At 70.1% G+C, this 54,824-nt stretch carries 50 protein-coding genes and 2 pseudogenes; 15 read left to right on the forward strand and 37 right to left on the reverse strand.

Translation table 11 applies throughout. From position 1 onward, the window contains the following. From ACSNOG_RS07925 to ACSNOG_RS07960, 8 genes and pseudogenes are all read right to left on the reverse strand, one after another. A pseudogene (locus tag ACSNOG_RS07925) lies at positions 1–662 on the reverse strand (hypothetical protein); the annotation flags it as partial. Between the two features lie 392 nt (positions 663–1,054). Continuing rightward, positions 1,055–1,891, reverse strand: coding sequence for a cytochrome P450 (locus ACSNOG_RS07930; protein WP_436751832.1), 837 nt, complete (start codon positions 1,889–1,891; stop codon positions 1,055–1,057). 388 nt (positions 1,892–2,279) lie between these two features. Then, positions 2,280–3,266 carry a cytochrome P450 gene (locus ACSNOG_RS07935; protein WP_436751878.1) on the reverse strand — a complete coding sequence of 329 codons (987 nt, stop codon included), beginning with the start codon at positions 3,264–3,266 and terminating at the stop codon, positions 2,280–2,282. A 454-nt stretch (positions 3,267–3,720) separates the two neighbouring features. Next, on the reverse strand, positions 3,721–5,136 hold the full coding sequence (locus tag ACSNOG_RS07940; RefSeq protein ID WP_436751833.1) for a cytochrome P450: 1,416 nt from the start codon (positions 5,134–5,136) through the stop codon (positions 3,721–3,723). After that, positions 5,136–6,416, reverse strand: coding sequence for an aminotransferase class V-fold PLP-dependent enzyme (locus tag ACSNOG_RS07945; RefSeq protein WP_436751834.1), 1,281 nt, complete (start codon positions 6,414–6,416; stop codon positions 5,136–5,138). The genes ACSNOG_RS07940 and ACSNOG_RS07945 overlap by 1 nt, the downstream gene beginning before the upstream one ends. Next, positions 6,416–7,795 carry an amidase family protein gene (locus ACSNOG_RS07950; RefSeq protein WP_436751835.1) on the reverse strand — a complete coding sequence of 460 codons (1,380 nt, stop codon included), beginning with the start codon at positions 7,793–7,795 and terminating at the stop codon, positions 6,416–6,418. The genes ACSNOG_RS07945 and ACSNOG_RS07950 overlap by 1 nt, the downstream gene beginning before the upstream one ends. Positions 7,796–8,053: 258 nt before the next feature. Continuing rightward, positions 8,054–9,274 carry a beta-ketoacyl-[acyl-carrier-protein] synthase family protein gene (locus tag ACSNOG_RS07955; protein ID WP_436751836.1) on the reverse strand — a complete coding sequence of 407 codons (1,221 nt, stop codon included), beginning with the start codon at positions 9,272–9,274 and terminating at the stop codon, positions 8,054–8,056. Positions 9,275–9,347: 73 nt separating this feature from the next. Then, positions 9,348–9,551: an acyl carrier protein gene (locus ACSNOG_RS07960; protein WP_436751837.1), complete on the reverse strand. Its 204-nt coding sequence runs from the start codon at positions 9,549–9,551 to the stop codon at positions 9,348–9,350. Between the two features lie 456 nt (positions 9,552–10,007). On the opposite strand from ACSNOG_RS07960, the gene ACSNOG_RS07965 reads away from it, so the two are divergent. Genes ACSNOG_RS07965 through ACSNOG_RS07975 form a run of 3 tightly spaced genes read left to right on the forward strand, consistent with a single transcriptional unit; the run spans position 10,008 to position 12,109 of the window. Then, a complete protein-coding gene (locus ACSNOG_RS07965) occupies positions 10,008–10,781 on the forward strand; it encodes an arylamine N-acetyltransferase family protein (protein WP_436751838.1) in 774 nt (257 codons plus the stop codon). Between the two features lie 58 nt (positions 10,782–10,839). After that, positions 10,840–11,094 carry an acyl carrier protein gene (locus tag ACSNOG_RS07970; RefSeq protein ID WP_436751839.1) on the forward strand — a complete coding sequence of 85 codons (255 nt, stop codon included), beginning with the start codon at positions 10,840–10,842 and terminating at the stop codon, positions 11,092–11,094. A gap of 16 nt (positions 11,095–11,110) precedes the next feature. After that, positions 11,111–12,109, forward strand: a complete 999-nt coding sequence (locus tag ACSNOG_RS07975; protein ID WP_436751840.1) for an aldo/keto reductase — start codon at positions 11,111–11,113, stop codon at positions 12,107–12,109. Between the two features lie 689 nt (positions 12,110–12,798). On the opposite strand, the gene ACSNOG_RS07980 is transcribed toward ACSNOG_RS07975, so the two are convergent. Beyond that, complete coding sequence (locus ACSNOG_RS07980; protein WP_436751841.1) at positions 12,799–14,043, reverse strand: MFS transporter; 1,245 nt, start codon at positions 14,041–14,043, stop codon at positions 12,799–12,801. Positions 14,044–14,089: 46 nt separating this feature from the next. Between ACSNOG_RS07980 and ACSNOG_RS07985 the strand changes: the two genes are divergently transcribed. Next, positions 14,090–15,532 carry a PLP-dependent aminotransferase family protein gene (locus ACSNOG_RS07985; protein WP_436751842.1) on the forward strand — a complete coding sequence of 481 codons (1,443 nt, stop codon included), beginning with the start codon at positions 14,090–14,092 and terminating at the stop codon, positions 15,530–15,532. On the opposite strand, the gene ACSNOG_RS07990 is transcribed toward ACSNOG_RS07985, so the two are convergent. From ACSNOG_RS07990 to ACSNOG_RS08040, 11 genes are all read right to left on the reverse strand, one after another. Next, positions 15,514–16,758, reverse strand: a complete 1,245-nt coding sequence (locus ACSNOG_RS07990) for an ATP-grasp domain-containing protein (protein ID WP_436751843.1) — start codon at positions 16,756–16,758, stop codon at positions 15,514–15,516. The genes ACSNOG_RS07985 and ACSNOG_RS07990 overlap by 19 nt on opposite strands. Then, positions 16,755–18,113: a methylaspartate mutase gene (locus ACSNOG_RS07995; protein WP_436751844.1), complete on the reverse strand. Its 1,359-nt coding sequence runs from the start codon at positions 18,111–18,113 to the stop codon at positions 16,755–16,757. The genes ACSNOG_RS07990 and ACSNOG_RS07995 overlap by 4 nt, the downstream gene beginning before the upstream one ends. Before the next feature lie 44 nt (positions 18,114–18,157). Then, complete coding sequence (locus ACSNOG_RS08000; RefSeq protein ID WP_436751845.1) at positions 18,158–18,604, reverse strand: cobalamin-dependent protein; 447 nt, start codon at positions 18,602–18,604, stop codon at positions 18,158–18,160. A gap of 46 nt (positions 18,605–18,650) precedes the next feature. Next, positions 18,651–19,160, reverse strand: coding sequence for a hypothetical protein (locus tag ACSNOG_RS08005; protein WP_436751846.1), 510 nt, complete (start codon positions 19,158–19,160; stop codon positions 18,651–18,653). A gap of 40 nt (positions 19,161–19,200) precedes the next feature. Further along, positions 19,201–20,511, reverse strand: coding sequence for an ATP-grasp domain-containing protein (locus ACSNOG_RS08010; protein ID WP_436751847.1), 1,311 nt, complete (start codon positions 20,509–20,511; stop codon positions 19,201–19,203). Beyond that, a complete protein-coding gene (locus ACSNOG_RS08015; RefSeq protein ID WP_436751848.1) occupies positions 20,508–21,875 on the reverse strand; it encodes a TrpB-like pyridoxal phosphate-dependent enzyme in 1,368 nt (455 codons plus the stop codon). The genes ACSNOG_RS08010 and ACSNOG_RS08015 overlap by 4 nt, the downstream gene beginning before the upstream one ends. A 1-nt stretch (position 21,876) precedes the next feature. Then, entirely contained in the window at positions 21,877–22,563 is a 687-nt protein-coding gene (locus tag ACSNOG_RS08020; protein WP_436751849.1) for a transglutaminase-like domain-containing protein, read from the reverse strand. Between the two features lie 12 nt (positions 22,564–22,575). Beyond that, on the reverse strand, positions 22,576–23,742 hold the full coding sequence (locus tag ACSNOG_RS08025) for an acyl-CoA dehydrogenase family protein (protein ID WP_436751850.1): 1,167 nt from the start codon (positions 23,740–23,742) through the stop codon (positions 22,576–22,578). Between the two features lie 11 nt (positions 23,743–23,753). Continuing rightward, positions 23,754–24,131, reverse strand: a complete 378-nt coding sequence (locus ACSNOG_RS08030) for an ectoine synthase (protein ID WP_436751851.1) — start codon at positions 24,129–24,131, stop codon at positions 23,754–23,756. Positions 24,132–24,135: 4 nt separating this feature from the next. Continuing rightward, positions 24,136–24,408 carry an acyl carrier protein gene (locus tag ACSNOG_RS08035; RefSeq protein ID WP_436751852.1) on the reverse strand — a complete coding sequence of 91 codons (273 nt, stop codon included), beginning with the start codon at positions 24,406–24,408 and terminating at the stop codon, positions 24,136–24,138. 99 nt (positions 24,409–24,507) lie between these two features. Next, the gene (locus tag ACSNOG_RS08040) at positions 24,508–26,073 is read right to left on the reverse strand and encodes an AMP-binding protein (protein ID WP_436751853.1); all 1,566 of its coding nucleotides are present in this window, start codon (positions 26,071–26,073) and stop codon (positions 24,508–24,510) included. A gap of 1,150 nt (positions 26,074–27,223) precedes the next feature. On the opposite strand from ACSNOG_RS08040, the pseudogene ACSNOG_RS08045 reads away from it, so the two are divergent. Next, positions 27,224–28,522, forward strand: a pseudogene (locus ACSNOG_RS08045) (MFS transporter); the annotation flags it as partial. Here ACSNOG_RS08045 and ACSNOG_RS08050 read toward each other — a convergent pair. From ACSNOG_RS08050 to ACSNOG_RS08060, 3 genes are all read right to left on the reverse strand, one after another. Continuing rightward, positions 28,473–30,521, reverse strand: coding sequence for a helix-turn-helix domain-containing protein (locus tag ACSNOG_RS08050; RefSeq protein WP_436751879.1), 2,049 nt, complete (start codon positions 30,519–30,521; stop codon positions 28,473–28,475). The pseudogene ACSNOG_RS08045 and the gene ACSNOG_RS08050 overlap by 50 nt on opposite strands. A gap of 89 nt (positions 30,522–30,610) precedes the next feature. Continuing rightward, a complete protein-coding gene (locus ACSNOG_RS08055) occupies positions 30,611–31,381 on the reverse strand; it encodes a 3-hydroxybutyrate dehydrogenase (RefSeq protein WP_436751854.1) in 771 nt (256 codons plus the stop codon). A gap of 202 nt (positions 31,382–31,583) precedes the next feature. Continuing rightward, positions 31,584–32,267: a macro domain-containing protein gene (locus ACSNOG_RS08060; protein WP_436751855.1), complete on the reverse strand. Its 684-nt coding sequence runs from the start codon at positions 32,265–32,267 to the stop codon at positions 31,584–31,586. A gap of 369 nt (positions 32,268–32,636) precedes the next feature. Here ACSNOG_RS08060 and ACSNOG_RS08065 point away from each other — a divergent pair, with 369 nt between their 5' ends. After that, entirely contained in the window at positions 32,637–34,262 is a 1,626-nt protein-coding gene (locus ACSNOG_RS08065) for an ADP-ribosyltransferase domain-containing protein (RefSeq protein ID WP_436751856.1), read from the forward strand. Positions 34,263–34,271: 9 nt separating this feature from the next. Here the strand turns inward: ACSNOG_RS08065 and ACSNOG_RS08070 are convergent, their stop codons facing one another. From ACSNOG_RS08070 to ACSNOG_RS08080, 3 genes are read right to left on the reverse strand one after another with little or no spacing between them, the layout of a single operon-like run. Then, entirely contained in the window at positions 34,272–34,841 is a 570-nt protein-coding gene (locus ACSNOG_RS08070; protein WP_436751857.1) for a transcriptional regulator, read from the reverse strand. Then, complete coding sequence (locus tag ACSNOG_RS08075) at positions 34,841–36,463, reverse strand: helix-turn-helix domain-containing protein (RefSeq protein WP_436751858.1); 1,623 nt, start codon at positions 36,461–36,463, stop codon at positions 34,841–34,843. Before ACSNOG_RS08075 ends, ACSNOG_RS08070 begins: the two co-directional genes overlap by 1 nt. Continuing rightward, positions 36,456–36,746: a helix-turn-helix domain-containing protein gene (locus tag ACSNOG_RS08080; RefSeq protein ID WP_436751859.1), complete on the reverse strand. Its 291-nt coding sequence runs from the start codon at positions 36,744–36,746 to the stop codon at positions 36,456–36,458. Before ACSNOG_RS08080 ends, ACSNOG_RS08075 begins: the two co-directional genes overlap by 8 nt. 181 nt (positions 36,747–36,927) lie before the next feature. On the opposite strand from ACSNOG_RS08080, the gene ACSNOG_RS08085 reads away from it, so the two are divergent. Both ACSNOG_RS08085 and dmpI read left to right on the forward strand, forming a co-directional pair. Further along, entirely contained in the window at positions 36,928–37,917 is a 990-nt protein-coding gene (locus tag ACSNOG_RS08085) for a LysR substrate-binding domain-containing protein (RefSeq protein WP_436751860.1), read from the forward strand. A gap of 51 nt (positions 37,918–37,968) precedes the next feature. Next, positions 37,969–38,220, forward strand: a complete 252-nt coding sequence (gene dmpI, locus ACSNOG_RS08090) for a 4-oxalocrotonate tautomerase DmpI (RefSeq protein ID WP_436751880.1) — start codon at positions 37,969–37,971, stop codon at positions 38,218–38,220. A 120-nt stretch (positions 38,221–38,340) separates the two neighbouring features. On the opposite strand, the gene ACSNOG_RS08095 is transcribed toward dmpI, so the two are convergent. After that, positions 38,341–38,802 carry an SRPBCC family protein gene (locus tag ACSNOG_RS08095; protein ID WP_436751861.1) on the reverse strand — a complete coding sequence of 154 codons (462 nt, stop codon included), beginning with the start codon at positions 38,800–38,802 and terminating at the stop codon, positions 38,341–38,343. A 200-nt stretch (positions 38,803–39,002) separates the two neighbouring features. Here ACSNOG_RS08095 and ACSNOG_RS08100 point away from each other — a divergent pair, with 200 nt between their 5' ends. Next, on the forward strand, positions 39,003–39,881 hold the full coding sequence (locus ACSNOG_RS08100; RefSeq protein WP_436751862.1) for a DMT family transporter: 879 nt from the start codon (positions 39,003–39,005) through the stop codon (positions 39,879–39,881). A 70-nt stretch (positions 39,882–39,951) separates the two neighbouring features. On the opposite strand, the gene ACSNOG_RS08105 is transcribed toward ACSNOG_RS08100, so the two are convergent. After that, the gene (locus tag ACSNOG_RS08105; RefSeq protein ID WP_436751863.1) at positions 39,952–40,344 is read right to left on the reverse strand and encodes a hypothetical protein; all 393 of its coding nucleotides are present in this window, start codon (positions 40,342–40,344) and stop codon (positions 39,952–39,954) included. A 444-nt stretch (positions 40,345–40,788) separates the two neighbouring features. Between ACSNOG_RS08105 and ACSNOG_RS08110 the strand changes: the two genes are divergently transcribed. After that, complete coding sequence (locus ACSNOG_RS08110; RefSeq protein ID WP_436751864.1) at positions 40,789–40,935, forward strand: hypothetical protein; 147 nt, start codon at positions 40,789–40,791, stop codon at positions 40,933–40,935. Positions 40,936–40,955: 20 nt separating this feature from the next. On the opposite strand, the gene vph is transcribed toward ACSNOG_RS08110, so the two are convergent. Both vph and ACSNOG_RS08120 read right to left on the reverse strand, forming a co-directional pair. Continuing rightward, positions 40,956–41,861 (reverse strand): viomycin phosphotransferase, encoded by a 906-nt coding sequence (gene vph / locus ACSNOG_RS08115; protein ID WP_436751865.1) that lies wholly within the window; start codon positions 41,859–41,861, stop codon positions 40,956–40,958. Positions 41,862–41,966: 105 nt separating this feature from the next. Continuing rightward, positions 41,967–42,731 (reverse strand): alpha/beta fold hydrolase, encoded by a 765-nt coding sequence (locus ACSNOG_RS08120; RefSeq protein WP_436751866.1) that lies wholly within the window; start codon positions 42,729–42,731, stop codon positions 41,967–41,969. Positions 42,732–42,952: 221 nt separating this feature from the next. On the opposite strand from ACSNOG_RS08120, the gene ACSNOG_RS08125 reads away from it, so the two are divergent. Further along, entirely contained in the window at positions 42,953–43,876 is a 924-nt protein-coding gene (locus ACSNOG_RS08125; protein WP_436751867.1) for a LysR family transcriptional regulator, read from the forward strand. Positions 43,877–43,981: 105 nt separating this feature from the next. Here ACSNOG_RS08125 and ACSNOG_RS08130 read toward each other — a convergent pair whose 3' ends face one another. Both ACSNOG_RS08130 and ACSNOG_RS08135 read right to left on the reverse strand, forming a co-directional pair. Next, on the reverse strand, positions 43,982–44,860 hold the full coding sequence (locus ACSNOG_RS08130; RefSeq protein WP_436751868.1) for a TauD/TfdA family dioxygenase: 879 nt from the start codon (positions 44,858–44,860) through the stop codon (positions 43,982–43,984). A 238-nt stretch (positions 44,861–45,098) separates the two neighbouring features. Continuing rightward, complete coding sequence (locus ACSNOG_RS08135) at positions 45,099–45,521, reverse strand: hypothetical protein (protein ID WP_436751869.1); 423 nt, start codon at positions 45,519–45,521, stop codon at positions 45,099–45,101. A 180-nt stretch (positions 45,522–45,701) separates the two neighbouring features. On the opposite strand from ACSNOG_RS08135, the gene ACSNOG_RS08140 reads away from it, so the two are divergent. The 3 genes from ACSNOG_RS08140 (at position 45,702) to ACSNOG_RS08150 (ending at position 49,435) form a co-directional block, all read left to right on the forward strand. Continuing rightward, positions 45,702–46,907, forward strand: a complete 1,206-nt coding sequence (locus ACSNOG_RS08140) for an ATP-grasp domain-containing protein (RefSeq protein ID WP_436751870.1) — start codon at positions 45,702–45,704, stop codon at positions 46,905–46,907. Beyond that, complete coding sequence (locus ACSNOG_RS08145) at positions 46,904–48,604, forward strand: IucA/IucC family protein (protein ID WP_436751871.1); 1,701 nt, start codon at positions 46,904–46,906, stop codon at positions 48,602–48,604. Before ACSNOG_RS08140 ends, ACSNOG_RS08145 begins: the two co-directional genes overlap by 4 nt. 219 nt (positions 48,605–48,823) lie before the next feature. Next, on the forward strand, positions 48,824–49,435 hold the full coding sequence (locus ACSNOG_RS08150; RefSeq protein ID WP_436751872.1) for a hypothetical protein: 612 nt from the start codon (positions 48,824–48,826) through the stop codon (positions 49,433–49,435). A gap of 155 nt (positions 49,436–49,590) precedes the next feature. Here the strand turns inward: ACSNOG_RS08150 and ACSNOG_RS08155 are convergent, their stop codons facing one another. The 3 genes from ACSNOG_RS08155 to ACSNOG_RS08165 are packed head-to-tail and all read right to left on the reverse strand — an operon-like array spanning position 49,591 to position 51,545. After that, entirely contained in the window at positions 49,591–50,055 is a 465-nt protein-coding gene (locus ACSNOG_RS08155) for an SRPBCC family protein (protein ID WP_436751873.1), read from the reverse strand. Beyond that, complete coding sequence (locus ACSNOG_RS08160; RefSeq protein ID WP_436751874.1) at positions 50,043–50,966, reverse strand: RNA polymerase sigma-70 factor; 924 nt, start codon at positions 50,964–50,966, stop codon at positions 50,043–50,045. The genes ACSNOG_RS08155 and ACSNOG_RS08160 overlap by 13 nt, the downstream gene beginning before the upstream one ends. A 45-nt stretch (positions 50,967–51,011) precedes the next feature. Further along, positions 51,012–51,545 carry a hypothetical protein gene (locus ACSNOG_RS08165; protein WP_436751875.1) on the reverse strand — a complete coding sequence of 178 codons (534 nt, stop codon included), beginning with the start codon at positions 51,543–51,545 and terminating at the stop codon, positions 51,012–51,014. A 303-nt stretch (positions 51,546–51,848) separates the two neighbouring features. Here ACSNOG_RS08165 and ACSNOG_RS08170 point away from each other — a divergent pair, with 303 nt between their 5' ends. Beyond that, a complete protein-coding gene (locus ACSNOG_RS08170) occupies positions 51,849–52,625 on the forward strand; it encodes an isocitrate lyase/PEP mutase family protein (protein ID WP_436751876.1) in 777 nt (258 codons plus the stop codon). A 35-nt stretch (positions 52,626–52,660) separates the two neighbouring features. Here ACSNOG_RS08170 and ACSNOG_RS08175 read toward each other — a convergent pair whose 3' ends face one another. Together ACSNOG_RS08175 and ACSNOG_RS08180 are read right to left on the reverse strand one after the other, a co-directional pair. Beyond that, positions 52,661–53,539 (reverse strand): aminoglycoside phosphotransferase family protein, encoded by an 879-nt coding sequence (locus ACSNOG_RS08175; protein WP_436751881.1) that lies wholly within the window; start codon positions 53,537–53,539, stop codon positions 52,661–52,663. 72 nt (positions 53,540–53,611) lie between these two features. Then, positions 53,612–54,124 (reverse strand): RDD family protein, encoded by a 513-nt coding sequence (locus tag ACSNOG_RS08180; protein WP_436751877.1) that lies wholly within the window; start codon positions 54,122–54,124, stop codon positions 53,612–53,614. Positions 54,125–54,824 lie beyond the last annotated feature (700 nt).

Consider the following 54,824-nt stretch of genomic DNA (forward strand, 5'->3'; position numbering starts at 1 on the left):
GGGAGGGGGACTCTTGTGGTGACGGTGTCGGCCAGATGGAGGAGTAGTTCGGATGCTTCGTGGCGCAGTCGGCGGATGGCGGGGGGCTGCGGGACGGGGGGTGCGGCCGCGAGGTTGAGGCCGTGAGCGGTCATGTCGCACATGATCTGGGCGAGACGGAGAACGATCTGGGCGGCGAACGCGTCGTCGCAAAGGGTCCGGCGTCGGACCAGGAAGTAGTCGTCGGACAGGTCCCGTTCGGCTTCGGCGGGGCCTTGGGTCAGGTCACGGCCGGCTCGCTGGAGCAGGGATACCCCGTCGGGCACCAGCTGCTCGGCGATGGCCATGTGCACGTGGTGGTTGAGGCGGGCAGCTCGGGTGAGGGGGGTGACGGCGGACTGGGGAAAGGTTCGGCGCACCTGCCTCAGGAGTCCGGGCAGCGGCGTGTGGTCGCGGGTCCACTGCCCGCTGAAGGCGGGGTCGCGGGCCGCCATGTCGGACCGTACGGTGGCGGCGTAACGCCGGGGCGTGCAGCTTCCCGTGTAGAGCAGCAGGAGCGAGTACGTGTCGTACAGACGAGCGGCCTGGCGGACCAGTGAGGGTTCGGGCTCCGGGTCGTCGAGGAGAGCCCGCAGCCTGTCCGCCAGCAGCCGCCAGACGCCGAAGGCCACCTGGTGTCCCACGATCCAGCGGTAGCGGGTGCGCTGATCCTGGTCCGCGGGAGCTCGCAGTCGGGCCGGCGGGTCATGGTGTGCGGCCCGCTCCAGAAGCCCCAGGTGTGTCCGGAGCGACTGGGCGCAGTCACTCCGGACACACTGGGCGGACGGACAGACAACGAGGCCCGTCCCGGGCATGGGCAACACGAACTCCTCGGCTCCCCCGGAGGCGGCCGGGCCGTGGGGGCTCTGCGGAGCTGCCGACATGTGGGAATCCTCCTGAGGAGTGGGGTCAGGCGGCTGAAGAAGGCGCGGGTGCCGTCGCGTGCCGAAGTGACGGGTGGCACGGACTCGCACACAGACCGCTGAGGAGTGTGATCGCGTGTACGGGAGGCGAGGCCATGGTCCTCCGCCTCGGGCTACCCGTTGGCGACGGCGGCACGCGCGGGACCCACGGGCAGTGAGCGGAGCGAGGGGGCGACCCAGCCTTGGCACCATTGAGGCGGGCCCGCCGAAGCGAGCGGTGGATGCCGGCAGAGGGCGGTGAGGGTGGCGCTGAGGACGGTGCGGGCGAGGTGGGCGCCGGGGCAGTAGTGGATGCCGTGCCCGAAGGCGAGGAGACGGCCGGGGGGCCGGGTGATGTCGAGCCGGTCGGCGTCGGGGTGGACCAAAGGGTCGTGGTCCGCCGCGTAGGAGGACACGACGACCGCCTCGCCGGCGTGGATGAGGGTCCCGGCGATCGTCGTTTCTTCGGTGGCCACACGGGGGGCCAGGTCACTCGGGTACCTCTCGTGGCGCAGGAGTTCGTGTACGGCCTGGGGTACCAGTGACGGATCGCTGAGCAGGAGTTCGTACTGGTCACGGTGGTGCAGGAGAGTGTGCAGGCCGTTGGCGATGCGGCGGGCTGTTTCGTGCCAGCCGACGATCAGGAGGTCGCGGACCAGCCGGGCCAGGTGGGCGACGGGCAGCCCACCGCCGTCGGCGATGGTGATGAGCTCGTCGAGCAGGGCCTTCTGCGGTTCTGTGCGGCGCCGGTCGATGAGCTCGATCACCTGGGATGTGATGCGCGCCAGCGCGGCGATGATCTCGTCGACGGACGCCCGCCCGGAGGCGGAGACGTGGGCGTCGTCCGCGATCCGCGGAAGGAAGGCCGGGTCGAGGCCGAAAAGCTGACCGACGGCTGCCATGGGGAGCGGCTGGGCGAGCCGGGCGACTGCATCGACTGGTGCCCTGGTGGCGAAGAGGTCCCTGACCATGTGCTGGGCGGCCCCTTCGAGCCATGGCGCCAGCAGTCGTGCCTGTCTTGCGGTGAAGACCGGAGCGAGCGCATGACGCAAAGCCAGGTGCGTTGCGGAGTCCGGGGCCTGGCCACCACGGCGAGCGAGCTGGGCCGGCGTGGCTGCGACACGCTGATGGGCTGCGGCGGCCCGTGACAGGGCGGGATCTGTGAGTGCTTGGAGCGTCTCGGCATGGCCGCAAACCAGCCACATCCGTTCGCCGGTCGGCACCGTGACCGGGGCGACCCGTGGTCCGGCAAGGCGCCGGGTGGTCTCTGCTGGATCCAACCACGGGTAAAGGCCGGCTCCGGCGGGGCAACCATCGTCCGGCACGGGCGTCGCTCTGCAGGCACCTCGCGCACGGGTCTCAGTCATGACGGGTGTCCGTCCTTCGTTTCGGTTGCGAACTCCGAGATTCCGGCGTCCGGGGGACGTGAGGATCACGGCCAGTGCTTGCGTGGTGGCGTTGGCACAGTTTCCGGCGGCGGGCGTCGGCGACGATGATGGAACCGAGGACGAGCTGGGTGAGGCTTCGGGCGACGTTCTCCCAGTCGTCACGGACCCGCATCGCAGCGAGCGCGGCTTTCGGCCGCGGTGCCGCAGCAGCACGAGGGAGCAGGAGACAGGGGGCACGATTGGGCATCGAACGGGTATGGCCGGCACTGGAATACAGCACGAAACGCTGAAGAACTTCAGCCGTAACCGCGCGCAGGAACACCATCGACAGGCCACGGGCGGGACAGGGCCGGTTCCCGGGAACCCCGAAAGGAATGAAAGTGACATCCCTCGGGCACAGGGTGAGCCACCGGTCCGGATCGAAACGCTCAGGATCCGCAAATCCCGAACGATGATAGGCCTCATAATCGAAGAACAGAACAGACCCCGCGGGAAGCGTCTCACCACCGACATCGATCGGACCGGTAGTAATGCGCTGCGAGATACCGAACAGCGGATACATCCGCAGTGACTCGTTAATGGCACGATCGTAGAAGGCCGTGTCACCGGGCTCCGCTGCCATCCGCTCCTGCACCCCAGGATGATGCGCAAGAGCCAAAAGAAGATGAGCCACCCCCTCAGCCAGCTGCGCCACACCGGTCGTGAAGAAATTGCTCTGCAGGTACAGGGCACGATGTTCGTCATCGAACGATGGCGGCACGTCACAGGCAACCGCACCCATGCGGACCTGATCGAGAAGGTAGGAGGTCAGTGCGGCCCGGCGATCCAACCGGCGGAGGTTGCTGAACTTGAGGCAACCCAGGAGGTCGTCCGTGTTGGCCATGATCACATCTCGCGCCCCGGGCGGACACGGGCTGCGGAACACGAGCTCGTGGAAGAACTCGGCGGCCATCGCCATCGCCACGTCCCGAAGGCGCACCGTTCTCCGGCGTGAAGGATCGATCCCGTCCAGGACGCGCCGGGCACAGCACCGGGCCAGACCCTCCACGTCCCGCCCTGGAGCTGCGAGGACACCTCGTGTGCAACGAGCGAGCTCACTGTGGAGCGGGCCGGACGGCATCTGCTCCTGGTGTGCAGGGGAGCCGGGGTGAAACCAGTACCAGAGCAGATCCGACAGCTTCGAACCCGGCCCGCGCCCACGCGCATGGGGATGCGCGTATACCTCCCGTAACCGGGAGGAGGTGACACGAGGCCCCGGGACGGTAACGCCCTCAGCGCCTTTGATGGCCGTGAACAGGCGATGTCGCGCGGTGATGACCAGGCGGGGCAGCCGGCTCGGCGGTCGTGATGCAACAGGCGTGCCTGTGGCAAGGGGAACGAGGCTCTTTTCGGATGTACTGGGCTGAAGGGGTTCAGGCACGACGGGTGCCTGCCTTTCGTTCCGGGGCGGAGCGAGGGAGCGGTTCTTGTGGGCGAGGGCTGTTGCCGGTGCTTGCGTGGTGGCGTTGGCACAGTTTCCGGCGGCGGGCGTCGGCGACGATGATGGAACCGAGGACGAGCTGAGTGAGGCTTCGGGCGACGTTCTCCCAGTCGTCACGGACCCGCATCGCAGCGAGCGCCACATTCGGGCGCCGTGCCTCAAGGCTACGAGGGAGCAGGAGACAGGGGGCGCGATTGGGCATCGAACGGGTATGGCCGGCACTGGAATACAGCGCGAAGCGCTCAAGGACTTCAGCCGTAACCGCGCGCAGGAACACCATCGACAGACCGCGAGCGGGACAGGGCCGGTTCCCGGGAACCCCGAAAGGAATGAAAGTGACATCCCTCGGGCACAGGGTGAGCCACCGGTCCGGATCGAAACGCTCAGGATCCGCAAATCCCGAACGATGATAGGCCTCATAATCGAAGAACAGAACAGACCCCGCGGGAAGCGTCTCACCACCGACATCGATCGGGCCGGTAGTAATGCGCTGCGAGATACCGAACAGCGGATACATACGCAGTGACTCGTTGATGGCACGATCGTAAAAGGCGGTGTCACCGGGCTCCGCTGCCATCCGCTCCTGCACCCCGGGATGATGCGCAAGAGCCAAAAGAAGATGAGCCACCCCCTCAGCCAGCTGCGCCACACCAGTCCCGAAGATGTTGCCGTGCAGGTACAGCGCGCGATGTTCGTCGTCGAGGGACCCCGGAAGGTCGCCGGAGACCTCACCCGCCCGGATCCGCTCCAAGAGGTAGGCGGTCAGCGCGGCCCGCCGGTCCACGTGCCGCAGCCTGGTGAATTTGGTCGTGCCCAGGGCGTCGTCGGCATTCGCCGTGATCAGGTTTCGTGCCCCGGGTGGACACGGGCTGCGGAAGACAAGCTCGTGGAAGAACTCGCCCGTCATCGCCATCGCCACGTCTCGAAGGCGCACCGTCTTGGAGGGCGCAGGGTCCATCTCGTCCAGGACACGGCGAGCACAGCACCGGGCCAGGTCTTCGACGTCCAGCCCGGATCCCGCGAGGATTCCTCGTGTACAGCCCGCGAGCTCGCTGTGGAGCGGGCCGGACGACATGTGCTCTTGGTGGACGTGGCCGACAGGATGGATCAAGTACCAGATGAGGTCGGAGAGTTTCGAACCCGCTCCCCGTCCGTGGGCATGGGGATGCGTGTACGCCTCCCGCAACCGCTCGGCACTGATACGGGGCCCGGGGATGGTGACGCCTTCCTCGCTGCCCGAGGCGGCCAGGACGCGGTTACGTGCGGCAATGACCAGACGCGGAAGCCAGCTCGGCAGGCTGACGGCAAGAACTGCGCCGGCCGCTACGAGGAGGATGAGCCCCACCATCAGAGGCCCGAGAGGGCGCTGATCGCGGCGTCGATGTGTTCGGGGCCGTTCATGAGGCCCGCGCTCAGCCGTGCGGCGGGGTCGTGCATCTCCGGTGTGATGGTCCCGAAGACCTTGTGCTCCGCCAAGTGGCCCAGCACCTCGCGGGCAGGCAGGTCGCGATGCCGGAAGCACACCAGCCCGGAGGTCACGGACTCCTCCAGAGGGCTCACCAACCGCACGTGGGGCAGTGACCGGAGCCGCTCCCGCAGCGAGGCGTTCAGTTCGGAGAGCCTTGCTGCGACACGGTCCCGTCCGAGAGACTGGTGGAAGGCCACGGCATCGGCGACTGCGAATCGGTTCTCGAATGCCTGAAACCCACCCGGCGACATCCATGCGGCCCTAGTCTGCGGCAGCTCAGTACCGGCCTTGAGAGCCTGCCAGTAGTCACGGTCGAGGATGACGGCCGGAAAAGCGGGGTCCAGCTGAGCCCACGCGTGGTCGGCACCCCACACGAATCCGGTGCCGCGCGGACCGAGCATCCACTTGTGCGTTCCCGAGACGAAGAAGTCGACGCCGGTCTGCGCGACATCGACGTCCTCCACCCCGAGTCCGTGGACGCCGTCGATGATCAGCAGGCATCGGTCCTCCTCCGTGCGACCGGAGTTGGCGGCGGCCACAGCCTGTGAGAGGAGGGGCAGGGACGCCTTCACCCCCGTGCACGAGTGCACCCAAGGGACACCGACCGCTCGGGTCCGTGGTCCGATGGCCTTCGCCAGACGTTCGGCGATCTCGTGGGCGGTAGCACCTGCGGGATCTTCGTAGAGCCGGATCGACCGCGTGGTGGCGCCCCGTCGCTGGGCGGCGAATCGCGCCGCTTCCTGATGGACCAGGTGGTCGTGCACGCTGAGCACGATCTCCTGATCCGGGCGCAGCCTCAGACCGCTGTACACGGTGCCGAGTCCGCTGCTGGTGTTCGCGGTCAGCGCGATGTCTTCCGGCCTGGCTCCGATGTATCCGGCCAGGGCTCGTACGACTTCGCCCTGCAGGCCGTTGTGGATGCCGTACAGGTCCTTCTCGGCCCACAGCACGTTCCGCTCGAAGGCCCGGCGGTGGCGTTCCACGGCTTCCCTGACCGGCGTGGGCAGCGGGGCGAGGAAGCAGCACGTGAAGTGCGCTTCGGTTGGATCGAGCGCGAACTGCGCCCGCACCGACTCCCAGTCCGGGCCGTCCTCGTCCGCATGTCGCGGGGCGATGAGCACGGGCGCCGCCTCGGTCGTCGCGCCGCCGGCTGACATCATCACAGCTCCTCTCCCTTGGTCTTGGTGCTCTGGTTCCGTGCCGCGTCCGACCACGTCCGCTCACAGGCTCGCGCGACGGCCAGGAGGGCGCTATCGGCGCCGGGTGGGAACTGCAGGTCGATACCGAAGGGCAGCCCGTGGTGGTCCCGTCCTGCGGGCAGGCTGATGGCAGGCCACCCGAGGATGCTGGAGGCATGGGTATTGCGGGCCAGCGTCTGAAAAGTGGTCCAGAAGCGGTCGCCGGACTCTTTAAAGGTCTCTGGCCGCGGGGCGGGGATCGGGGTGGTGGGCACGATGATGCCGTCGAGCCGCTGGTCCTGGAGATGGCTGCGCAACAGCCGGTCGAGATGTGCCCGTTGTTCCAGGGCTGCGGCGTACGCCTCCTCGGCCCCGCCCTCAGCCAAGCCGCGCACCAGCTCGGCGACGTCGGGACCGGCCACCCGCGCGGCGACATCGGCGAACCGTAGCGAGGTCGGGTGTGCCGCGAGGTAGCGGTCGACACCGCGGGAGGCCTCGTACAAAAGGATCGGCAGTCCGCACTCCCCGGCCGCCTCCCACGTCCCGTCGGGCAGGTCACTCTCAACGATCTGGACTCCCGCTTCCGCCAGCAGGTTGAGCCGGGCCTCGAACGTGACCCGCAGCGCGGTTGTCATGCCCTGACGGAATTTCAGTCGAGGGGAGGCCAGCCGCAGGCCGGCCAGGTCGGGACAGCGGCTGTCCACTGGTGGGACGGGTGCGGAACGGATGACGGCGTCCAAGGCCCGGACATCGTCGACGCAGCGCGCCAGCACACCGACGGTGTCCCGCGTCCAGGACATGGTCACGACGCCGTCCGCCGGATAGGCCCCCACGGTGGGTCGGAAACCGACCAGGCCGCACAGCGCGGCCGGCAGTCGCACCGAGCAGCCGGTCTCGGTGCCCAGTGCCGCTGTCACGACCCCCGCGGCCACTGCGGCCGCGGAACCGCCGCTGCTGCCACCGGCGATCCGATCCGGCCGCACGGGGTTTCGCACGCGGCCGAAGGTCGCGTTGTCGCTGGTCACGCCCAGGGCCAGTTCGTGCATGTTGGCCTTGCCGAAAACCACCGCCCCTGCCTCGCGCAAGGCCTGCACCGTCGGCGCATCGGCTCGCGGGCGGTGCGTGCGTAAGGCCGGGGTTCCGGCCGTCGTGGCGAAACCGGCGGTGTCGATGTTGTCCTTCACCGCCAACACCACGCCCTGCAAAGGGAGCTCCTGACTACTGCCGAGGTTGTCGAGTCGCGTGGCGGCGGCGAACGCGGCCTTCGCGTCCACCTGTGTGAACGCGTGCAGGCGGCGTCGGCGGTTGATCTCCGCGGAACGGCGAACTTGCTCCACGATGGTGGAGCGTCCCGTCGTCACCGCCGCTATCACCTCGGTGGCCGTTCGTGTGTCCGCTTTCACGAGACGCCTTTCGGGAGATGCGGATCCGACTGCACCCTCGGAAGCTGAGGGTGCGCTGCCGACGGGGCGACGATGTCCGTGGCCGATGCCTCCGTGACCCGAAGTGCAGGCGGGCACTGCCCAGGGCCCCGACCATCGGTTGACGCCTCGGTGTGATCGGTGTGCGCTGGTCGGCGCGCCACCGCGGGGGGAACGCGGGGGAATCTGTGCGGGGACCTAGAGAGCTCGGGGGTGCCGGAGGATGACGGCGGCGTTGTGCCCGCCGAAGCCGAAGGATGTGCTGAGCGCGATGTCGGCACGGTGTTGGCGGGGGACTTTGGTGACGAGATCGATGCCGAAGGCGGGGTCGGCGTGATCGGTGTGGGCGGTGGGAGGTACGAGGCCGCGTTCGAGGGTGAGGACGGCCAGGGCGGCTTCGACTGCCCCAGCCGCGCCGAGGCTGTGGCCAAGGCTGCCTTTGACGGAGGTGACAGGCGGCCGGTGAGGGAAGAGGCGTCCGATCATGAGGGCTTCGGCCGCGTCTCCGAGGCGGGTGCCGGTGGCATGGGCGTTAACGTGCTCGATCGCCTCGGGCTCGAGGCGGGCGTGCCGGAGGGCGGCTTCGACGGCCTGTTGGGATCCGGTTGCGTCGGGGTGAGGGGAAGTGGGGTGGTGGGCGTCGGTGCTCTGTCCGCAGCCGGCCAGGATCGCGCGGACGGGCGCCTTGCGGGCACGGGCGGTTTCGGCACGTTCCAGCACGAGGACGGCTGCACCTTCCGCGACCACCAGACCCGAGCGGTCGGGGGCGAAGGGCCGGGACGCTGCGGCAGGATCGTCGTTGCGGGTGGACAAGGCCCCGCAGCGGTGGAACGCGGTGACCACGAGCGGAGTCGTGCCGGCCTCGGCGCCGCCGGCGAGGACGACATCACACTGGCCGGTGACGAGCAGGTCGTGCGCCACGGCGAGAGCGGTGGTGCCGGTGGCACACGCGGTGACGGGGGCGAGGCTGGGACCTCGGGCACCGACGGCGAGTGCGACTTCGCCGCAGGGCGTGTTGGCCAGCAGCATCGGGAGGCAGGCGGCCGAGACCCGGCCAGGACCGTGCTCGGTGAGCTTGCCGAGCTGGTCGTGCCAGACCGCGGCACCACCGAGGCTGGAGCCGATGACGACACCGACCCGAGGAGCCTCCCACGTGTCAGGGTCGAGACCCGCTGCGGCGATCGCCTCCCGGGTGGCGGCCAGGGCGAGCTGTGAGCTGCGATCGAGGCGCCACAGGGCCATGGGGTCGACGGCGTCCTCGACGTCGGGGGCGCGACAGCTGAACGTGATGGGCATGCCCGCCAGGGCCGGGTCGGTGGCGGCGGTGGAATCGCCCCGGCAGACTCCTTCCCAGGTCGCTTCAATGCCGGAGCCGGCGGGGGTGACCGCGCCCAGGCCGGTGACGACCACGTGCGTCATGGGGCTCCTTCGATGGGGCCGTTCCGGTCCGGTGGCCGTGGCGGCGTGCCGGCATGAGCCGGGGTGGTGTGTGTCAGCACCCGGCGGCCGCGGACGCCAGTGGCATGCCGGGGCGAAGCTCGGTGTCCCGATCTGTGTGCTCGCTGATGATGACCGAGAGTTCGGCCACGGCGAGTGACTCCAAGCCCAGGTCGGTGAGGGTCGCCTCCGGGCGCATCTTGTCCCGCGCCACTCCGAACCTGGTTGCCAGCAGTTCGATGAGCTCGTCATAGGTCATGGTGACAGGTCCTGTCGTCGGGGGGAGCAAAGGCCAACCCTCAGCAAAGAGGCCTCAAATCATATGAATGGAAAGGTGATGTATTCCTGACCCGACCGAGGCACATAGGTAGCAACGTAGCGGACCCGTGGACCCGGGTGCCGCTGCCCCAACTGACAGTAGGGCAACGTTAATTGCCGTCGCAACCTCGAAGATTCAAGACCTTCCGAGCCGACGTCGCGTCCGGAACTGCTACGGAAAACGTCGGACCGACCGAGGTTATTTCGTCAACAACGTCGCGAGATGGCACCACGGATGGGTGAATGTGGGTCGAGTGACGTTCACCTCCGGTGGATGACGGGGCACGATCGTCACCGACGGGCGGCCGTCAACACCGCCACTCCGGCCGCATTTTCGGCGATTGCCTTCCCCTGAGTCACCGATGGGCAATGCACGACCAACTAACGGAAGTGTGAGATGGATTCCCAGTTGGTTCAGGAATATCTCGACCGGATCGGCGTGGCGACCGTGCGCGGCCCGCAGCCGGATTTCCTCAGGGAATTGCAGGAACGGCACCTGATGTCGGTTCCGTACGAGAACCTCGGCATGCATCTGGGCGAGCCCGCCCTGCTGGGCGACGGCGCCATCGACAAAGTCGTACGACGTCGACGCGGCGGCGGTTGCCAGGAGTTGAACGGCTCCGCGCTCTCGTCCCTCCTGTCCGCACTCGGATTCCGGATCACGTTGCTCGGCGCCTACATGTTCAAGGGGGACCGCCCGAGCTTCGCACTCTGCCACCCCGCGATCGCCGTCGACTGCACTCATCCCTGGTTCGTAGACGTCGGATTGGGCGTGGACGGCCCTCGCTATCCACTGCGGATGGACCTGAGCGGCCCGCAGCACGACCCTCAGGGGACCTTCGAGTTCGTCAACGGGCCCGGCGGAGACACGGATCTCCTGTGCAATGGAGCTCCCATGCTCAGGATCGAGGCGCGTCCCCGGATCGCCAAGGATTTCATGCCCGGATTCTGGTGGGTATGGAGCTCCCCCGAGTCCTATCACCGCACCTATGTGTTCTGCACCCGGCTGACCGAAAATGGGTCGCTCGCTCTACGAGGCGACGTACTCACCCGCATCGAGGGCACACACAAGGAATGGACAGCTCTGGCCGAGGCCGATCTGACGCTGGCCTACAAAGAGTATTTCGGTGTCACGCTGGACCGGCTGCCACCCCTTTACCGGCAGGCCTGACATGCTCCCTCGCCAGCATTCGACCCCGTTTCCCACGTCGAGAACAGGATCACCTGTGATGACCTACGACGACCTCACCGAAGTGCTGGCGACCACGTTCAGGGTGAAACGGGAGCTGATGAGCCCTGGGACGACCTTCGCCGACATCGGCCTCGAGTCCCTCGCGTTGGCCGAGCTCTCGGCCATCATCGGCGTGCGCACCGCCCGGGACGTCAAGCTCCACCCGACCATGGCGATCAGCACCGCAACCGCCGACTCCGAGCCGGAGTTGGTAACGGAGCCTCGCCGAAACGCACCGTCGAGCTGCCCGTAGAGAGGCAGAGCGAGTGATGAGCCTGATCCCCACAACCAACCTGGGCAACGGCGGCCCCGTTGTCGGTGTGCAGGGCCTCGGCTGCATGTCCATGAGCGGCTGCTACGGCGGCACCAATGCCGCCGAGGCGATGGCCACCCTCGAGCGCGCCCTGGAGTTGGGTGTCACCCTCTTCGACACCTCCGACATGTACGGTTTCGGGGGAAACGAGGAGCTGATCGGCCCATTCGTGCAGGCGCATCGCGATGACGTCGTGCTCGCCACCAAGTTCGGCGTCGAACGCAGGGTGGGTGACCATCTGCGCTATGTGATTCGCAACGACCCCGTGTACATCCGCGAAGCCGTGGACGCGAGCCTTCGCCGACTCGGCGTGGAGCACATCGACGTGTACTACATGCACCGACGCAACCCGCGGGTTCCGCTGGCGGAGTCGGTGGGCGCCATGGCGGAACTGGTCCGTGCCGGCAAGGTGCGGCACTTGGGGCTATCCGAGGTCAACGGTGACGAATTACGCGAGGCGCACGCGGTGCATCCGATCGCGGCCCTGCAGTCGGAGTGGTCGGTGTTCTCGCGCGACATCGAGCACAGCGCGGTGCCGGCCGCCGCCGACCTCGGAGTGGCACTCGTGCCGTACTCGACCCTCGGCCGGGGCTTCCTGGCCGGAGCATTCAGCGACGCCACCAACCTTCCACCGAACGACCCACGCCACCATCAACCACGCTTCACGGGCAAGAACGCCGTGCGCAACGAGGCGCTGCTGTCGCCGCTACGGGAGATCGCCTCGACGCGCGGCGTGACCCCGGCGCAAGTGGCACTGGCCTGGGTGCATCAGCGGGCACAGGTCCACCGGCTGACCGTGGTTCCGATCCCGGGCACCCGCAAGCAGGGCCGGGTAGCGGAGAACATTGCGGCCACGACGCTGACGCTCAGCATGGAGGAACTGGCCCACTTGGAGCCGATCGCGGACCTGGTCGTGGGCGACCGCTACGCGGACATGAGCAGCGTCTCACGCTGAACGCTGCCCTGAGGGAGCCGCTCCTTCTGAACACCCCCCGGTCTCTCGCCGCTCAGCGCCTCCTCCGGCACGCTGCGAAGTCATCACCATGTCAGCACCGGCGCGGCAGCGACGCACTGAAGACTGACATCGTCGTCCCAGCCTCGCCTCTCCGGCCGTCCCCGAAAAGGCGGACCCGCGCTGGCACCGGATATAGCCCGGCTACGCCGCCGTGTAGCTGAGGCGGAACAGGTCCTGAGCTCGCTCCGAGTCCCGGTCGGTGCGCAGCTGGACCTCCAGGTCGCCGGTACGCACGGTAGGCCCTGCGCTGCACCGTGGTGATGTCATCGCCGAGACCCAGCAGGGCCTGGTCAACCTCCGCGAACAGCTCCTGCATCGCCCCCCTTGTTGGACACAGGAGCCCCGGGTGCCCCGGCCTCACGTGGCCGACGGGTGCGCGGGACCGCCGTCCGAGCGGCGACGGAGGCGACCGTCTCCAGCCCGAAGTGGTCCTCGCCGAAGAAGTCGCTCACCAGGAACCGTACGCCGAGCTGCACCACCGCTTTGCCCACCGCCACGTCCAGGGGGCCTCGGCTGCCTCGGCAGCGGTGAGCTCGTCCCGCGCGCCGGGCGCTCCGGCGTTTCCGAGCCGCCCCGGCTCATGCTGCTGGTCTGCGCAACCCCCGCCCACTACGGCGGGGACTGCCTGCTCACCCGCAACGCTCCTCTCCTGCCGGCGCCCGGTCCTCCCCCTTCGCCGCCCCACCGCGTTGCCCGCCCGCTGCCACCCGGTCCCGCCAGACCGGGGCGAGGGCCGTCAGCATCAGAGCCGCGGTGAGGGTGAAAGCCCAGGGATAGCCGGTCAGGCCGGCCACCGCGCCGAAGCCGACGGCGCCGATGCCCATACCCGTGTCATAGGCGACGTTCCACAGGGCGCTCACCGTCCCGTATCCGGAGGCCGGGACCCGGGAGTACATCAACGTGATGGTCGCGTTCTGGGTGATGCCGAAACCGATCCCGAACACGGCCACGCCCACGACGACCGCGACGGGGACATCCGTGAGGGCGATGACGAGAATGCCGACGGCCGAGGCGAGCAGCCCCGGCACCATCAGGCCGGCGGCCCCGTGCCGGTCGCTGTGCTGGCCGGCGAACCAGCGGGAGACGGTCGCGGCGGCGGGCTGCACGAACAGCGCAGCGGTGACGACGCCGGAATAGCGTGACGCCACGGCCAGCGGCAGGAACGTGACGACGATCCCCGCGCCCAGCGCCGTCACCGCGAAGACGGCCGTGGGCCGGGCGAGCGCGCCAGAACGGGCCCCCGCGAACACCCCGAGCGGCGGGCCCGGCGCGGCCTCCCGGTCGGGGAGACCCGGAACGGCGGCGATGGAGACCAGCGCCAGCAGGGCCGCCACCGCGGAGACCGGGCCGTATCCCGTGCGCGAGGCCAGCCACGCTCCGAGCGGCAGCCCCACGAGCGACGGCACACCGGCTACGATGCCGGCCAGGGCCAGCCCCTCGCCGCGGCGCTCGGGCGGGATCAGCGACACCGTCAGCGCCCCGCCCGCCACCACGGCGAAAGCGAAGCCGAGACCGCGTACGAGACACACCGCGACGATCCACACCATGCTGTGCGAGGTCGTCAGGGCCAGGGCCGGAGCACCCAGCAACAGCAGTCCCGCGCCCAGCGCCACGCGGTAGCCGCAGCGCGCGACCAGCCACGGGGCCATCAGCTCGCCGACGACCGTCGCCAGCATCAGCGCGCCGGTGACCAGCCCCGCCTCGCTGCTGTCCCGGCCCGGCACGCTCTGCGCGTACATCGGAACGACCGGGAGCAGGAGAAAGAAGCCGGCCGAGGAGCCGACGACGGTAACGAAGCGCATCAGCAGCGCCCGGGTCAGCAGCCGCGGCCGTGTCGCGGCCGCCCGATGCTGCGGATCGGCGGATGAAGTCATGCGATGAACCTAAGGATCGGACCGGCCATCGGTAAGCTCCAATTCCATGCCTATTGAGTGGGCCGGTTCGTCGCCGGACCTGTTGCTGGTCATCGACCGAGAGAGCCGCGAGCCGCTGCGCTCCCAGGTGGAGCGCAGGCTGCGGGAGGCGATCCGGGCCGGCCGGCTGCATGGCGGCGAACGGCTCCCGTCCTCCCGCGCCCTCGCCGACGGTCTCGGTCTGTCCCGCGGACTGGTGCAGGAGTGCTACGCCCAGCTCCAGGCCGAGGGCTATCTCGTGACCCGCGTCGGCTCGGGCACCCGGGTCGCCGTGCACAGGCCCGTACCGCAGCCGTCGGCCGAGCGCCCCGCGGTGCGGCCGGCTCTGCTGGCGGACTTCCAGTGGGGCGTCCCGGACCTGCGTTCGTTCCCCATGGCCGACTGGCTGTGGGCCATACGCGAAGCCGGCCGGACCGCCCCCGCCTCGGCGCTCGCTTACGGCGACGCCCGGGGAAGCGCGGTCCTGCGTGAGGTTCTGGCCGGCTATCTGAGGCGGGTGCGCGCCTGCGCGGCGGATCCGGAGCGGATCGTGGTCTGCTCCGGCTATGCGCAGGGTCTCCGCCTCGCGCTGCACGCCCTGGCCCGCTCGGGGATGCGGACGGTGGCGTACGAGGACCCGGGCTCGCCCTCGACCATACGCTCGGCCGCAGCAGGGGCGGGAATGGTGCCGGTCCCGGTCCCGGTGGACGACCGGGGCATCGATGTCGAGGCGCTCACCGCGACCGACGCGCGTGTGGTGGTCGTCACCCCGGCGCATCAGTGGCCCACCGGGGTCGTGCTGGCCCCCGAGCGCCGACTGGCCCTGCTCGACTGGGCGGTGCGCCGGGACGCCGTGATCATCGAGGACGACTACGACGCGGAGTTCCGCTACGACCGGGATCCGGTCGGCACCCTGCAGGGCCTCGCCCCGGACCGTGTCGTCTCCACCGGAACGGTCAGCAAGTCCCTCGCCCCGGCGCTACGGATCGGCTGGCTGCTGTGCCCGCCGGGCGTCGACGCCCTGGTCACGGAGCACAAGTACCTCAGCGACCGCGGCTCCCCCGCGCTGGACCAGCTCGCCCTGGCGACGCTCGTCGAGTCCGGTCGCTATGACCGGCACCTGCGCCGGATGCGCGCGCGCTACGCGGCCCGGCGCACGACCTTGATGGACGCGCTGGCCACGCACGCCCCGGGGATCGCGGTGACCGGTCTGGCAGCGGGTTTCCACGCGGTCGCGCACTTCGGCCCGGACACCGACGAGCGGGCCGTCGTCACCGCGGCACGGGAGCGGTCCGTCGGCCTGTACGGCATGAGCGCGTGCCGTACGTCGGGGGCGACCGCGCCGGCCCAGCTCGTCCTGGGGTTCGGGAACGTGAGCGAGGACGCCCTGACCGCCGGCATTGCGGCGGTGGGTGACCTGCTCCGCGGTGACGGCCGCGGACCGCACGGCCCTCACTCCGGGCGGGTGTGAATCACGAGCCGGCCGGCGGCCCGGCGGGACCGGGCTACGGCGGTGTCCGGGTCGGGGCCCCGGGCTGCCACGTGCCCCAGGCCGTCCCACTGGCCGGCGAACGGCCGCACCAGGTCGCCGGGGCCGACCCATAGGTCGACCGCCACCGTGTCCGGGTCCGCTTCCACCGCGGCGAGGCCGTCGACGCGGTCCACCCGTCCTTCGTCGGCCAGCAGCAGCCAGCTGGCCGCGGCCCCGCGCGGCGCCGGCCGCTCCGGCAGCGGTTCCACCAGGCCCACCGGCCAGCCGATGGCCATCGACACCGGGTCGTGCCCGTAGACGTCCTTGATCATGTCGGTCAGCAGCGCGCCTCCGACCCGGTTCTGCGACTCGCAGATCACCGGGCCGCGCGGGCCGAGAATGATCTCCGTGTGCGTGGGGCCGTCCCGGAAGCCCATGGCGTCGAGGAACGCGACCGCCGTGGCGGCGACCGCCCGCTCGACATCGGGGCCGAGCCGGGCCGGGATGGCGTGCCCTACATGGACGTGGTTCGACCTTTCCGTGATCGCCTCCGTCACGGCCATCACCACGTGCCGGCTGCCGAAGCTGAACGCCTCGGCGCTGCAGAGCGGTCCCTCGACGTACTCCTCCATGACGAACTGGTCGATCCGGTAGGCATCGATCAACGGATGTCCGGAGCCGGACCGCAGGTGCTGGACCTGACGCCAGACCGGTTCGGTGGCGGCGCGGTCCCGCACCACCATCACGCCGAAGCTGGCGGTGCCGTTGCTGGGCTTGACGATGAACGGGTATCCGTGTGCCTCGCCGAACCGAACGAGGCTGTCGTGGCCGTCCACCAGCTCCGCAGCCACGGGTATCAGGCCGTCGGGTGCCGTCTCGGCAAGGCGGCGGCGCATCAGCCACTTGTCGGTGAACCGATGGCTCACCTCGTACGGCGTTCCGCCCAGTCCCAGCAGGTCGTTGACGCGAGCGGCAGGGTCGAGGCCCGGCTCGGTCACTGAGACGGCGCACGAGAAGCCCCACTTCTCGTAAGCCTCCTCCACCAGCGGCCGCAGGGTCGTCCAGTCGGTGTAGTCGGTGAGCAGGACGTCGTCGGCAATGTCCCGCTGTTCGGGAGCGAAGTCCTGCTCGAACTGGCAGTACACGACGTCCAGGCCCAGGTCCTTGGCCTTCTGGAGATGGTGACCCGGGCCTCCGACAAGGAGGATGCGCTTCGGACTAGTCACAGGGATCCCTCGTTGAACAGGTTCGGGAAGTAGTTGATGTCTGCGGTCAGATCGGCGAGCACCGAGCGGGCCAGCGGGCCGGGGCCCGCGGGCAGGCGCAAGAGTTCCCGGTGGCGCGCCAGCACAGCGGCGGACAGGGGGAGGCCGCCGGCGGAGAGGTAGCGGACGGCTCCTTCGGGGTCCCGCTTCGGGATGACCCGGGACCGGGCGAACCGGCTGGCGCTGAACGGGATGTCGAGGGTGCCCCGGTCGAACGCCTCGACGATCGCCGGTATCAGATCCCGGCACGCCAGGACCGGTTCGACGATCTCGTCGACCTCGGCCAGGATCCATTCCCGCTCGCGGCGTACCTGGTCCCGGTCCACGGACAGGAAGCCGAGCAGCGGGGAGTTGCACCGGTCGGCGAGCCTGAGCCCCTCGATGTTCGCCCGGGTACCGGGAATGCCCAGCGCCTCCTGGTGGGTCTTGGTGATGATCTTAGAGGCGCCGCCCAGCCGGGCCACCAGGGCTCCGTAGAGGATCAGGTCCTCGGCGTCGCGGCGCAGCCTCGGGAAGACGCCCATGAACTCGTGCAGGACAGGATGGACGTCGACGCCCGTCGGCAGGTATCGCCCGGCCAGCTCCGGGATGGCCTCCAATGCAGCCACGTCCTGGGCCAGATGGCCGCCCTGCGGATAAGCCACGGAGACACACCGCACTCCTGCCCGGGCGGCGAGCACCGCCTCCAGGACGCTGACGGCCAAACTGACCGATGGCGGCACCAGGACGGCGGTCAGGGTCCCGAAGAACTCCCGGTCGACCACGACCCCCGCCTCGGCCAGTTCTCCGCACCTTCTGTCCACGGCCTCCCATGCGGTCAGCGACGTGGCCAGCGGCACTGCCTTCGCGTAGGGCAGGTTGTACGATATCCCACCCCCCTCGAACGACGTGATGCCGCTGGCGAGAGTGACGTCGAAGAGGATCCGGGGGTCCGGCGAGCCGTGCCGCACCTCCAGTGGGGCCGCGACCGCCTCGTTGAGCTCCCGGCCCCGGCGCCACCCGTGGGCGACGAGCGGATAGCCGTTGAGGTTCTCCGGCCGCGTGGCGAGGGTGTGCGCCGCCTCTTCGAAGCGCCGCAGCCGGGTGTGGGAGTCGATGGTCACGGTGAGGACATCGGGTTCGGCCTCCGTCTCCAGGGCGACGAGCAGCGCCTTCATCTCCTTGTGGCCGCCCACTCCGCACCGGGGCTGAACGGCCACCCGTCGCCGAGCCCGCACCTCGCCGAGTACCTGTGCCACGGTGGGCTTGCCCAACGAGGTGATGTAGGAGACGGACTCCCGCAGACCCGGCGGGGCGCCGGACTCCTCGGCGCTCATCCTCCGCCCCCGGCGCCCCGCAGAGGAGAGGGAACCCGGCCGGCTCATGACGCGGCCAGCTGCGTGAATCGCCTGTCCGTGACCCGGGCGGCCCGCAGTTCGTCCAGTACGGCGGGCAGGTCGGCGGGATCCGCCACGATCCGGTCCACGCCGCAGGCGTACAGCCGGGCCAGGGCCGAGGGGTCCTTCCTGCTGCCCACCGACAGGTTCCCGCCGACCACGACCGGACACCGGATGCGGCCCGACAGCTTGGCCTCCGCCAGGTCGCGCAGGTCCTCGTGGACATGGCCGTTGAGGCTGCCGATCAGGACCGCCTCGGCCTCCGGGTGTGCCGCGCAGGCGTCGGCGAACTCCTCGACGGAGGTGCACGCGCCCAGGTTGACCACGCGGAAGCCGACCTCGCCCAGGAAATGAGCGATGAGCTGGTTGGCCACCACATGGGAATCGCTGGCGGCCACGCCGAGGACGACCAGCCGGCGGCCGCCGGGCACAGGGGGTGCGGGGGGTCGCGGTTGCTTCCATGATGTCGACATGTGACTAGACCAGTTCGCCGGTGCACAGGTCGCCGAGATACGCCTGCTTGGCGGCGTGGTCGCGCGCCGAGAGCAGGTACCGGGACCAGCCACGCCGCTCATGGGCGGTGGCGTCGAGCTCCTCGATGCTCTGAGTGGGCCGCAGGAAGCCGGCCTTCGGCGGGTAGGGCAGGAAGCCCGCGTCGTCCTTGTAGTAGAGGCCCTGCCACATCTCGTTCCTGTCCCGCCAGACGCACACGAGCATGAAGTACTTCGCGCCGTCCCGGTGCAGCAGGACGAACCCCAGTTCCTGGTGGAACTCGAGCTGTCCGGCCGCGGTCTCTGCAGCCAGGAAGTCCCGCGCCTCAGCGCTGACCTTCGGGGTGGCGTCCTGGTCGGCGCCTCGGATGTCGTACCACTTCAGACAGGCTCCGGGCAGGTACAGGGGCTCGCCAGGGAAGATCCGCTTGGCGCGGTGCGCCCAGTCGGCCGGATAGTCGGCGAGACCGTCGAGGGAGGACTTCGTCCGGGTCATGGGATGCGGGTGCCTTTCCATGGGTGGTGTCACGCGGGGGTCAGGCCTGCCGGTCGCCGCGGGGCGCGGCGTAGAGGCCGTTCTTCTCGAGGTCGCGCAGCCGCCGGTAGTCCGCTTCGACCCGGGCCGTGTCGGCGGCGAGGTACAGGTAGCCGGGTGAGGTGAACAGACCGACGGTGCGGGGCAGCGGTGCGTCCTGAGGGAGAGTGAGGACCAGGTCGACGAAGGAGTCCAGTGACCGCAACTCCGCCAAGTGCTGGGCCGACAGGACTGCCGCCTCGTAAGGGTTGATGAGGGTCACGTACCGCAGCCGGGACGAGGGCCGGTAGCGGGGCAGCCGCCCTTCTGCGAGGTCCTCGGGACGGGCGATGGCCCGTGCCACGCAATCGAGTTGGTCGGTGCCGAGGAACCGCGAGACCACCGCGGGGGCGTGCGCTCCGCCGATCCGCGCGGCACTCTCGACCAGGACCGGCCCGCGCACGGTGAGGATCACCTCGGTGTGCGCCGCCCCGTTGCGAATCTCCAGCGCGTCCAGGACGGACAGGACGTACGGCACGACGGTGGCAACGGCCGGGGCAGCCGGCGGAACCGGCTCCTCGAAGTCATACATCGGACGGGCGCCGTCGATGGGGCTCTTGTGATACTTCCACACCTCCACCAGGTGGTGGGCTCCGTCGCGGCTCACGGTGTTGACGAAGTACTCGTCGCCGTGCAGGCACTCCTGGGCGAGCACCGTCGTGTTGCGACCGCCGTAGTGGTCGGTGCTGGCGATGACGGCCTCGAACGCCTCCTTCAGGTCCTGCTCCGAGTGGCAGAAGCGGACGTTGTCCGTACCGACGCTGGCCCTCGGTTTGAGCACCACGGGCCAGGAACCGTGGTCCCGCGCCCACTGTGTGAGTTCCCGCGCGGACGAGGTGGCGATGCTCGCCGCGGTGGCCAGGCCGGCCTCGCGGACGGCCTGGATCATCTCGTACTTGTCCCGCCTGGCTGTCGGCCGTGCCATGCCGTTGCCGGGCGTGCCGAGTTCCGCGGAGAGTCGGTCGGCGAGGAGGACGCCCGACTCGTTTCCGGCGATGACGAAGCCGACGCCGTGCATCCGCAGCGCCCGGGCAGTGGCGGCCACGTCGCCGTGGTGCCGTATCTCCACGGCGACGTCCCCGGCCGCCCGGCTCTGGGGGCCGGGGGTGTCGGAGCACACGTGGACGCACGCGACCCCGTGCCGCGCCAGGGCCGCGGGCAGGAAGGCACCCATGCCGTGGGCGTCGACGACGGCGGCCGTCCCGGCTCCCGCGAGGGCCGCCGGTGCGCCGGCCGTAGGCGGCTCCGGATCGGTGGAGCGCCGCACGGTCATACGGCGGCCACCTGAGGGATGCTCGCCGCGGCCCGGTCCAGCGTCCGGTCGTCGGCCTCGGCCTCGGTCAGCTCACCGGCGAAGTACGAGTCGTAGGCGGCCAGGTCGAAATGGCCGTGGCCGGAGAGACCGAACAGGATGGCCCGGGAGACGCCCTCCTCCCGGCAGCGCACCGCCTCGTCGATGGCAACGCGGACAGCGTGCGTCGACTCGGGCGCCGGCAGGACGCCCTCGGCGCGGGCGAAGGTGACGCCCGCCTTCAGACAGGCGACCTGGCCTACGGCGACGGGCTCGATCAGCTCGTCCTCCACCGCGCGGCTGACCAGCGGAGCGATGCCGTGCGCGCGCAGCCCGCCGGCGTGCACGGGCGGTGGCACGAACTCGTGGCCGAGCGAATGCATCCGGAACAGCGGGCCGAGACGGCCGGTATCGGCGTAGTCGTACACGATGGAGCCCTTGGTCAGGGTGGGGCAGGCGGCCGGCTCCGCCGCGATCACCCGCACCGGTGTGCCGCCGCGCAGCATGGCGCCCAGGAAGGGGAACGCGAGGCCGGCGAGGTTGCTGCCCCCGCCCGCGCAGCCGACCACGATGTCCGGGTAGTCCTCGGCCAGCTCCATCTGCCGGACGGCCTCCTGGCCGATCACCGTCTGGTGGAGCAGGACATGGTTGGCCCCACTACCGAGCACATAGCCGAGTGAGGAATCCTGGGCGAACGCCTCCAGCGCCTCCGAGGTGGCAATGCCGAGGCTGCCGGGGCTGTCCGGGTCGCCGGCGAGCACGGCCCGGCCGACCGCCGTCTCCGGACTGGGGCTCGGCACGCAGACCGCGCCGTACGTCTCCATCAGTGACCTGCGGTAGGGCTTCTGACGGTAGCTCACCTTGACCATGTAGATTTTTGCGGTCATGCCGAAGAACGAGGCGCTCAGCGCGGTGGCACTGCCCCACTGGCCGGCGCCCGTCTCGGTGACCAGGCCCACCTTGCCGACCAGCTTGTTGTAGTAGGCCTGCGGGATGCCCGTGTTGGGCTTGTGGCTCCCGGTCGGTGCCACGCCCTCGTACTTGTAGTAGATCCGGGCCGGGGTGTCCAAGGCCCGTTCCAGGCGGTGGGCGCGGAACAGCGGTGAGGGCCGCCACAAGGCGTATAGTTCCCGGACCTGCTCGGGGATCTCGTAGGTGCGGTCCGTGCCGACCTCCTGATCGATCAGCGGCTCCGGCATGGTGCGGGCCATCTCGGAGCGCGTCAGGGGCTTGCCCGTGTCCGCGTTGATCGCCGGTGCGAGCGGCGGTCCCGGCAGGTCCGCGGCGATGTTGTACCAGTGGGTCGGTATGTCGGCCTCAGCCAACGAGAACTTCGTCCTCGGCATGTCAGGAACCCTCCATAGCGGTAGCCTCCGTGACGAGCGAGCCGGCGACCGTCCGGTCCGCTCTCGCGAAGAGCAGCGGATGCGCCTGCCTGATGCCATCGGTGACCAGGGAATAGGGAACGTCGTCGAACTCACCGCGCAGGGCGAGGAACTCCATGTGCCGTCGCCCTTCCTCGTCGTAGGAGTGGTAGAGACTGTCCGTTCGGCCGTCGAAGTCGAGCGGCTTGATGCCGTAGAGCCGGCAGAGCAGTTTGTTGAAGACCGGAGTCGCCTTGAGCCAGGTGCCGCCGAGGCGGACCGACGTGAGGCTGTGGAAGCGGAAGACGTCGCCCCCGACCAGCTCCCGCAGCCGTGGAGAGGCGAGGTGGTTGCGTACGTCTGCGTAGACGATCCGGCTGGGGGCGCCCACGGCGCGCAGCGCGGCCGCGTACACGATGGACTTGTGGACGCAGAAACCAGCGCCCCGTTCGATGATCCGGCTCGCCGTCAGGCCCCGGCGGGACAGATCGGCGTCGTAGACCTCGTACCGGATGCCGTCCCGGACCGCGTAGTACAGCGCGACGGCCCGGTCCGTGTCCGTAGAAGCGCAGGTGTCCGAGAGGGCCCGGTCGACGAACTCGCGGACCACCGGGGACTCGTGGTCGAGGAACTCCGTCGGGCTCAGTGCCGCGTCGAGACTCTCCGTCATGTGTGCACTCCTCTAACTTCCCTGCCGCGCTGTGGACTTGTGCAGGCCCATGAATGAGGCGAGTCGCTGCCGTTGCATTTCCGAGGTGCCGGAGTAGATGGTTCCGGCGACCGCGTTCCGCAGCTCCTTCTCGATCCCGTACTCGGTGCTGTATCCGGCTCCGCCGAATATCTGCACCGCCGCCAACGCCGACCGGACGTTCGCCTCGCTGACCACGAGTTTGGTGATGGCCAGGTCCGTGGCTATGCCCTGCTTGTCGGCGAACTTCTCCGTCGTGTCGTAGAGCCACTTCCGGGATGTCTCCACGTCCATCCGCATGTCGACGATCCGGTGTGAAATCGCCTGGTTGGCACCGATGTTCACGCCGAACTGGACGCGGTTGCGGACCTGGTCGACGCATCGTTCCAGCCGGTGGCACATCTCGCCGAGGGTGCCTGCGAACGAGCACAGGATCTCCCACTTCATCACCTCGTCCAGGACGAGGAATCCCGAACCGACCGCTCCCAGAACGTGGGTGCGGGGTACCCGGACGTCGTCGAGGAACAGTTCCGAAGCGGGCGAGGTACGCAGGCCCATCTTGCCGATCGGTGCACCGACTCCGAGGCCGGGCGTGTCCGCCGGGACCAGGAACGCGGTGATGCCGTCCAGGGCACCCGCCGCCGCGGTACGTGCGTAGACGACCACCAGATCAGCGATCGGACCGTTGCTCACGAACGACTTGATGCCCTTGAGAACGAACGCGTCGCCATCGGCGACGGCCGTGGTGCGCATGTTCAGCACGTCGGAACCGCCTTCCGGCTCGGTGATCGCGTGTGCTCCGATCATCGACCCGGCGCAGACGGCCGGCAGGTAGCGCGCCTTCAAGAACTCCGAGCCGAAACGCTGCACTGGTACGCCCGTGCTGACCAGGTGTGTGACGGCCGAGAAGGTCAGGCCGGCGTCGCGGCAGCCGTGGCCCAGCCCCTCCAGGACGTACATCGTGGTCGGCAGGTCCAGCTCCGCCCCGCCCCATGCGGCGTCGAACGGGGCCCCGAACAGGCCGATGTCGCGCAATCTCGCCCAGCCGTCCCATGAGAAGCTGCCCGGACCGTCACGCTCCAGGTGATCGGCGCCCACGGCCTCGCCGGCCTTCTCGGCCACGGCCCGCAGCGCCTTCTGCTCGTCGCTCCACCGAATCACTCGAGGTCTCCTCAGTATTGCGAGAACGCGTCCTCGTCCAGGGCGTGCCGTTCATCGCCCTGGAGCGGCGGGTTGAAGACGCTGATCAGCTCGAGATCGACGTCCGGAGCCGCGATCAGGAAGTGTGCGTCGTGCTCGTCGAGCGCGTAGAGGACGCCCGGGAGCAGTTCGTGCGCGGTACCGCCGTCGGTGGTGGAGACCCAGCCGCGTCCGGCGATGCAGTAACAGGCCTCCAGGTGACGACGGTATTCCAGCCGTGACTTGGTGCCGGCCCGGACCACGGTGTGGCAGACAGTGAATCCCATCCGGTCGCCCTGCAGGAGGAAGCGATAACTGAGACCGTTTCCCCATTCGACGGTCTTCACTTCTTCTTTCCTTCTGACGATCATCCTGTCATTCCCCGTCCGCTAGCGCGTAGGACAGCTCCTGGGCGTTCTCCACGAATTCCCGTATCGCCGCCACGGAGCGGAACGACCGTGGAGACAGCGCCAGGTCGTCCACCGGAATGGCATAGCGACTGCGCAGCCACTCGATGAGTTCGAGAAGTTGCAGACTGCTCACCACTCCGCTGTCGAACAGGTCCAGTGACGGCGCGAGGTCATGGGCCGGAGTTCCGGGCAGATAGGTCGACACGATGTGCTCGGTGATCTCGTGTTCCAGACTCATACAGGAATCTCCAGGGAATCGAGTGGCATGCGTTGCGGGCACGACGTGAAACCGGTCGGCGCGGAGGTGACGGTGTGTCGGCCCCCGGCCCGCGGGAAGTCAGACGAGCGCCGGATCCGTCCGGAACTCATCGCGGATGCGAGCCCGGTCGGGCTTCCCCGTCGGGCCGACGGGCAGCGGGTCCCGGGTGAGGTGCACGGTGGGCACGGCCGGCCGGGCGAGCCTGGCCGAGCAGTGCGCCAGAAGCTTCAAGCCGCTGAGAGCGGAGTCGGGATGGGTCCGTACGAGGGCGCACAGACGCGTCCCGGCGAGGGTGTCGGATACGGCGACGACGACGGCGTCGAGCACCTGCTCGTGGCTGAGGATCACCCGCTCCACCTCTTCCACGTTCACGCGCACGCCGGCGGCCTTGACCTGGAAGTCGTTCCGGCCGACCAGGGTCAGCTCACCGTCGGGGGCGCGCCGCACCAGGTCACCGGTGCGGAACCAGTGACGCGCACCGAGTTCCGGGCCCTCTTGGAAGAACCTCCCCTCCGCCACCTGCGAGCCGAGGTAGCCGTGCGCCTGGAACGGTGTGGAGACGACCAGTTCGCCGACGCCCGGCCCGTCCAGGACCGCGTCTGTCTCCCACAGGGACAGGCGTACACCCGGGAGTGGCTGCCCCAGGGGGAGCACCTCCCGTTCCGCGGCCTCCTCGGCCGTGCACGAGTACAACAGACTGTCGTTGGTCTCCGTGCACCCATAGACGTTGTGGAACACGGCGTCCGGGAACATCCGCGCGATCGTGCCGCGCAGCGGACGAGGGGCGTGGTCGCCCGTCAGCAGCACGTGCCGGACGCCGGCGACGCGGTCGGGGGCCTTCTTCGAGGCCTGGGTGAGCAAGCGGAAGAACATGGGTACGGCCTGGACGACCTCGGGCCGGGTGTCATGCAGGAGCTTCGCCAGATAGTGCGGGTTGGCGGCTCGTTCCGGGTCGACGAGGATCACGCAGCCGCCCTGGCGCAGGGTGGTCCAGATGTCGAGCAGTGTGAGGTCGAAGTTCAGCGGCGCATAGCTGAGGACTCTCGTCCCCGGTCCGATCCCGAAGGGTCCGGCCGCCCATGCGGTGAACCGGTCCACGGCCGCGCAGCTGAGCGGCACGAGCTTGGGAAGACCGGTCGACCCCGAGGTGGAGAGAAGGAGACTCGTGTCCGGCGGCACGACGGCCGCGGACGGTACGGGCCGGGCGGCCTGTGCGGGTTCCGTGGCAGGTGTGCCGGGGCGGGTAGACCGTTCGCCCTCGACCCCCTGACCGTCGTCCGCCGGACCGTCGTCCCCCGGACCGTCGTCCCCCGGACCGTCCTCCGCTGTCAGCAGGCTTGGACAGCCGGCTCGTCGCGCCAGCCGGTCCAGCACGTTCCGTCCGAGGTCGGGCGACGGTAGGAACACCGTCCGGCCGGCGGCGAGACAGGCGAGGACTGTCGCGATCGATTCCGGTGATTTCCTGGCCCGAAGGCCGATCGGCATACTTCTTGGTAACGTCGATAAACCGATCCTTTCAGCGGCCCGCCGACTGATTTCCGTCAGGTCCGCATAGGTGACGACGGCACCGTTCCATAACAGCGCCGGCGCGTCCGGCGTTCTCCCAGCATGGGCGATAATATCGCCCGCCAACAGTTCCGACACCAGTCTCCTCGCATCCCCGCAGGAATCGACAAATCCCGCAGCCCAACAGGAATCTACCCTTGATTTTCCATCACCTCAGGGAGCACCCTTGCGTACAGGCGCCCGACCTGGAATTGCACACCTGACTTGGACACCGGATCCCGTTGCGTCGGGCTTTAATGACATGGATGTGGAGACCCCCGTCCTCCTCAGCCCCCGAACAACCCGGTATTTACAGTGAACCGAACCGGCTGGTCGCGAACGGGGCGGCCTCTGGGCGGATTCTGGCGGGCAGCTGATCCGGTATTGCTGCCGCTGCGGGGCCGCGCATCGCATCACAATCCGGATCCCCCACTCCGCGCCGCGGACCAGTTCCCAGAGAGCTCCGAACCCGGCCGGGCTTGGCTGTCTCCGGCAGGGCAGCGGGCCGACATGCGATCACCCTCGGTCTGGTTTTCCCCTCGCGACTCTCGGCGGCACGAGGTGGCGGCGGCCCTTCCGTGCCGAGTCCTTCGGGCTCATGGCTTTGCTCTCAGACCTCTGCCTTCCTGGTGTGTGTGCACAAGCGGCTGCCCTGGCGCCTGGGACGGTTCCTCCACGATTGCCGCCAGCTCGGCCTGCTGCGCACTGCCGGATCGGCCTACCAATTCCGCCACCGCGAACTCCAACTCCACCTTGCCAACAGACCTACATCACCCCCCGCCATTGAATGAAGGGCCGTCGGCGTCCATCTTCTGCGCTGTCTCTTGGTGCTCTCCACCCACGCTGAAGCGACATGGCACGGAAAGTGACACCCGGTCCTGGGCCGGACTGGGGGCAGGTAGAACTGGGCGATACGGGGCCTTCACCGTGCCGGCTTGAGTGACCATCCGACGCGGTACATCCAGTCCACTCGCACCCAAATGCCCGAGTTCAACGCTCCGTAGTCAGCACGAAGTCAGTACGGGAGTCAGCACCCAGGCATCAAATACTGCCGATTGGCGACAACTCTCCGCGCCGGTTTCTTCAATCGAGTTGGGGATCCCGAACGCTCCGCTTCCTCCTCTCATGGGCGCCCCGCGCACACTCCGGACCCGAACTGTGTAGCCCCACCACATAGGCCCCTGACCTGCCGCTTCCTACGGTGTGGCGACGCATTGACACACCTCTCCCCCACCCGGAAGTGGTGACCATGACCACCCCCGCCACGCATCCGCCAACTCCCAGCTCACTCCCCCGCATCGTCGTCGCCAGTCTCATCGGGACCACCATCGAGTGGTACGACTTCTTTCTCTACGGGTCCGCTGCCGCGCTCGTCTTCAACAAGCTGTTCTTTCCCGGTTCGGATCCGCTTGTCGGGACGCTGCTGTCTTTTCTCACCTACGCCGTCGGGTTCGTCGCGCGGCCCGTCGGGGCGTTGGTGTTCGGGCACTTCGGGGATCGGTTGGGGCGCAAGCGGTTGTTGGTGGTGAGTTTGGTGTTGATGGGGGGTGCTACGTGTGCCATTGGGGTGTTGCCTACGCATGCTGCCGTCGGGTCGCTGGCGCCCGTGCTGCTCACGCTGCTCCGGCTCGTCCAAGGGTTTGCCTTGGGTGGGGAGTGGGGCGGGGCCGTGTTGTTGGTTTCCGAGCACGGGGATGCGCGGCGGCGGGGGTTCTGGGCCGCTTGGCCGCAGACGGGGGCGCCTGCCGGGCAGTTGCTTGCTACTGGGGTGCTGTCCGTGCTGACCGCCTCGACCTCCGAGTCGGCGTTCTTGTCGTGGGGGTGGCGAGTGCCGTTCCTGTTGTCCGGGGTGTTGGTGGTCGTCGGGCTGTGGATCCGGCTGTCCGTGGACGAGTCGCCCGTCTTCAAGGCCGCCCTTGCCCGGGCCTCCTCGGGCGAGCCGGAGAAGCCCCCGCTCGTTGCCGTGCTGCGCGACCACTGGCGTGACGTTCTGGTCGCGATGGGCGCCCGGATGGCGGAGAACATCAGCTACTACGTCATCACCGCCTTCATCCTCGTCTACGCCACCGAGCACACCCAGCTGTCCAAGCAGACCGCCCTCGACGCCGTGCTCATCGGCTCCGCCGTGCACTTCGCGGCCATCCCCGCCTGGGGCGCCCTCTCGGACCGGATCGGCCGGCGGCCCGTGTATCTGATCGGGGCCGCGGGCGTGGGGCTGTGGGCCTTTCCGTTCTTCGCGCTCGTGGACTCCGCGAGCTTCGGCGGGCTCGTGACCGCCGTCACCGTCGGGCTGGTGCTTCACGGCGGTATGTACGCGCCCCAGGCGGCCTTCTTCTCGGAGATGTTCGCGACCCGGATGCGGTACTCGGGCGCCTCGATCGGCGCGCAGTTCGCCTCCGTGGCCGCCGGTGCCCCGGCACCGCTGATCGCCACCGCGCTGCTCGCGGAGTACGAAAGCGGTACGCCGGTCGCCCTGTACGTGATCGCCGCCGTCGTGCTCACCCTGGTCGCGGTCGGTCTCGCGCCGGAGACCCGCCATCGTGTCCTCGACGCCCCGCCGCCGGGGGCTGGGTCGGGGCCAAGGTCGGGGTCGCGAGGCGGTGCAGCTTCAGGGCCAGCTGGATCTCCAGGGTCCGGGAAGGCGTCTGCCAGTCCGGACCCAGCAGACGACCGACGCGGTCCAGACGCTGGGCGACGGTGTTGACGTGCACGTGCAGGGCGTCCTTCGTCCGCACCGGGCTCATGCCGCCGGCGAAGTAGGCGTCGAGGGTGGGGACGAGCGCCGTGCCGCGCCGCGCGTCGTACTCGACGACGGGCCCTATGGTGCGCGCCACGAACCGGCCGATGCGGTCCCCTCCCCCGCCGCCCGCCTCGGCGAGCAGCAGCCCTACGAAGCCGAAGTCGTCGGCCGCCGCACCCTCCCCGTCCCGGCCGAGCAGTTGCAGGACGTCGAGGCAGCGCCGCGCCTCGGCGTAGGCGTCGGCCACGGCTGCGGGGTCGGCCGCCGGTGCGGGTACGGGCGTGGAGGCCCCTACCGTGACGCCTCCCGGAACTGCGGCTCCCAGCTGGCGGGCCGCTCGGCGAGCCGCTTCGGAGGCGCTGCATCGGCCGTCGTACGGCAACAGCAGCACCGTCCCGCCGTCCCGGGCGGCGGCCAGGCCGTGCCGGGTCGCCGCCAGGTGGGATGCCGCGGACCACAGGCGTTGCCGGTGATCCGCGGGCGGGGGCCACACGGTTCCGGTCTCGTCGTCGCCCTCGTGACCCTCCTCCGCCACCACCCTCGCCGCCAGGACGACGTGCGGCGTGTCCAGGTCCGCGCGCAGGCGGGCAGCGCGCTCACGCAGCAGGCGGGGGTCGCGGCCGGGCGCGTCGAGGAGGTCGTCGAGCAGCTCTCCCCGTACCCGCTGCTCGGCCTCGCCGGCCTGGCGGCTCGCGAGTTGCAGCAGTGAGGTGACCATGGCGGCCCGTTCCAAGGTGCGCTGGTCTACGGGGTCGAGCGCGGGGTGTCCGTACAGGACGAGGGCACCGAGGAGTTCGGCGCCTGCGGAGACGGCGACGTACCAGCCGTCCTCGTGGCGTATGGCTACGGCGCGGGAGCGGTCCACGGCGGCCGCCGGACACTGACCGGCCTCCAGAAAGACGACCTTCCCGCCCAGGCTCTCCGCGACGGCCGCGGCGACGTCGTGCACGTCGCCGCCGTGCAGGACGAGTTCGGTCAGCCGGTCGTGGACGTCGGAGGCGCGCTCGATGACGGCGCTGCGGTCGCGGACGATCTCGTTGGCGGCCTCCAGCCCGGCGAGGGCGGAACGGGTCTCGGCCAGCAGGTTCGCCGTGTCGATGGCGACGGCGGCGTGCGCGGCGAACGAGGCGAGGAGCGCCGTCTGACCGCGTTCGAAGACGCGGGCGCGGCGGTCCGCCGCGAAGAGCACCCCGATGACGCGGCTGCCGAGCTTGAGCGGCACCCCGAGGATCGCGACCAGGCCCTCGTCCCGGACCCCCGAGTCGATGGCCCGGGTGTGCTGAAAACGCGGGTCGTCGAAGTAGTCGTCCGTGACGTAGGGGCGGGCGGTCTGTGCGACCAGTCCACCCAGCCCCTCCCCCATGCCGAGCCGCAGCTGCTGGAAGCGGGCCGAGACCGAGCCGTCGGTGACGCGCATGTACGTGTCGCCGGCGGCGGGGTCGTGGAGGGTGAGGTACGCGACGTCCGTGCCCAGGAGGGAGCGGGCCCGTTCCACGATGGCCTGGAGCACCGCGTCGAGGTCGCGCAGGCCCGCCAGGTCGTGGGCGGTGGCGAAGAGGGCCGACAGCTCGGCCTCGCGCCGCCGCCGGTCCTCCAGCTCGGCCCGTACGCGCAGGGCGAGGTACTTGGCCCGGTCGAGGGCGGCGAGCCGGTCCGGCGACGCCCCGTCGGCGCGGGCGCGCAGCACCGGACGCTCGTACTCCCCGGCGGGCGCGCCACGGGCGAGCAGCGCGAGGTACGGGGTCTCGGTGTGATCGGCGGACACGGATGCGGACGCAGACTCGGTCTCGGACTTGGCCTCGGACATGGACTCGGACTCGGACTCGGACATGGGCACAGGCTTACCGTCGGTGAGTGACGGTGCGCCAGTCAGCGCACGATCGCCGCCATCGCCGGTCAGTGGGCGGTCCATCCGCCGTCCATCGTCAAGGTGGTGCCGGTGATGAGCGAAGCGTGCGGTCCGCACAGATAGGCCACGGCCTCGGCGACCTCGCCGGGCTCGATGAGGCGCTTGAGGGCCGAGTCCGCCAGGAGGATCCCCGTCAGGACGCTCTCGACCGGGATGTCGTGGAGGGCTGCCTGGTCGGCGAGCTGCTTCTCGACGAGGGGGGTGCGCACGTAGCCGGGGCTCACACAGTTCGACGTGACTCCGTGTGGTGCCCCTTCGAGGGCGGTGACCTTGGACAGTCCTTCGAGGCCGTGCTTGGCGGCTACGTAGGCGGACTTGTAGGGGGATCCCCGCAGGCCGTGCACGGAGGAGACGTTGACGACGCGGCCCCAGCCCCGTTCGTACATGTGCGGCAGGGCTCCTCTCAGCAACCGGAAGGGGGCCTCCAGCAGGAGGGTGAGGACGGCGCGGAACTCCTCGGGCGGGAAGTCCTGGATGGGGCGTACGAGCTGGGTGCCGGCGTTGTTGACGAGGATGTCGGTGCCGACGGCCGCCTCCTCGGCCGCGTCGAGGTCGGTGAGGTCGAGGAGCACGCTCTCGACGGTGCCCGGCAGGTGCGCCGAGCGCGCGCAGAGGGCGTCCAGGCCGGGGGCGTCACGGTCCAGGGCCCGGACCCGCGCTCCGGCGGCGGCCAGCCGCAGGGCGCAGGCGGCTCCGATGCCGCCCGCGGCCCCGGTGACAAGCGCCGTACGCCCGCGCAGGTCGAGCGCGGTGGCCACCGGGTGGAGGGGAGTCCGATCGGGCGAGTCGGGCGGGTCCGGGAGGTCGTGCGAAGCCGAAGTGTCCAACGGGACCGGTGAGTCGGAGGCATCAGGCGCGGTCATGTCCGCACCCTAGGCCGGGGCGCCAAGGAGCCCGATGTGGTGCCCCACCACACTGTTGCCCAGCTCCATGGCGCACGCAGCCATACGGCCCCCTCGGTCAGCGACGGGAGGCGGAGCGCTCGGGCGGCGCGATACGTATCCGCTTGTCGTCGGGCGCCTCCTCAAGGTCGTCGAGCTGCGCGATGATCGTGCTGCGCAGGTCGTCGTAGTCCTCGAAGCAGTAGTCGTTGAAGAGCGTGTAGCCCGTCCACATCAGGTTGGCACACACGCGTGCCGGCACCCGGCCGGTCCGGGCGCCCATGCCGACCAGCGCCACCGACTCGATGCTGCCCGGCGCCTTCTCGTTCTGCTGGTGGATCGCCTGGAAGGCGGCGGCGCACGCCAGGGCCACATTCAACGTCTCCCGCACGTTCTGCGAGGACTGTTCCATCGTCGGCGTCGATATCAGGAACTTGGGGTTGACCGCGCCCGACGGAACGCACACCGCGCTTCCCACCGGAAGGCTTCCCGCGAACCGGTCGCGGATCGCTCGCTGCACGCGCAGTTGGATGCCGGCTCCGAGGTGCCGCTTGATGACCGCGTCGACCCCGCCGTCCATACGGCCCCGGGAGTTGGTGGGGCTGACCCAGGCGTCGACGTTCTCCTCCAGGATCGAACCCTTGCGGATCTCGATCCCCGGGGTGTCGGCGAACGCCGCCTGCCACGCCTCCACCACTCCGGCGTTGATGTCGGCCAGCACCACTCTGAGCGGCGTCTGCACGGCGCGGTTCACGGTCATCATTCACTCCGATCGAGCAACGTCCTTCAACTGTTCACGACGCTACAGTGACCCACTGACAACGACCGGCAACGCCGATGACAGTGCCGGTCCGTGACCTGGCGTCACGATTGCGAGCGCACTGAGCCGGTGCTAGCCTGCCGCCAGATTTCCGCAGGTCAGTCAGCCCAGCCCCACCTCTGACACGACGACGCGAGCCCGCCGGTTCCCCTCGCATGACACTTCGGGCTCCCTTGCGTCACTTTTCAGGGCCTTTGCGCGGAAATCACTGCGGAAGCACTGCAGAAGCACTGCAGAAGCACTGCGGAAATCACCCACCTCACTCTTCGTGCCTCCATCAGCACGGTTCGACGACTTCGGAGTCCCTGCACCATGAGCGATGCCCACACCCCGGCCCAGCCCGATCCGCATGACCCTCTCGCCCTCGCCGAACTCTTCAAGGGCGGCGGCGAACCGTGGCTTCCGCTGCTGAAGCCGGTCATCGAAGCGCAGCCGGACGCAGCCAGGTTCATCGGCCCCGGCCGCGCACCCGAGGTCGTTCCCGTCCGCGAACTGACCTTCCAGGCGCTCAAGCCCAATCCACCGCACAAGTGGAAGGTCGTCGTATTCGGGCAGAATCCGTATCCGCGACCGGAAAGCGCCACCGGTATCGCCATGTTCGACAACACCTTCCACGACTGGAAGGACAGCCAGTTCGGCAGGGTTGTCAGCATCCGTTGCATCATCAAGGCGGCGGCGATGTGGAAGTACGGGATACCCAAGAAGACGCCGATCGCCGACATTCGTGCCCTGCTGAAGGACCAGGACACCGTCCAGCCGCCGGAGTGGTTCCAGGCGATGCTCACGCAGGGCGTGCTGCTGCTGAACGCGGCGCTCACCGCCAGCAGTGACGGAGGGCGGGGAGCCGATCCGCACACCGCATTCTGGCGTCCGGTCGCCGAGCGCATCGTCGAAGAGATCCTCAAGGCCAAGCAGGACGCCGACGAGGAGGACCGCGGTGTCGTCTTCGCGTGGTGGGGAGCGCACGCCCGCGGCCTGAAGAAGGTCGTCCTCCAACTGCAGGAGAAGTACCCCGAGGTCGACGTCCGGCACATCGACCACTCGAACCCGGCCGCGCAGGGCGACATCTTCTGCGAGGGCGACCACTTCGGAGTCGTGAACGACGCCCTCGCCTCGCTGGGTGCCGATCCGATCGACTGGCTGCCGAGCAAGGGGTGGAACACGCTCCCGGGGGGGCCCGGCGGGGCGGGGGACGCCGGCGTCGCCGAGCGCATGGGCGCGTTCATCGCGTCCACCATGGAGCTGCACCAGCTCTATCTGGAGCGGCTCGCCAGCGTCAAGGACGAGGGACTCGCCCTTCCCGCGATCACCGGTGTGTTCGACACCCCGCTCATGGAATTCCGCGACGCCGTCTCGCCGGTCGCCGCCGTGCTGTCCGGTCTCGACCGGCACGTCGAGCGGTCGCACGAATTCGGTAAGAGGCGGGCGGACGAGGCGGCCGGCAGTGGCAGTCTCTCCGCCGACGCTATTGCCGCCCTCTACCTTTACACCTGCGAATCCGCGTTTTACCGGGAGATCAACACGGTCCTGCGCTCCCCGGACCGGGCCAGGCTCGTCCCGTACCTCCCTTACCTGCGCCTGCTGTTCTCGGCGGTTTCGCACCTTCCCGCGCGCACCGAACCGTTGTGGCGCGGGGTGTCGCTGGACCTGCGCGCGCAATACCCGCTCGGGCGGACCGTGACCTGGTGGGGCGTTTCTTCGTGCACGCCCAACCTCGGCGTGGCCCGGGCGTTCCTCGGCAGCCGCGGCAAGCGGACACTCTTCGAGGTGGTTCCCGCCCGTGCGGTGGGCATCAGCAGCTTCTCCGCTTTCACGGGCGAGGAGGAATTCATCCTCTCGCCGGGCACACAGCTCAAGGTGACGGACGTCAAAACCGAGCGCGGCGGTCTGTGCACCGTGAAGCTGACCGAATTGGAGGAGCAGAGCCTGGTGTCGTGAGCGGACGGCTCACGCCGCGAAGCCGACGTTGGTCACGTACTCGTACTGGCCCCACTGCGAGCCCAGGTCCACGATCGTGTCGGTCCAGGCGTCGTCGAGGCCCTGGGCGTCGCCGGCCGCCCAGGCGTCGACGATGCGGTCCCAGCGGCGCACGTTCATCGTGCGGTACTCCACGACCCGCTGCAGTTGCCGCGGTACCTGCGACTGGTTGAGAGGGTGGATCTCCACCCGGGTCCCGCCCCGCGCGTTCAGCCGGCGCAGGAGGTGACGGGCGACGTTGTGGCGGCGCACCGTACGGTAGGCCTGCTCGATGCGCTCCAGGTTGGCCTTGGTCGGCTTCCGTCTCTCCTCGAGCCACGCCTTCAAGGTGCGGTCCGTGACGGTCAGGCCCGCGTCACGGGCGGCCTGGCGGGCGTGTGCCGTTCGCGTCAGGTAGTGCAGGCGAGCCATCAGGCCGCGCTTGGCGGTGACCGGCGTGGTGATACCGCCCGCGAGTTCGTCGAGCTTGCGCGCGACGGCTTCACTGCCCTTGATTCCCCGGGCGCCGAACTTCCCGAAGTCGATGTTCCTCTCCGGCATTACTCCTCTTCCTCACCCGTGACGAGGCCCTCGCCCGTGACGAGGCCCTCGCCCGTCGCGGGGTCCTCGCCCGTCGCGGCGTCATGTCCGGCACTGTAGACGTCTTTGACCTTGACCTCGGTAACACCGCGGCCTTCGGGGAAGACACGGCGCCAGTCGCCGGTGACGTGAAGCTCGTCGGTGCCCATGGCACGGACGACCGTCAGCCCCTCGTCGTGGGCCTTGAGGGCCTTCATCCAGAGGTTGGCGAACGCCTGGGACCGGATGATGTGCATCCAGTCGGGGCGGTAGAGCTCGCGGTTGTAATTCGACTCCCCCATCGTGGAGACGAATTTCGAGTACATCGCCTTCACATACTCCAGCGTCACCGTATCGCCGGCGGCAATCGCGGCATCGCGGGCGTCCTTCATGGCGACGCGGAACTTCTCCAGGAGGTTCTCGGTGGCGCCGGAGGTGTAGGACTCGTGGACGACGGGCGGGTCGCACAGCCCGTACTTCGGGCCGGACAGGCGCAGCAGGAGGCGCAGGGTGGGTTCGGTGACCCACAGCGGGCCGGGTTCGTCGCGCTGGCCGATCGGGTTCGGCAGCACTGCTTCGTGTTCCCACGCGGGTGGGGTGATGAGGTGGACGCCTGCGCGGCGGCGGTCGTGCGGGAGGCCCGCGGAGTGCTCCAGCTGCCCGAGCGGGAGGTGGGTCTTGAGGGCGGAGAGGTAGGCGCCGTTGACGTCGAGCGCGGTGACCTCGTGCCGACCGGGCGGGAGCTCGTGGCGGGTCCACTTGGGGCGGGCCTCCCAGACCTGGTCCGCGCCGCGCGCAGTCTGCTTCTTCAGGATGTCGGGAATCCACGGGTGGGCGACGACGTCGTAGCGAGCGCCCTTACGGGTCTCGTCCAGCAGCCGCATCGCATCCGGGATCGCCCGCTTCAGCAGTGCAGCGGTGGCCGCTTCCACGTCTCCCTGGTGCTCGGTGAGCGCGGCCCGCACCGCCTTACCGATCAGGTCGACGGGGCCGGACGGCTCCTGGAACGCGCGCCGGGCAGGGCCTCGGGTACGCGTGGCGGGCTCGGGCTCGGGATCGGGGGAAGGCGCAACGGTAGCCCGGGTTGCGGCCGGGGCTGGGGTTACCGCCGTGGCCCGGACCGGCGCCGGGGCCACCGTCCCGCAGTCGGCCGGGTCCAGATGCTGAGCGAAGCCCGCCACCCGGCTTCCGGCCGGCGAACCGCACAGCACACACGGCTCGGCCTCCGCCAGGACCTCTACGTCATCGCCCTCAGCTTCGCCGTTGCCGGCAGAGGGCAGCCCGGCAGCGATACCGGAAGCAGGGACGGAGGCAGGAACGGAGGCAGAGACGGAGGCAGCAGCAGCCTCCGGGGCGGGCTCCGCCGGGAACTTGGCAGCCAGCCCGTCCAGCAGATAGGCGTACTTCGTGCGGATCTCACCGGCCGGATCCCGCGTGCCCTCCCAGCCGGCGACCGTGGACGGGCTCACGCCCAGCGCCCTGGCGACCTGCGCCTTGGACAGCCGGGCCCGCTCCCGCAGCTCCCTGCGCACACCGGGAGCGGGCAACTCGGCTTCCGGGCCGACAGCAGCCAGCAGGGAATCGATCGTCTCGAAATCACTCACCCGAGCGCACCCTCTTCTTCACCACAGCGGTCCGGCGCCGGTCGGCGGGCAAGACCTCGCACGCCCGCGTCGGGCCCGCCAGGAGGTCCAACGCCCCGATGCCGTAATGCACCGCCAGAGCATCCACATCATCCAGGGTCCACGAGGCGGCGCCCGACTGCCGGCGCGACACCTGCGTCTGCGTCAGCCCCAGCACCTCGGCGACCGCCCGCTGCGACTCCCCCGTCGCCTGCATCAATGCGGCGACCGTCAGCCGAAGCGACTCCTCCAACCCCAAACCCATGACACACACCCTATCAAGGTCTATGCGCAATACGCATAGACCTTGAGGTTCACACCCCAGCCATGCGCCTGCCTCCTGGACCGGGCCCGGAGGCCGTGCACCCGCGACCTACCCGTGCGGCAGGATCGAACCGAAACAACAGGACCGGGAAGACACAGGGAACAGGGAAAGGAGCCGGCCCGTGGAGCTGCGACAGCTGCGTTACTTCGTCACCGTCGCGGAGGAACTGCACTTCGGACGGGCGGCGGAGCGGCTGGTCATAGGGCAGCCGGCCGTCAGCCAGCAGATACGGCGGCTGGAGCGCGAGCTGAAGATCGAGCTCTTCGACCGGACGCCCCGGCTCGTCCGCCTCACAGCGGCCGGGCAGGCCTTCCTTCCCGCAGCGCGCGCCGTCCTCGCGGCAGAGGACGCCGCCCGCGCCGTGGCCGCAGAGCTGACCGGTGGCAGCCGCGGCACGTTCCGGCTCGGCACGATCACCGGGCTCGGCGAGAGGCTGGACCGCGTGCTGGAGGCCTTCCGGGAGCATGCGCCGGGCGTCCGGGTGGAGTTGGTCACCCTGCCCGTGCGCGAGCGCCTTGCGCAGCTTGCCGACGGCCGTCTGGACGCCGCCTTCGTCCGGGGCGGCGCACCTGTCCCCGGCAATGCTTCGGCTCAGGACGGTGACGAGCTGCGGCGCCGCCCGCTCTGGGAGGACGAGCTGATGGCGGCCGTACCCGCCCGGCACGCCCTCGCCGAGCAGTCGGCAGTGGACTTCGCCGACCTTGCCGCGCTGCCGCTGCGCCTGACCGAGCGCCGCCGTCACCCGGCATTGGTCGACCTCGTCCTCGACGGTTGCCGGAGGGCGGGTTTCGAGCCCACTCCGGGGCCCGTGTTCAGCAGCCTTCAGGACACTCTTGCCGCGATTGGCTCAGGTACGCCGATGTGGACGGTGGTCTACGCAGGAAACGCCCGGCTGATGCGGCTGCCGCGCGTGGCCTTCGTACCCTTCTCCGAGCCCGGGATGCGGCTGCCCGTCGAGCTGGTGGTCCGGAGCGGTGCGTCCTCCCCGCTGGCCCGGGGCGGTGCGCCCTTCCCGCTGACCCGGGGCGGTGCGCCCTCCCCCCTGTTCGGATTGCTGGAGGACGCCGTGACCATGGCGGATGTGCGGCCGCGGTCCGATCACCAATCGTGATCGCTGCGAGAGCCGTTCGGGTCTGGGTGGGCACGGGCCCTGCGCGGTGAACTGTCTCCAGCGACAGAACGCACCGCACCGGAACCGCCGGTCGGGCACTCCGCTTCAAAGGAGCACACCATGCCCATCGTCACCATTCAGCAGGGCCCCCGCGACATCGAGCTCAAGCGTGACCTGGTGGCCCGCGTCACCGACGCGTTCGTGGACGCCCTGCACATCCCCGCCGAGGCCGTGCAGGTGTGGATTCACGAGGTTCCGGCCGACAGCTGGGGCGTGGCGGGCAAGCTGACCGCCGACAAGTAGGCCGCTTCCACCGGGGCAGGGCCGCGCGGCGGGGGACGCGGCTCCTGCTCCTGCTCGGCTGTGTCCGGGCACCGGCAGGCCGGTGCCCGGACACAGCGCGGAGCAGCGATGCCCCGCGCGTCAACCGCCCGGCGTGATCCGGCCCCGCCAGGCGCCCGTCGCAGCGCCCCGGCTCTCCACGTAGTCCTTGAAGCGCCGCATGTCGCCTTTGACGCGCCGGTCGATCGTGCCCGTCAGGTCGGCAGCCGTTTCCGCGGCTCCGCCGGGTTCGAGCACCATCACCAGTTCCACGCGGGTGTGCGTCTCGTCCACACGCAGGAAGCTGACCGTGCCCTTCTGCTCCGTCTCGCCGCCGATCGTCCGCCAGGTGATCCGCTCGTCGGGAAACTGGTCGACGATCTCGGTGTCGAACTCCCGCCGGACGCCACCGATCTTGGTGGTCCAGTGGTTGTGGCGGTCGTCGATCTGCCGGACCTCCTCGACGCCCTCCATGAAGTTCGGGAACTCCTCGAACTGCGTCCACTGGTTGTAGGCGGTGTGGACGGGAACGTCGACCTCTACGGCCTCTTTCACGGTGCCCATCAGCGATTGCTCCTCGCTCTCGGAGGTTCAGTGGCACTCGTACGCGTACCCGCTCACGCCCGGTTACGCGTCAGCGGGGCGAGCGACTGCCCTGCGCGCCTCTTCCGCAGTCCGTCCGGCCGTGTGATCGTCTTGCTCTCATGACGGCGGGGCTAGGGCATGCTCGGGGTACGGACGCCGGGGGACGACGGGAGGATCGCATGTCGGGCCTGCTCTCCGCGGTGTTCGCTCTGCTGGCTGCCGTGGCCAACGCGACAGGGACGGTGCTCCAGCGCATCGGCGCCCGCACCGTGCCGCACGGGGACGCGTTCAGCATGCGTCTGATCCGGCACCTGGTGCACAGCCCCGCGTGGCTCGGCGGGGTCGCGGTGATCGTGGGCGCTGCGGCGTTCCAGGCCCTCGCACTGAACCTCGGGTCGCTCTCGCTCGTCCAGCCCATCCTCGTGACGGAACTGCCCTTCACTCTCGTCATCGCCTGCGCCGTCGCCCGGCGGCGGCTGTCCGCGACCGGCTGGGCGGCAGCTCTCATGGTGGCGTTCGGGCTGGGGCTGGCGCTGTTCGCCGCAGCGCCCTCCGGGGGGCACGGGGAGGTTTCCGCCGGGCTGTGGACCCTCACCCTGGTGGCCACGACGGGGGCCATGACCGTATGCGTCCTGGCCGCCCTCACCAGGCCACGGGGTATGAGCCGGGCTGCCCTGTTCAGCTCCGCGTCCGCGATCGGCTACGCCTTGACGGCGACCCTGATGACGACTGCCACCGACGTCTTCGAACGGCAGGGCGCCGGAGCCTTTCTCACCTGCTGGCAGACCTACGGTTTCGTCGCCGCCGGTGGCCTGGCGCTCTTCCTGCTGGCCAACGCCATGGAGTCGGGACCACTCGTGGCCTCTCAGCCGGCGCTCACCTTGGGTGAGGCGCTCGTCAGCCTGGCCTTGGGCGGCCTGGTGTACGGCGAGCGGGTACGGACGGGCTGGTGGCTCGTCCCCGAGGGGATCGGGGCCGTGCTGGTGACTTGGGGCATCGTCCTCCTCCCGAGGGTCGAGATGGAGGCCGATGAGCCGTCTGCTCCGCCTCCCCGGTGAGGCGAAGCAGACGGGGATGAGACTTTGACGGGCGGATCTTCCCCGACCGGTCCCGCCGCGGTGGCCAGACCTACTGAGGGTTCAGGTCGGAGTACGAGTCCTGGGGGTACGAGTCCTGGGGCTCCGCGATCTCGCAGTTCACGAAGACGAAGTCCTGGTCCTCGTTCACCGCGAGGACGGTGTAGCTGACGTTCTTCTGGAACCGCTGCACCTGGAAGTTGCCGTTCTCGTCGATGTTCAGCAACTCGGTGGACTCGCCGTCGTTGAGTGCGCGCGGGCCCGTGAACCCCTCGCCGGTGATGATGACGAACCTGCCCTCGGGGTCGGGGGTGACCGTACAGCTGGGGGCGGGCACCGCCGCCGGGGCGGCGGCGGCCGGCGCGGCCAGGGCGGTCGCGCCCCCGAGGACGACGGAGGACGCCAGGGCGGCGCAGAGCAGGGTGTGTCGGTTGCGTCGGTGCATGAGGGTGCTCCCATCCGAGGGTAGGCCCGGCGACACGCCAGGGGCGGCACCCGTACGGGGTCCTCCCATCGTCCGGCGGACCGACCCCGGTGTCCACCGCAGCGGTGGCCATGGCCGGGGACCGGGGATCGGGGACCGCGGATCGGGGACCAGGGGCCAGTCGCGCCCACCGCTCTCCGCCTGACGCCGTCAGGCGGAGAGCACTGACAGGAACAGGTTTTTGCGCGTGATCACGGGGTGAGCGGTCCACCTCACAGGGGCCGGAGCCCAAAAGCCTCGCAGCGGCGGCGGGTTAGTCCCGCATGTCCGCCGTACGCGCCCCTGCGCTCGTCCGCGCTCCTGCGCCCGTACGCGCTCCAAGGCCCTGCCGCAGCCGAGGCCCGGCGGGGGCATCACCGGGGCGTCGGCGGGTAAACGGAGAGCAGACGGCCCGGAGGAGGAGCCATGGCGGGGTTGATGGCGCGGATCAAGCAGTTCACCCGCAGCCCGCAGGGGCAGCGGACCATCGCGTCCGCCCGGCGCGCTGCGGCCGACCCGCGCAAGCGTGCCCAGGCGCGCAAGCTGCTCAGCCGGCTGCGCGGACGTCGATAGTCGATAGCGGTACGCGGCGCTCAGCGGTAACCGGCCAGGCCTTCGGCAAGCTCTTCGTCGTCGCCGTCGCGGTGTCCGGCCAGGGCTTGCTGCAGAGCGAACGTGCCGCGGATCGCGCCGACGCGGGCAGCAAGGACGTCCGTCGGCCGACCGCCGCCGAGGGCGGTCAGCACCTGTCCCAGGAAGCTGCGGCCGTAGCTCGCGCCGATGGCTGCGAGGTCTTCCGCGGGGTCGCCGAGTGCCACCTCGTCCCAGTCGACGACTCCGCTGAGCCGCGGCAGTCCGTCGCTGTACTCCCACAGGACATTCTCGGCACCGAGGTCGCCGTGGACCACGGCGTCGGTGAGATGGGGAAGCGTGGCGAGCGGCGCGAGCTCCCGCTCGGCCCGTCGGCGTCCGCCAGCCGTCATGAGGGGGAAGAGCTCTGCGCGCACGTCCGCCGCGAACTGCCTCCACTGTCCTTCCGGGGCCCTGGGCAGAGCGGCACGTACCGGCTCGTCGGCACCGGCCCGGGCCAGTCCGGACAGGAGTGAGGCGTATTGCGCCGCCACGGCACCGGCCACGGCAGGGTCATCGAGCGCACCGGCCTCCAAGGGCGCCCCGGGAATGCGGCTCAGGACCAGGAACGGCACGTCGTCCGTGCCGTGGCCTCCGCCCTCGGACAGCGGTACGGGCGTGCGGAAGCCCAGGTCCAGCAGGGCGAGTACGCGCAGTACGGCCGCCCGCGCGGGCAACCGGGCGGCGGCCGCGTCGGTGCGCGGCAGGCACACGACACGGTCGGAGCCGATGACCACGTGATGGAACTGCCCGCTGTGGACGGCCGCATCATCCGGTCCTCCACCCGGCCCGTCGCCCCTCCCCGCACCCAGACCGTATTCCGGCAGCAGCCGGTGCAGAAGAGCACGTTGCGTTTCCACGATCTCCACGGGAGTGACTCTTCACCCTTCGGCAGCACCGCGCAACGCCTATATACCGGTGGCCGGACGAAGCCGTCCGCGGCGCCGTCCAGCGGTTCCCGGGCCCGGCGTGGTTCAGCGCAGGACCTCGCGGAGTGCCTGGTTGAAGCGTTCGGGCCGGTCCTGCTGGGACATGTGGCCGGCTCCTTCGATGACGGTCAGCCGGGCGCCGGGGATCAGGCCGACGCATTCTTGGGCCACCGGCAGCGGGACCTCGGTGTCCTGCTCGCCGTGCAGGAAGTGGGTGGGCACCCGGATGCCGCCCAGACGGGGACGCGGGTCGTAACCCGCCTGGTCGAGGATGAGCTGGTCGATGAGGGACGTGGAGTCCAGCAATTGCCGGACTGTCCGCTCGATCAGGGCGGCGTCCGCCCCCGGCCGGTACCAGTGCGGGACGAAGTCCGCCAGGGTGCCCGCCCTGTCGGCGCGCAGGTCCGCCAGCAGCTTGCCCATGGCTTCCCGCATCCCGCAGAAGTGGTGGATGCCCGCGTCCACCGGGATGATCGCGCCGATCCGGTCCGGAGCGGCGAGCGCGGCCTCGATGGTGAACGCCCCCGCGATCGACGATCCGATGAGTACCGGCCGGTCGAGCTCCAGGGCGTCGACGAACCCCACGACGTCGTGGGCGATGTCGGCGATGGTGTAGCCGGTGGCGGGCCGGTCCGATCCGCCGCAGCCGCGCCAGTCGAGGGTGATCACACGGTGGTCGGCCATCAGGTCGGCCGCCTGGGCGTCCCACACCCGGCCGCCGGTGCCCCAGCCGTGCAGGAACACCAAGGGCCGGCCGGAGCCGAGGTCCTGGTAGGAAAGTGTGATGCCGTTGACGGTCGTACGGGCCATCTCTTGTTGCCTTCCACTACGGATCTCTCAACGGATCTCTCAAGGGGTCTCTCTACGGATCTCTCAACGGGCCCCTCTGCGGCCCCCTCTGCAGGCTCCTCTGCGATCCCCCTGCCGAGCTGCCGCGCCGGGGCAATTCCAGCGGACGGGCCGGTGACGACCAATCAGCAGTCCACTCTTAGACTGATCACGAAACCCGATCAATGGAGGGGGCGGGCGGCGTGGAGCTGCGGCAGGTGCGCTACTTCGTGGCGGTGGCCGAAGAACTGCACTTCGGGCGCGCCGCCGAGCGGCTGCACATCGTTCAACCGACCGTCAGCCAGCAGATCCGGCGGCTGGAGCGCGAACTCGGTCTGAAGCTGTTCGACCGCACGACCCGGACGGTGACGCTGACCGCCGCGGGGCGCGCCTTCCTGACAAATGCCCGGGCGCTCCTGGAGGTCGAACGTTCGACGGCGGAAGCCATGGCCGCCTTCCGTGCCCAGCAGGATGCGACCCTGAGCATCGGCACCAGCACCGGACTCGGCCTGCGCCTGGACGCGGTGCTGACGGCCCTGACCGAACGGGCTCCGCACCTGCTGGTCGAGCTGATCAGCGCACCCCAGGCCACCCGCCTCCAGCAGGTCCGCGACGGCGAGCTGGACGCCGCGTTCGTCCGGGGCACGCACCGCCCGCACCCCAGGCACCGCAAGCACCACGTAGACGACAGCTCGGGCCTGGAGCTTCTTCTCCTCTGGAGCGACGTCCTCGTCGCCGCCCTGCCCGCCGGCCACCCTCTGGCCGCGCAGCCGGACGTCGCCCTCGCGGACCTGTCCGGCCTGCCCCTGCGGATCGCGCCCCGCGACGCCAACCCCCACCTGGTCGACACGGTCGTCGACGCCTGCCGCGCGGCCGGCTTCGAGCCGGTCATGGGCGCCGCGTTCACCACCGACCAGGACACGCTGGCCGCAATCGCCACCGGCAGGCCGAGCTGGACGGTCTACTACGCCTCGCAGGCGGAGATCCATCCGGCGCCCCGCATCTCCTTCCGCCCGTTCACCGCGCCCGCCCCGGCCGTCCAGATGTACCTGGCGGTGCGTCCGGACCCGCCTTCCCGCCCGCTGGCAGCCCTCCTGGACGCCTGCAACAGTGCCGCTTCCCTTTGAGCCGGGGTCAGTTCACCCCGCCGCAGCATGCACGGCCCCTGCCCGGCCCGGCGACGGATTCGCCACCGGGCCGGAACCATCGGGCACCGCCCGGAAATCCAACGATCAGTCGGCCCACACCCGCGCCAGGCAGCGGCCGGTGTGCAGTGGGGGCGGGTCGGCGAAGGGAGTCCTGCCGTGCAGGACGGCCATGTTGTCCACCAACAGCAGGTCGCCGCGGCGGAGCCGCACGCGCAGGGCCATGCGAGGGTCCGCCAGTACCTCGTCGAAGGCGTCCAGCGCCGCCATTTGAGCGGTGGACAGCGGCTTTCCGTGCTCTTGCTGGCCGCGGGTGATCCAGTATCGGTTGTACTGCACGTGGAGGCGGCCGGCGCTGCGCCGGAAGACGGGGTAGATGTGTTCGAAGTCCGGCCCGCGGCCGAAGTGGAAGTCCTGGTAGAGGTCAGGCAGGACATCGGGTCGGGACCGGAGCAGTACGTTGTGTACGGCGTGGCCGCTCACCAGCACCGATTCGCCACCGTGGCGCGCCGGGCGGATGCACAGCATGCCCAGCAGCCGTGGAGGTCCGGGGAACTTCGCCCGGTCGGTGTGCAGGGCGAGCTCTGTGTCGGTGGGGTGCGGACGTGCCGGGGGTGCGGGGGCGGGGGCCGCAGCCGTCACCAGGTTGTCGCCCGGGTGGTCCGGGTTCACCGGGCGCACGTCGCCCAGCGGTGCCATGAACCGCCGGCACGCCTCGACGCACTCTTCATCGGTCAACGTGTCAAGGTCGAGGCCGCGCACCACAGCCAGACCGGGCCCCTGGCTCAGGCACTGCGCGGCCCGGGCCACGGGATCGGCACCGTCCCGGCCTGAGGGCGCGTCGCCGGCGGCTCGCCCGGGCGGCCGGGCGAGCAGCGGAGGCTCTAACGGGACGAGCCAGTCCCGTTCTTCCAGCATCGCACCCTGCCACACGGAGGGCCCCGCGGCCGCAACGGGTGTGTCCATCAGCGGGCTCCTTCCAGTCCTTCGTTCCCTTGTCATCACCGGGTGGATCGGACCGGACATACATCAGGACGAGGTCATGTGATCTCCCCCTGCTGGATGGTGAGGAAGGCGGCCACGGCACGTGAGGATATCCGCAAGCAGGGGGCCTCGTAGGCCCCTCGTCGGAAGAGGGCGTCCTCGGCCCCGCCTCGGGCGGCGGCCTCCCTCCCGCACAGCGCGACGGCAACAGGCAGGCGTCTCAGGGCCGGACCAGGAGGCCCACCGTGCCGAACGTGTGCGACGCCCCGTACTGCTCGTCACCGCGGAAGGTGGCGACGTAGCCGTTGGTCAGAGTGCCGGCGCTCGCCGTACCGAGGCGGAGGGGTCCGATGCACGCGGCTTCGCCCTCGGCGCCGGTGACGGCGCGGCAGATCTCGCTGCCGTCGGGGGTCGTGAACTCCACCCGCTTACCCCTGAGCGGCTTGCCGGTCTCGGCGTCGTACAGAAAGGCCCTGGCGCCGATGGAGGGCGGGAAGAGGTTGGCGTTCGCGTTCTGGGCGGAAAGGCGCGTCGCATGCGGTTCGCGGGAGCCGTGCTCCCCGTGGGCCGAGGCGGCCTGCGTGCAGGAAAGGACCGTCGCGGCGGCGAGGACCACGGTGCCGAACCAGGACCGTACGGACATGGGGTCTCCTTGAAAGGCGGGTTCCGGAGCTGCATAATCCGCTCCTCATATCGCTCGATTAACGGGGAGGTGCGGCGGAGGTTACGGGGCGAACGGACCGGGCTGCGTGGCGTGCGGCAGTCCAACTACGCTACTTGGCAGAAGGGTTGACATGACCGATGCCAGTTCTACAGTTCCCTCGTGCTGTATTTGCTGGCGCTGCCCCCGACCGACTCCGTCACCGAGGGCTATCTCCCGGCCGCGGCCCGGATGGGGCTTGACGTCACACTGCTCACCGACGCACCCGAAGCGCACCGACAGGCCTACGAAGGGCGCGGCGGGGACGCGTGGCCCCGGATCGACATCGTCCCCTGCGAGGTACGCGACTTCCGCGAGGTGATCGCCCGCATCGCGGCGCTCGACCCGCGGCCGGAGGCCGTGTTCACCAACAGTGATCACCTCCAGGTGCAAGCCGCGCTCGCTGCCGACTGGTTCGGCCTGCCGGGCAAGAGCTGGCGGGCCGCGCTGCTCACCAAGAACAAGGCGCAGATGCGACGGGCCCTGGCCGAGGCGGGGCTGGAAACCGTATGGAGCGCGGAGTTGACCCGGCCCGGGGACGCGGAGGATGTCCGGCCGCCCTTCCCTTGTGTGGTCAAACCCCGCGAAGGGGTGGCCAGTGAGGACGCCGAGCTGGTCGCGGACCGGGCGGAACTGCTCCGCCACTGCCGGAACGTGTGGTCCCGGCGGCCCGGCCTGCCGTTGGTCGTCGAGGATTACCTGGCGGGGCCGTTGCGCACCCTGGAGACCCTGGGGGACGGACGCGTCCTGCACGTCCTCGGTTCCTTCGAAGAAGTGGATGTCGTGCCACCGCACTTCGTCCTGCGGCGCGCCGATCTGCTGCCTGTGCCGCCCCCCGCACACGTGGAGCAGGTCGTTGCACGGCTCGATGCCCTCGATGTCGGGTTCGGCGCCTGCCACACCGAGTTCGTGGTCCAGGGCGAGCGGGTCCGCGTGATCGAAGTCAACTACCGCTCCGCCGGCGACCAGGCCGACCTCGGCCTCGCCGAGGCGCTCGGCATCCCTTTGTTCGAGCACATCCTCGGCACCCACCTCGGCCATCCGCTCCCGGCTGACCTCGGCGCACGGAGAGCGGGACGGCTGCTCCGTATCGAGACCGTGCATGCCGAGCGCGCCGGAGCCCTCACGTCCGCACCGGGGCCCGCGGAGTGGGACCGGGACGGGGTACGGCTGGTCTACCGGCCGCAGCGCAAGATCGGCGAGGAGCACCCCCTTCACCACTCCGACCGCGACCACCTCGGCGTCATGCGGGCCACCGGACCCGACCAGGACCGGATCGGACGTGTCGTGGCGGCGTTCCTCGCCGCCCACCGCTGGGAGATCGCGTGACGGCGGAGGAGGACGAAATCCTCGCCCGCGCCCTCGGCGCCCTGCTGCGGGAAGACCCGTACGACCTGCGCCCCGGGGCGGTCGTCGAGCGACGGCCCGACGGAGACTGGCTCGCCCTTCCCGAGGTGGACGTTCCCGTACGTCCCGACGGCTTCCAGTGCGAGATCCGGGTTCGCCCGGTCCCCGGCCTCGGTGGCGTACTTGACCGGCTGCGCGAGGCCGTGGCCGAGCGGGATCTGCCGGGTTTCGACGCCTTCCGTGCCGAATGCGACCAGGCTGTGGCCGTGGCCCGGTTGCAGTGGCGGGAGCGGTCCCGCACGGTCGAGAGGCTGGCCGAGGAGCACGGGCCCGTGGAGGAGTGGACGGGGGTACGGGGTTCCCTCGCATTCGAGGCGCTGGCGGCCTTCCGGGACCACCCGGTCTACCCCACCGGCCGGGTCCGCATCGGTCTCGACGAACGCCAACTCCTTGCCTACGCACCGGAATTCCGGCCCGCCTTCGGCCTACGCTGGCTCGTTCTGCCGCGTGACGCGCTGACCCTCGGACGGCGAGCCCGGCTGCCGCCCTGGTGGCCGACCCCCGCCTCCCTCGGCCTGGCCCGGTCCGCCGACGAGTACCTGGCCCTGCCCGTTCACCCGCTCACCACCGAGGGCCCCCTCGCCGGGGCCATCACCGCCGCCGGCCTCGGCGGCAGCGCGCGGCTGGCCGAGACGACGTGGCCGGCCGTGATCCCCACCCTGTCCATGCGGACCGTCGCCGTTGCCGACGACCCCGGCGTCCACATCAAACTCCCCCTGGCCACGTCCACCTTGGGACTGCTCAACCGGCGCACCATCAAACCGGGTGTCCTGGCCAACGGCGAGTGCGGGCAGCGCCTGGTGGCGGAGATCGCCGCTCGCGAGCCCCGCTTCGCCGACGCCGTACTGCTCACCGACGAACGCACCCACCTCGGCGCGGGCCACGAACTGCTCGCCGCGCTGGTCCGCCGCTACCCGTCCGGCCTCGACGACGCCCATGTGGTGCCCGTCGCCGCACTGCTGGCCACCTGCCCCGACGGCCGTCCCGTCGTCGACGTGCTCGCCGAATGCCATTACAAGGGCTCGGCGATCGCGCTGTTCGACGCCTACCTCCGACTGCTCCTGGACTGGCACACCACCCTCTTCTCCTACGGCGTCGCGCTGGAATCGCACCAGCAGAACACCTCGATCGTCCTCGACGGCCACGGCGGCCTCCCCCGGATGCGGCTCCTGTTCAAAGACAACGACGGGCCACGCGTGCACCCTGCGCGCCTTGCCGCACGGCTCGGCGGGGCGGCAGCCGCCGCTCTGCTGGGCTTCACCGATCCCCGGGTCCTCGTCACCGACGACGGCCCGCTGGCCGACCTGTTCACGACCGTGCCCGTTCATCTGTGTGCGGCTGCCCTTGCCTTCGAGATGGCCGAACGCGGGCGGGCCCCGTTGGACACCTGGCTGGGGCTCCTCCGGGACCGGCTCACCGAAGCCGTCGACCGGCTTCCCGCGGAACCGGCCGCGGTGCTGCGCGCCCGGGTGCTCAAGGCGCCCCGGCTGCCGATCAAGGCGATGGTCACCGCCGGAACGCTGTTCAGCAAGGACCGCTCGGGGGCCGTGGACATCAACAAGTACTACGTCGACGGGCCCAACTACATGCTCCACAACGGTTCGGGGCGGTCGGCATGACCACCGACACCCCTCTCGTCGGCCTCTCGTCGGCCTCTCGTCGCAGCCCACGTGCACTACTGCCTGCACCGCCGGCCGGTTCGGCTCTCCTTGGCGGTGGTGCGCCGGGACTCTAGCCCGTGCGGCGGAGGCGGTTAGTCCTCTCGGGCGATGATCAGGGGGTGGCTCGGCGGCCAGGATGGATCACGTCGGACACCGAACAACTCGCCAGGAGCCACCGTGATTTCCTCCCGCCGCAAGACCGCCGCCGTACTCGCCGCCCTCGCCGTGACCGTCACCCTGGCCGGTGCCTCCACCGCCTACGCCGAGCACCAGGAGGTGCGCAAGCCCGCGGTCGCGAGCGTGACCGGGAGCGCGACGTTCGAGCTTCCCTACTGGAAGGACAAGGACGTCCGCTCCTTCAGCTTCGACGCGCACGGCGCCCCGTACACCCACGCCCTGCCGGGAGCACCGCAGGGTCTGCCCTTCGACGCCGAGGGTACGGTCAAGGTCTCGCACTACTTCGCGGACCGGAACGTCATCCACACCGCCGAAGGCCGGGTGGACTGCCTGGTCACCGCGCCGCACACCGCGACTCTGACGGCGGTCATCACCAAGGTCAGCCCCGGTGGGCCGGACTGGGTGGGCAAGCGGATGGGCTTCAGCGTCCACGACGGCGGCAAGGGCGAGCCCGACCGGGTCGGCTTCTCCTGGAACGGCCTGAACCTGGACGACAAGGGGCAGGACGTCCCCGTCGGCACCTGCATGGCCCCCGCGCCCTACGCGCCCGTCGTCAAGGGCGGCTACACCGTAAAGCACGCCGAGCTGCCCACGCCTCCGTGGAAGAAGTGACCGCGGTCGCTGCCTTCCGCCGCTGCTCGGCGGCGGTACGGAGATCTGGACCTGTAACCAAAGCGACGGGCAGAGCCTCCGGATCCGGGACCGCAACGACTCCGGCGCCCAGCAGTGGGTGGGCGGTCAGCACGAGCCCGAGCCCCCGTGATTGCTCAGCGGCCGGCCCCGGACGGCCGGGCCGCCAGCGCCCGGTCGGCGGACTTGAGGATGTTGCCGAACGTACGGGTGATGACGGGCCGGGCGAAGTGCCGGGTGAGGAAGGGGCCCAGGAGGGGGACGGGGATCTCGGCGCGCGTGATCCAGCGGACGTGGGTGCCGCCGTCGGTCTCCGTGAACGTCATGCGGCCGAGTTCGTGGCGGGACGGCGGCAGGCTGCGCTCGACGACGTACTCGGTGGCGTACGGCGGGTCGTAGTGGGTGATGCGCTCGCGGAACCATCCGATCAGCCAGAGGTGGTTGCGCACCGCGCCGGTGCCGTAGGCCGCGCCCTCGCCGCGCCGGGCCAGGCGGCAGCGCAGCACCAGGGGCGAGGAGGTGTAGTTCGTGGTCGTGGTGAGCCAGGCGAAGACGTCGTCGATCGGAGCGTCGATGGTGCGCTCGACGGTCATGGTTTCCATGGCTGGCGTTCTCCCCTGTCGAGTGGGTGCACCGCATCGGTACGGTGCAGCTTGTCCGGGTTGCGCATGACGTAGAGGCCGGTGATCTGCCCGGCGTGGATCTCGAAGGCGAGCAGCCAGTCGAGCGTGCCGTCGGTGAGCGAGCGGGCCGCGGGCATGCCGTTGTACGTGGCGTACTCGATGCGCGTGGCCGCGGTGACGCTGGTGCGGGCCACGCCGAGGACGTACCGTGCGACGTCGGCCCGGCCGGTGATCGGGTGGCGGGCGGCGGACACCTTGCCGCCGCCGTCGGAGACCTGCACGACGTCGGGCGCCAGCAGGTCCATCAGCGCCTGGACCTCACCGGTGGTCGCCGCGAGCAGGAACCGCTGGACGACCTCCCGGGCGGCCGCCGAGTCGGGCTCGAAGCGGCGGCGGCGCGCGTGGACGTGCCGGCGCGCGCGGTGCGCGATCTGCCGGACCGTGACCTCGGTCTTCCCGATCGAGGAGGCGATCTCGCCGTGGGTGTAGCCGAACACGTCGTGCAGGACGAACACCGCGCGCTCGGCCGGGCTCAGCGTCTCCAGGACGAGCATCATGGCCATCGACACCGACTCGTTGAGGATCGCGTCCTCGCTCACCTCGGGTGCGGTGCGGATCGGCTCGGGCAGCCACGTGCCGACGTAGTCCTCGCGGCGCGCCTTGAGGGCGCGCAGGTGATTGAGGGCCTGCCGGGTCACCACGCGGACCAGGTAGGCGCGCGGATGCTCGACCGTGTCCGGGTCGACCGCGCTCCACCGCAAGTAACTCTCCTGCAGTACGTCCTCGGCATCGGCGGCGCTGCCCAGCATCTCGTAGGCGATGGTGAACAGCAGCGGACGATGCTCGGTGAAGGCGTCCACGACGACCGGCTCCTTTCTTCGGGCACCCATCGAGACACACCGGACCGGCGAACCGTGACACCCATCGACTGTGATTCAGTTCACATGGGCGGGGTGCGGCGAGGCCGCGCCCCTCCGGCGCCGGTAGTAGTGCACGGTGGTCGCACCCAGGAGCGGGCCCCACAGGAGCAGCGGCGCGTAGGCGATGTCGAGGAGGCAGATCCCCCACGGGGAAGCGTCCATGTCCGCGTGGAACGTCGTGTAGACGAACAGCACGCCGTAGACCGTCGTTGCCAGCGTGCCGAGTCCCGCCAGGCCGGTGGCGAACAGCACCGGAATCGGGCGCCCCCGCAGAAACGGGATCCAGCGCGGCCAGACCTCGCCCCAGCCCTGCACGAGACCGAGGGCGAGGAACGCGAAGAGCTCCGAGACCACGCTGAGGAGGACGAGCCACAACGACCCCCACCCGGGGACGCCCATGGTGTCGTACTCCGACGGCGCCAGGCCCACCGGGACGCCCATCGCGATGGCCAGACGCCACAACGCCGACGGCACATTGGTCAACGCGGCACCCATGGCGGCGCGCTCCGCCCAGGCCGGTACGCCCGGCAGCGCATTCACTTTCAGCATGCGCTCCACACTGGCCGCACGGGCACCGCCACGCGTCGGCCTGCGGTCCCGGCCGGCTCCGCCGAGCGGTGGAGGCATGCGTACGACCGGCTGCGGAGCAGCGTGTGTCCCGACATCCTGAACAGCCGCAACCACCTCGCGGCGACCCTGGATGCTTCACGGGCCGCTCGCCGCAGGCGGAACCGCTGGTTTCTGCGAGGCACGCACCTTCGCTGACGAGGGATGGCCGTGGCCCAATGGCCCAGGAAACGGGCCTCCAAGTGGACCACCCCTGCGGTTCCCTCCGCCTTTACGGTCGTCCGTATGACAGCACTTACCGGCAATGCCGTCTCCTTCCGTGGCCTGCACCACGACCGGGCCGGGCGCGGCCCCCTCGTCCTGCCCGGCCCCTGGGACCCGGCCAGTGCCCGCGTCTTCGCAGCGGCCGGTTTCCGGGCGCTGGCCACGCCGAGCGCCGGCATCGCGGCCTCCCTCGGCTACGCGGACGGCAGTACTCCTGCGGGCGAGATGTTCACCGCGGTGGCCCGCATCGTCCGGGCCGTCGCCGAGGACGGCGTGATGGTCTCCGCCGACATCGAGGACGGCTACGGCCTGCCGCCCGCCGAACTCGCCGAGCGGCTGCTGGAGACCGGCGCCGTCGGCTGCAACCTGGAGGACAGCGACCGCACCACGGGGCGGCTCAAGGACCCGGCCGAGCAGGCCGAGTGGCTGGCGGAGGTACGTGCCGCGGCCGGTGACCGGCTCGTCATCAACGCCCGCACCGACACCTTCCTGCGGAGCAGCGGGTCGGCAGCGGAGGACGCCGCCGCCGCGATCGACCGGGCCCGGCTGTACGTCCTCGCCGGTGCCGACTGCGTGTACCCCATCGTGGCCCCCGCCGCGCTCCTCCCGGAGATCACACGCGCCGTTCCCGCACCGGTCAACGCCATCGCCCTCCCCGGCGGGCCCGGGCCGCGCGAGCTGGGGGAACTAGGCGCGGCCCGGATCACGTTCGGCGGCGGGCTCCACCGGCGCACGATGGCAGTGGTCGAGGACATGGCGGTCGGCTTGTGGAAGACCGGGGACGCTGAGACGAGCTGACCCGCTGACCCGCGGTGCCCTGCCGGGGCTCGCGCTCAGCCCGCGAGAACCTGCTCGAGCACGTAGCGGGCGTTGGCGGAGATGACCGGGTTGGTCTTCCGGTAGTACGGCAGCTGGATGACCGCCATGGACAGTGCCCAGCCGCGGCCGCGCGCCCAGGTGTCGTCGTCGACGTCCACGCGGTCACGGAAGGCCTTCCGCGCGGAGGACGGCAGCAGGTTCCACGCCGGAATGAGATCGACGGCGGGGTCGCCGAGGCCCGCGGTACCGAAGTCGAGCACCGCGGCCAGGCGGTCGCCGGAGCCCAGCAGATTGCTCGGCATGAGGTCGGAATGGATCCAGCACGGCGCCGCCGGCCAGTCGGGGACGGCGAGGGCGGCCTCCCATGCGGCGAGGATCGCGTCGGCGTCGAACGGCTCGTCCGTGCGCCGCAGCGCCTCGATCGCGTCCCGGGTCTCCGCATCGGCACCGGCCAGCGGTTCGCCTCGGTGCGCCGGAGGGCCGCCGGCGAGGTCGGCCTTGCGGATGGCGGTGACGAAGGCCGCGAGGTCGCGGGCCAGCTGCTCGGGCCGGGCCGTCCGGCCCTCGACCAGGGTCTCGCCCTCGATCCACCGGTGGACGGACCACGCCCAGGGATAGCCCTCGCCGGGCTCGCCCAGCCCGGCGACCGCCGGGATCGGCACGGGCAGCAGCGGAGCCAGCTCCGTCAGCCACCGCGCCTCCTGGTCCAGCGCTTCGGCGCCGCCCGCCGTGAGCGGCAGGCGGGCCGTCAGCTCGTCACCGACCCGGTAGATCGCATTCACCGTCCCACCGGACGGCAGGCGCCGGACCGGCAGGTCCGCCCACTCCGGGAACTGGGCACGGAGCAACCGCCGAACCAGGTCTGTGTCGGTTTCCGCCTCGTCCGCATGCATCTTGACCACGCATCAACCTATGTCTCCAGGGCCGATCGACGGCAAGGGATTTACCACCGCCGAGGGCTCGGATCAGTGCAGGTCCTTGCTGCGTACGTAGCGCAGCCCGCAAGCGTCCTCGTACGGGTCGCCGTCCGAGCCGAACAGCCCCCACACCGGCTGCATCGGCAGCCAGGTCAGGCCGAAGAGCCAGCGGCCCACGGTCCGCCAGAAGCGCGGCCGCCCGCCGTCGGCCTCGCGCACCACGCGCGTCACGAGCAGGAACTTGCCCACGCTCGTCCGGAACACCAGGGGGCCCAGCACATGGTTGACGAAGGACACCCCGAAGAAGCACGCGGCGGCGTAGGCGCAGAAGACGAAGCCGAACTTGTCCTCCGCGAGCCGGACGGTGAGACCGAGACCGGCGACGAGCGTGATGGTGCCGTCGACACCGGCAGCCAGCATGCGGCGGACGTCACCGATCGGCTCGGGGACGGCGGGAGGCTGCGGATACGGCTGAGCGTACGGGTAGGGCTGACCGTACGGCTGATACTGCTGAGGTGGCTGGTGTTGCTGAGGTGGCTGGTGCTGCTGGTAGTCGATCACGGGAGGTCATCATGCCCGACGACTGTCACAGCTCATTCTCAGGTTGATGCCCGAGCAGAACCGAACAGGTTCGGCCACGTGGACGGCGCGGCTACCATCTGCGGATGGCTCGCAAGGAGAAGGCCGCACGCCGCCTCGTAGTCGACGGGAAAACGTTCATGTGGTCGCTCGGCCACACCCACCGCGCACTCGGCGACGGCCGGTACGAAGCGTGCTGCGAAACGCTCGTCATCCGCCTGTTCAAAGCGAGAGGACGCCTTCGCATCTCCTTCACGCAAGGCCCCGGCAGGCTCGTCCCGGACGGTTGGTTCATGCCGTCCGGTGCGGTCGGCACCCCCGAGGGCGGGCTGTTGAACCTGCACGAGCCGGGCACCGTCAGGGCACTCCTGGACGAGGCGCTGAGCAGAGGGTGGCGTCCCGACGACCCTCCGGTCGAAGAAATGGACGGCTGGAGCCTCTTCGAAGCCGTCGCCGCACACCGCGGGACGGTTCCACTCCAACGCCCCCCCGGCACCCGAGCCCGGCAGCGGGGAGGATCCACGCGGGTAGCGAGCGGGTCCCGGGCCGAGGCCGTGTGCTCCTTCAGCAGGCCGGCGCGGGCGGTACCGGGCGGGCACCGGCGCCGCCCGTGCCGTCCCTACTTTCCGGGGGCTGCCGGAGCGCTCGGATGGGTGTTGCTGACCTCCGGGAGGGGTGGGGC

This window comes from Streptomyces sp. URMC 124 (assembly GCF_051386455.1).
GTDB lineage: Bacteria > Actinomycetota > Actinomycetes > Streptomycetales > Streptomycetaceae > Streptomyces.

Coding starts and splice junctions, on each gene's coding strand:
- ACSNOG_RS07930 (WP_436751832.1), bottom strand. CDS start 1,891: ATGGTCAGGGACCTCTTCGCCACCAGGGCACCAGTCGATGCAGTCGCC.
- ACSNOG_RS07935 (WP_436751878.1), bottom strand. CDS start 3,266: ATGGCGATGGCCGCCGAGTTCTTCCACGAGCTCGTGTTCCGCAGCCCG.
- ACSNOG_RS07940 (WP_436751833.1), bottom strand. CDS start 5,136: ATGGTGGGGCTCATCCTCCTCGTAGCGGCCGGCGCAGTTCTTGCCGTC.
- ACSNOG_RS07945 (WP_436751834.1), bottom strand. CDS start 6,416: ATGATGTCAGCCGGCGGCGCGACGACCGAGGCGGCGCCCGTGCTCATC.
- ACSNOG_RS07955 (WP_436751836.1), bottom strand. CDS start 9,274: ATGACGCACGTGGTCGTCACCGGCCTGGGCGCGGTCACCCCCGCCGGC.
- ACSNOG_RS07960 (WP_436751837.1), bottom strand. CDS start 9,551: ATGACCTATGACGAGCTCATCGAACTGCTGGCAACCAGGTTCGGAGTG.
- ACSNOG_RS07965 (WP_436751838.1), top strand. CDS start 10,008: ATGGATTCCCAGTTGGTTCAGGAATATCTCGACCGGATCGGCGTGGCG.
- ACSNOG_RS07970 (WP_436751839.1), top strand. CDS start 10,840: ATGACCTACGACGACCTCACCGAAGTGCTGGCGACCACGTTCAGGGTG.
- ACSNOG_RS07975 (WP_436751840.1), top strand. CDS start 11,111: ATGAGCCTGATCCCCACAACCAACCTGGGCAACGGCGGCCCCGTTGTC.
- ACSNOG_RS07980 (WP_436751841.1), bottom strand. CDS start 14,043: ATGACTTCATCCGCCGATCCGCAGCATCGGGCGGCCGCGACACGGCCG.
- ACSNOG_RS07985 (WP_436751842.1), top strand. CDS start 14,090: ATGCCTATTGAGTGGGCCGGTTCGTCGCCGGACCTGTTGCTGGTCATC.
- ACSNOG_RS07995 (WP_436751844.1), bottom strand. CDS start 18,113: ATGAGCGCCGAGGAGTCCGGCGCCCCGCCGGGTCTGCGGGAGTCCGTC.
- ACSNOG_RS08005 (WP_436751846.1), bottom strand. CDS start 19,160: ATGACCCGGACGAAGTCCTCCCTCGACGGTCTCGCCGACTATCCGGCC.
- ACSNOG_RS08010 (WP_436751847.1), bottom strand. CDS start 20,511: ATGACCGTGCGGCGCTCCACCGATCCGGAGCCGCCTACGGCCGGCGCA.
- ACSNOG_RS08015 (WP_436751848.1), bottom strand. CDS start 21,875: ATGCCGAGGACGAAGTTCTCGTTGGCTGAGGCCGACATACCGACCCAC.
- ACSNOG_RS08020 (WP_436751849.1), bottom strand. CDS start 22,563: ATGACGGAGAGTCTCGACGCGGCACTGAGCCCGACGGAGTTCCTCGAC.
- ACSNOG_RS08030 (WP_436751851.1), bottom strand. CDS start 24,131: ATGATCGTCAGAAGGAAAGAAGAAGTGAAGACCGTCGAATGGGGAAAC.
- ACSNOG_RS08035 (WP_436751852.1), bottom strand. CDS start 24,408: ATGAGTCTGGAACACGAGATCACCGAGCACATCGTGTCGACCTATCTG.
- ACSNOG_RS08050 (WP_436751879.1), bottom strand. CDS start 30,521: ATGTCCGAGGCCAAGTCCGAGACCGAGTCTGCGTCCGCATCCGTGTCC.
- ACSNOG_RS08060 (WP_436751855.1), bottom strand. CDS start 32,267: ATGATGACCGTGAACCGCGCCGTGCAGACGCCGCTCAGAGTGGTGCTG.
- ACSNOG_RS08065 (WP_436751856.1), top strand. CDS start 32,637: ATGAGCGATGCCCACACCCCGGCCCAGCCCGATCCGCATGACCCTCTC.
- ACSNOG_RS08070 (WP_436751857.1), bottom strand. CDS start 34,841: ATGCCGGAGAGGAACATCGACTTCGGGAAGTTCGGCGCCCGGGGAATC.
- ACSNOG_RS08080 (WP_436751859.1), bottom strand. CDS start 36,746: ATGGGTTTGGGGTTGGAGGAGTCGCTTCGGCTGACGGTCGCCGCATTG.
- ACSNOG_RS08095 (WP_436751861.1), bottom strand. CDS start 38,802: ATGGGCACCGTGAAAGAGGCCGTAGAGGTCGACGTTCCCGTCCACACC.
- ACSNOG_RS08100 (WP_436751862.1), top strand. CDS start 39,003: ATGTCGGGCCTGCTCTCCGCGGTGTTCGCTCTGCTGGCTGCCGTGGCC.
- ACSNOG_RS08105 (WP_436751863.1), bottom strand. CDS start 40,344: ATGCACCGACGCAACCGACACACCCTGCTCTGCGCCGCCCTGGCGTCC.
- ACSNOG_RS08110 (WP_436751864.1), top strand. CDS start 40,789: ATGGCGGGGTTGATGGCGCGGATCAAGCAGTTCACCCGCAGCCCGCAG.
- ACSNOG_RS08120 (WP_436751866.1), bottom strand. CDS start 42,731: ATGGCCCGTACGACCGTCAACGGCATCACACTTTCCTACCAGGACCTC.
- ACSNOG_RS08130 (WP_436751868.1), bottom strand. CDS start 44,860: ATGGACACACCCGTTGCGGCCGCGGGGCCCTCCGTGTGGCAGGGTGCG.
- ACSNOG_RS08135 (WP_436751869.1), bottom strand. CDS start 45,521: ATGTCCGTACGGTCCTGGTTCGGCACCGTGGTCCTCGCCGCCGCGACG.
- ACSNOG_RS08155 (WP_436751873.1), bottom strand. CDS start 50,055: ATGGAAACCATGACCGTCGAGCGCACCATCGACGCTCCGATCGACGAC.
- ACSNOG_RS08160 (WP_436751874.1), bottom strand. CDS start 50,966: ATGGGTGCCCGAAGAAAGGAGCCGGTCGTCGTGGACGCCTTCACCGAG.
- ACSNOG_RS08165 (WP_436751875.1), bottom strand. CDS start 51,545: ATGCTGAAAGTGAATGCGCTGCCGGGCGTACCGGCCTGGGCGGAGCGC.
- ACSNOG_RS08170 (WP_436751876.1), top strand. CDS start 51,849: ATGACAGCACTTACCGGCAATGCCGTCTCCTTCCGTGGCCTGCACCAC.
- ACSNOG_RS08175 (WP_436751881.1), bottom strand. CDS start 53,539: ATGCATGCGGACGAGGCGGAAACCGACACAGACCTGGTTCGGCGGTTG.